The 57,671-nt window shown below is 41.6% G+C and carries 52 protein-coding genes and 1 pseudogene (1 of these 53 running past the window's edge); 20 read left to right on the top strand and 33 right to left on the bottom strand.

Translation table 11 applies throughout. The features are described 5' to 3' along the window. The 7 genes from V7K60_RS26635 to V7K60_RS26605 all read left to right on the top strand — a co-directional run. Positions 1-421, top strand: the 3' portion of a protein-coding gene (locus V7K60_RS26635) for a hypothetical protein (RefSeq protein ID WP_334929948.1). The gene continues 233 nt to the left of window position 1, outside the view; the window shows 421 of its 654 coding nt (coding positions 234-654); its start codon lies off the left edge, out of view; its stop codon occupies positions 419-421. Positions 422-497: 76 nt separating this feature from the next. After that, the gene (locus V7K60_RS26630; protein ID WP_334929946.1) at positions 498-689 is read left to right on the top strand and encodes a hypothetical protein; all 192 of its coding nucleotides are present in this window, start codon (positions 498-500) and stop codon (positions 687-689) included. Then, positions 686-868, top strand: a complete 183-nt coding sequence (locus V7K60_RS26625; protein ID WP_334929944.1) for a type II toxin-antitoxin system HicA family toxin — start codon at positions 686-688, stop codon at positions 866-868. Before V7K60_RS26630 ends, V7K60_RS26625 begins: the two co-directional genes overlap by 4 nt. A 155-nt stretch (positions 869-1,023) precedes the next feature. Next, entirely contained in the window at positions 1,024-2,136 is a 1,113-nt protein-coding gene (cbiD, locus tag V7K60_RS26620; protein WP_334929942.1) for a cobalt-precorrin-5B (C(1))-methyltransferase CbiD, read from the top strand. A 228-nt stretch (positions 2,137-2,364) separates the two neighbouring features. Next, complete coding sequence (guaA, locus tag V7K60_RS26615) at positions 2,365-3,987, top strand: glutamine-hydrolyzing GMP synthase (RefSeq protein ID WP_334929940.1); 1,623 nt, start codon at positions 2,365-2,367, stop codon at positions 3,985-3,987. Between the two features lie 484 nt (positions 3,988-4,471). Further along, complete coding sequence (locus V7K60_RS26610; protein ID WP_334929938.1) at positions 4,472-5,503, top strand: alpha/beta hydrolase family protein; 1,032 nt, start codon at positions 4,472-4,474, stop codon at positions 5,501-5,503. Between the two features lie 614 nt (positions 5,504-6,117). Further along, positions 6,118-6,522 carry a response regulator gene (locus V7K60_RS26605; protein WP_334929937.1) on the top strand — a complete coding sequence of 135 codons (405 nt, stop codon included), beginning with the start codon at positions 6,118-6,120 and terminating at the stop codon, positions 6,520-6,522. Positions 6,523-6,813: 291 nt separating this feature from the next. On the opposite strand, the gene V7K60_RS26600 is transcribed toward V7K60_RS26605, so the two are convergent. Together V7K60_RS26600 and V7K60_RS26595 are read right to left on the bottom strand one after the other, a co-directional pair. After that, positions 6,814-7,719: a cation diffusion facilitator family transporter gene (locus tag V7K60_RS26600; protein WP_334929935.1), complete on the bottom strand. Its 906-nt coding sequence runs from the start codon at positions 7,717-7,719 to the stop codon at positions 6,814-6,816. Positions 7,720-8,188: 469 nt separating this feature from the next. Continuing rightward, positions 8,189-8,803 carry a TetR/AcrR family transcriptional regulator gene (locus V7K60_RS26595; RefSeq protein WP_334929933.1) on the bottom strand — a complete coding sequence of 205 codons (615 nt, stop codon included), beginning with the start codon at positions 8,801-8,803 and terminating at the stop codon, positions 8,189-8,191. A gap of 84 nt (positions 8,804-8,887) precedes the next feature. Between V7K60_RS26595 and V7K60_RS26590 the strand changes: the two genes are divergently transcribed. Next, positions 8,888-9,634: a 3-oxoacyl-ACP reductase family protein gene (locus V7K60_RS26590; RefSeq protein WP_334929931.1), complete on the top strand. Its 747-nt coding sequence runs from the start codon at positions 8,888-8,890 to the stop codon at positions 9,632-9,634. 178 nt (positions 9,635-9,812) lie between these two features. Then, entirely contained in the window at positions 9,813-10,166 is a 354-nt protein-coding gene (locus tag V7K60_RS26585) for a hypothetical protein (protein ID WP_194046709.1), read from the top strand. Positions 10,167-10,689: 523 nt separating this feature from the next. Here V7K60_RS26585 and V7K60_RS26580 read toward each other — a convergent pair. The 3 genes from V7K60_RS26580 to V7K60_RS26570 form a co-directional block, all read right to left on the bottom strand. Next, complete coding sequence (locus tag V7K60_RS26580; protein ID WP_069073690.1) at positions 10,690-10,926, bottom strand: DUF4327 family protein; 237 nt, start codon at positions 10,924-10,926, stop codon at positions 10,690-10,692. Between the two features lie 844 nt (positions 10,927-11,770). After that, on the bottom strand, positions 11,771-12,190 hold the full coding sequence (gene rbfA, locus V7K60_RS26575) for a 30S ribosome-binding factor RbfA (protein ID WP_334929928.1): 420 nt from the start codon (positions 12,188-12,190) through the stop codon (positions 11,771-11,773). Between the two features lie 124 nt (positions 12,191-12,314). After that, positions 12,315-12,521 carry a DUF751 family protein gene (locus V7K60_RS26570; protein ID WP_334929926.1) on the bottom strand — a complete coding sequence of 69 codons (207 nt, stop codon included), beginning with the start codon at positions 12,519-12,521 and terminating at the stop codon, positions 12,315-12,317. A 165-nt stretch (positions 12,522-12,686) separates the two neighbouring features. On the opposite strand from V7K60_RS26570, the gene V7K60_RS26565 reads away from it, so the two are divergent. Continuing rightward, complete coding sequence (locus V7K60_RS26565; RefSeq protein ID WP_334929925.1) at positions 12,687-13,544, top strand: DNA adenine methylase; 858 nt, start codon at positions 12,687-12,689, stop codon at positions 13,542-13,544. On the opposite strand, the gene V7K60_RS26560 is transcribed toward V7K60_RS26565, so the two are convergent. The 4 genes from V7K60_RS26560 to V7K60_RS26550 all read right to left on the bottom strand — a co-directional run bounded on the left by V7K60_RS26560 (position 13,516) and on the right by V7K60_RS26550 (position 16,915). Then, positions 13,516-13,992, bottom strand: coding sequence for a PD-(D/E)XK nuclease superfamily protein (locus V7K60_RS26560; protein ID WP_334929923.1), 477 nt, complete (start codon positions 13,990-13,992; stop codon positions 13,516-13,518). The genes V7K60_RS26565 and V7K60_RS26560 overlap by 29 nt on opposite strands. 198 nt (positions 13,993-14,190) lie before the next feature. Then, positions 14,191-14,382, bottom strand: coding sequence for a type II toxin-antitoxin system RelE/ParE family toxin (locus tag V7K60_RS35425; RefSeq protein ID WP_442944469.1), 192 nt, complete (start codon positions 14,380-14,382; stop codon positions 14,191-14,193). 247 nt (positions 14,383-14,629) lie between these two features. Continuing rightward, positions 14,630-15,850, bottom strand: coding sequence for a HetZ-related protein (locus V7K60_RS26555; protein ID WP_334929921.1), 1,221 nt, complete (start codon positions 15,848-15,850; stop codon positions 14,630-14,632). A 405-nt stretch (positions 15,851-16,255) separates the two neighbouring features. Beyond that, on the bottom strand, positions 16,256-16,915 hold the full coding sequence (locus tag V7K60_RS26550; RefSeq protein ID WP_334841030.1) for an L-threonylcarbamoyladenylate synthase: 660 nt from the start codon (positions 16,913-16,915) through the stop codon (positions 16,256-16,258). A 147-nt stretch (positions 16,916-17,062) separates the two neighbouring features. Here V7K60_RS26550 and larC point away from each other — a divergent pair, with 147 nt between their 5' ends. Continuing rightward, positions 17,063-18,370, top strand: coding sequence for a nickel pincer cofactor biosynthesis protein LarC (gene larC / locus V7K60_RS26545; RefSeq protein WP_334929919.1), 1,308 nt, complete (start codon positions 17,063-17,065; stop codon positions 18,368-18,370). 81 nt (positions 18,371-18,451) lie between these two features. On the opposite strand, the gene V7K60_RS26540 is transcribed toward larC, so the two are convergent. From V7K60_RS26540 to V7K60_RS26530, 3 genes and pseudogenes are all read right to left on the bottom strand, one after another. After that, positions 18,452-19,366 carry a hypothetical protein gene (locus V7K60_RS26540; protein WP_334929917.1) on the bottom strand — a complete coding sequence of 305 codons (915 nt, stop codon included), beginning with the start codon at positions 19,364-19,366 and terminating at the stop codon, positions 18,452-18,454. Positions 19,367-19,402: 36 nt separating this feature from the next. Continuing rightward, positions 19,403-20,959, bottom strand: a complete 1,557-nt coding sequence (locus tag V7K60_RS26535; RefSeq protein WP_334929915.1) for an NAD(P)H-hydrate dehydratase — start codon at positions 20,957-20,959, stop codon at positions 19,403-19,405. Between the two features lie 310 nt (positions 20,960-21,269). Next, positions 21,270-21,383 (bottom strand): annotated as a pseudogene (locus V7K60_RS26530) (hypothetical protein); the annotation flags it as partial. Positions 21,384-21,422: 39 nt separating this feature from the next. Between V7K60_RS26530 and V7K60_RS26525 the strand changes: the two are divergent. The 3 genes from V7K60_RS26525 (at position 21,423) to V7K60_RS26515 (ending at position 26,027) form a co-directional block, all read left to right on the top strand. Continuing rightward, positions 21,423-21,560 (top strand): hypothetical protein, encoded by a 138-nt coding sequence (locus V7K60_RS26525; RefSeq protein ID WP_334929913.1) that lies wholly within the window; start codon positions 21,423-21,425, stop codon positions 21,558-21,560. Positions 21,561-21,752: 192 nt separating this feature from the next. Then, the gene (locus V7K60_RS26520) at positions 21,753-24,596 is read left to right on the top strand and encodes a CHAT domain-containing protein (RefSeq protein ID WP_334929911.1); all 2,844 of its coding nucleotides are present in this window, start codon (positions 21,753-21,755) and stop codon (positions 24,594-24,596) included. Positions 24,597-24,851: 255 nt separating this feature from the next. Next, the gene (locus tag V7K60_RS26515) at positions 24,852-26,027 is read left to right on the top strand and encodes a homospermidine biosynthesis protein (RefSeq protein ID WP_334929909.1); all 1,176 of its coding nucleotides are present in this window, start codon (positions 24,852-24,854) and stop codon (positions 26,025-26,027) included. Positions 26,028-26,185: 158 nt separating this feature from the next. Here the strand turns inward: V7K60_RS26515 and V7K60_RS26510 are convergent, their stop codons facing one another. From V7K60_RS26510 to V7K60_RS26490, 5 genes are all read right to left on the bottom strand, one after another. After that, positions 26,186-28,090 carry an adenylate/guanylate cyclase domain-containing protein gene (locus V7K60_RS26510; protein ID WP_334929907.1) on the bottom strand — a complete coding sequence of 635 codons (1,905 nt, stop codon included), beginning with the start codon at positions 28,088-28,090 and terminating at the stop codon, positions 26,186-26,188. A 796-nt stretch (positions 28,091-28,886) separates the two neighbouring features. Next, positions 28,887-30,026 carry a hypothetical protein gene (locus V7K60_RS26505; RefSeq protein WP_334929905.1) on the bottom strand — a complete coding sequence of 380 codons (1,140 nt, stop codon included), beginning with the start codon at positions 30,024-30,026 and terminating at the stop codon, positions 28,887-28,889. Between the two features lie 188 nt (positions 30,027-30,214). Next, positions 30,215-30,421, bottom strand: coding sequence for a hypothetical protein (locus tag V7K60_RS26500; RefSeq protein ID WP_334929903.1), 207 nt, complete (start codon positions 30,419-30,421; stop codon positions 30,215-30,217). Positions 30,422-30,585: 164 nt separating this feature from the next. Next, positions 30,586-31,653, bottom strand: coding sequence for an agmatinase SpeB (speB, locus tag V7K60_RS26495; protein WP_334929901.1), 1,068 nt, complete (start codon positions 31,651-31,653; stop codon positions 30,586-30,588). Positions 31,654-31,806: 153 nt separating this feature from the next. Beyond that, a complete protein-coding gene (locus tag V7K60_RS26490) occupies positions 31,807-32,616 on the bottom strand; it encodes an SDR family NAD(P)-dependent oxidoreductase (RefSeq protein WP_334929899.1) in 810 nt (269 codons plus the stop codon). A gap of 347 nt (positions 32,617-32,963) precedes the next feature. Between V7K60_RS26490 and V7K60_RS26485 the strand changes: the two genes are divergently transcribed. Next, entirely contained in the window at positions 32,964-33,056 is a 93-nt protein-coding gene (locus tag V7K60_RS26485; protein ID WP_442944467.1) for a DUF2887 domain-containing protein, read from the top strand. Here the strand turns inward: V7K60_RS26485 and V7K60_RS26480 are convergent. The 5 genes from V7K60_RS26480 to V7K60_RS26460 form a co-directional block, all read right to left on the bottom strand. Then, on the bottom strand, positions 33,044-33,232 hold the full coding sequence (locus tag V7K60_RS26480) for a hypothetical protein (RefSeq protein WP_334929897.1): 189 nt from the start codon (positions 33,230-33,232) through the stop codon (positions 33,044-33,046). The two genes, V7K60_RS26485 and V7K60_RS26480, sit on opposite strands and share 13 nt — an antisense overlap. Positions 33,233-33,245: 13 nt before the next feature. Then, positions 33,246-34,424 (bottom strand): PepSY-associated TM helix domain-containing protein, encoded by a 1,179-nt coding sequence (locus V7K60_RS26475; RefSeq protein WP_334929895.1) that lies wholly within the window; start codon positions 34,422-34,424, stop codon positions 33,246-33,248. 187 nt (positions 34,425-34,611) lie between these two features. Continuing rightward, positions 34,612-37,263 carry a TonB-dependent siderophore receptor gene (locus tag V7K60_RS26470; protein ID WP_334929893.1) on the bottom strand — a complete coding sequence of 884 codons (2,652 nt, stop codon included), beginning with the start codon at positions 37,261-37,263 and terminating at the stop codon, positions 34,612-34,614. Between the two features lie 267 nt (positions 37,264-37,530). Beyond that, on the bottom strand, positions 37,531-38,556 hold the full coding sequence (locus V7K60_RS26465; RefSeq protein WP_334929891.1) for a helix-turn-helix transcriptional regulator: 1,026 nt from the start codon (positions 38,554-38,556) through the stop codon (positions 37,531-37,533). Positions 38,557-38,752: 196 nt separating this feature from the next. Then, positions 38,753-40,408 carry a B12-binding domain-containing radical SAM protein gene (locus tag V7K60_RS26460; RefSeq protein ID WP_334929889.1) on the bottom strand — a complete coding sequence of 552 codons (1,656 nt, stop codon included), beginning with the start codon at positions 40,406-40,408 and terminating at the stop codon, positions 38,753-38,755. Positions 40,409-40,775: 367 nt separating this feature from the next. On the opposite strand from V7K60_RS26460, the gene V7K60_RS26455 reads away from it, so the two are divergent. Both V7K60_RS26455 and V7K60_RS26450 read left to right on the top strand, forming a co-directional pair. Then, positions 40,776-42,395, top strand: coding sequence for a cyclic peptide export ABC transporter (locus V7K60_RS26455; RefSeq protein ID WP_334929887.1), 1,620 nt, complete (start codon positions 40,776-40,778; stop codon positions 42,393-42,395). Between the two features lie 59 nt (positions 42,396-42,454). Next, positions 42,455-42,685, top strand: coding sequence for a DUF6737 family protein (locus tag V7K60_RS26450; protein ID WP_334929885.1), 231 nt, complete (start codon positions 42,455-42,457; stop codon positions 42,683-42,685). Positions 42,686-43,004: 319 nt separating this feature from the next. On the opposite strand, the gene V7K60_RS26445 is transcribed toward V7K60_RS26450, so the two are convergent. Then, a complete protein-coding gene (locus V7K60_RS26445; protein WP_334929883.1) occupies positions 43,005-43,595 on the bottom strand; it encodes a thioredoxin family protein in 591 nt (196 codons plus the stop codon). Between the two features lie 233 nt (positions 43,596-43,828). Further along, positions 43,829-45,739 carry an ATP-binding protein gene (locus tag V7K60_RS26440; protein ID WP_334929881.1) on the bottom strand — a complete coding sequence of 637 codons (1,911 nt, stop codon included), beginning with the start codon at positions 45,737-45,739 and terminating at the stop codon, positions 43,829-43,831. Positions 45,740-46,068: 329 nt separating this feature from the next. Here V7K60_RS26440 and V7K60_RS26435 point away from each other — a divergent pair, with 329 nt between their 5' ends. Then, on the top strand, positions 46,069-46,272 hold the full coding sequence (locus tag V7K60_RS26435) for a hypothetical protein (protein WP_334929879.1): 204 nt from the start codon (positions 46,069-46,071) through the stop codon (positions 46,270-46,272). 383 nt (positions 46,273-46,655) lie between these two features. Continuing rightward, the gene (locus V7K60_RS26430; RefSeq protein WP_334929877.1) at positions 46,656-47,510 is read left to right on the top strand and encodes a cyanophycinase; all 855 of its coding nucleotides are present in this window, start codon (positions 46,656-46,658) and stop codon (positions 47,508-47,510) included. A 312-nt stretch (positions 47,511-47,822) separates the two neighbouring features. On the opposite strand, the gene V7K60_RS26425 is transcribed toward V7K60_RS26430, so the two are convergent. The 9 genes from V7K60_RS26425 to V7K60_RS26385 form a co-directional block, all read right to left on the bottom strand. Then, entirely contained in the window at positions 47,823-48,731 is a 909-nt protein-coding gene (locus V7K60_RS26425; RefSeq protein WP_334929875.1) for a M23 family metallopeptidase, read from the bottom strand. Positions 48,732-49,197: 466 nt separating this feature from the next. Next, positions 49,198-49,758, bottom strand: coding sequence for a pentapeptide repeat-containing protein (locus tag V7K60_RS26420; protein ID WP_334929873.1), 561 nt, complete (start codon positions 49,756-49,758; stop codon positions 49,198-49,200). A gap of 464 nt (positions 49,759-50,222) precedes the next feature. Next, positions 50,223-51,230, bottom strand: a complete 1,008-nt coding sequence (locus V7K60_RS26415) for a phycobilisome rod-core linker polypeptide (RefSeq protein WP_334929871.1) — start codon at positions 51,228-51,230, stop codon at positions 50,223-50,225. A 346-nt stretch (positions 51,231-51,576) separates the two neighbouring features. Next, positions 51,577-51,915: a CpeR family transcriptional regulator gene (locus tag V7K60_RS26410; RefSeq protein WP_334823871.1), complete on the bottom strand. Its 339-nt coding sequence runs from the start codon at positions 51,913-51,915 to the stop codon at positions 51,577-51,579. Then, positions 51,899-52,540 (bottom strand): chromophore lyase CpcT/CpeT, encoded by a 642-nt coding sequence (locus V7K60_RS26405; protein ID WP_334929869.1) that lies wholly within the window; start codon positions 52,538-52,540, stop codon positions 51,899-51,901. Before V7K60_RS26405 ends, V7K60_RS26410 begins: the two co-directional genes overlap by 17 nt. A gap of 100 nt (positions 52,541-52,640) precedes the next feature. After that, on the bottom strand, positions 52,641-53,177 hold the full coding sequence (locus V7K60_RS26400) for a phycobiliprotein lyase (RefSeq protein WP_334929867.1): 537 nt from the start codon (positions 53,175-53,177) through the stop codon (positions 52,641-52,643). Between the two features lie 212 nt (positions 53,178-53,389). Then, complete coding sequence (locus V7K60_RS26395) at positions 53,390-54,148, bottom strand: phycobilisome rod-core linker polypeptide (RefSeq protein WP_334929865.1); 759 nt, start codon at positions 54,146-54,148, stop codon at positions 53,390-53,392. Positions 54,149-54,624: 476 nt separating this feature from the next. Then, on the bottom strand, positions 54,625-55,488 hold the full coding sequence (locus V7K60_RS26390) for a phycobilisome linker polypeptide (RefSeq protein WP_334929863.1): 864 nt from the start codon (positions 55,486-55,488) through the stop codon (positions 54,625-54,627). Between the two features lie 475 nt (positions 55,489-55,963). Beyond that, the gene (locus V7K60_RS26385) at positions 55,964-56,545 is read right to left on the bottom strand and encodes a phycobilisome protein (protein ID WP_334929861.1); all 582 of its coding nucleotides are present in this window, start codon (positions 56,543-56,545) and stop codon (positions 55,964-55,966) included. Positions 56,546-56,737: 192 nt separating this feature from the next. On the opposite strand from V7K60_RS26385, the gene V7K60_RS26380 reads away from it, so the two are divergent. Continuing rightward, positions 56,738-57,400 carry a HEAT repeat domain-containing protein gene (locus V7K60_RS26380; RefSeq protein WP_334929859.1) on the top strand — a complete coding sequence of 221 codons (663 nt, stop codon included), beginning with the start codon at positions 56,738-56,740 and terminating at the stop codon, positions 57,398-57,400. Positions 57,401-57,671: the final 271 nt, after the last annotated feature.

Genomic DNA, 57,671 nt, shown 5'->3' with positions numbered 1-57,671 from the left:
TCTTCCCTTAGGGAGCGGAGTACCAAGTCGAGGTGTAGAAGTGAGAGGGGTTAGAATCATCAACCGAGCTCTGAATCCTGAGGAAATCAAGAAGCTTTATGAGGCGGGACTACCAGAAGTTCAAAAAGCAAAATTAACTTTTAGCCAATGGCTTGCTTCAGGTATATATGATGTTCCATCAGAAAATGAAAAACATCCGAAATTTACTATTTCGAGAGAAATTTTGATCAAGCGAGTGGCTAATATTTTAGGTGCAAGCCACCCTCATGGAACTGATAACTCAGATGCAACTGAAAATAGATTTGATCCTTATGTGATTGATCTTCATCAATTGATTCTGGCTGATGGCTATCCGGCAACTTATTATCAGCTGCTTGAAATCGGGAAAGATATTTTGCAAGCAATAAAGCTGTTCATGTAAGCATTTAGCAATTTTTGAATACTTCATATTTTGTAGGAATGAATATAGTTAAAGAAGTTCATAAGTCTTTCACCCTATGACAACCAAGAAATATGTTTACTGGCAAGATGAGGAGATGTGGCTTGGCTATCTAGAGGAGTATCCAGACTACTGGACTCAGGCAGAAACCGAAAATGAATTGAAGGAGAACTTAACTGATATTTACAAAGAATTAACCAGTGGGACAATCCCCAATATCCGAAGAGTGGCTGAACTTGAGGTATTGTGAAACGACGGGACTTGATAAAACGTCTTGAAGAAATCGGTTGTGTATTTATTCGTCATGGTGGCAAACATGACTGGTATCAGAACCCCATAACAAAGGTATCTCAACCTGTTCCAAGGCATCGAGAAATTAAGGAACAGCTTGCCAAACACATCATCAAAATGCTTGGCGACGAAAGCTAACACGGCACATTGGAGCCGAACGCCGAGAGGTTATTTGCCGCACCCGGAAGGAAGTAAGCTACAGTTGAGGTCTAAATTGCCGTCTGAAACTGTCTTCTCTACGAGACGCTGCGCGAACAATTTTAAATAATTATTTTGACTTTTAAATTTATAAAATGTCCCGTTCTGGATACACACTTCCCGTCTTTGCCTGTGCTGCTGCTGTTGCAGCTTTACACTGGTTACGCGATCGCCAACCCCTAAGCATAGCATCAGTAGATTTGATTGAACCCGCTCAAATCGCAGAAATCCCCATTGAACAGGTAGCAGGACTATCTGAGAATACAGCTTTAGCAATCACTCGCAGCGATCCCGGTGATAATCTTGACCTAACCAAAGATACACCGATTTGGGCATTGGTGGAGTGGAGGGAAGCAGGGGAGCCAATAATTATTAAAGGTGGGGAAGGGATTGGTAGGCAATTAAGCGCTGATGACAAACCGGCTATTTATGCTTACGCTCAAAGGCTGTTGCAAGAGAATTTGCAACGAATGCTAGCACCTGGGGAAAAAATCACGGTGACAATTATTCTACCTGAAGGGCGATCGCTAGCTGTTCGGACTTCAAATTCTGCCTTTGGTGTGGTTGAAGGACTTTCTCTCTTAGGCACAACCGGCATTTCTCAACCTTTGAGTACACCAGATCAGCTTGCCGTTTTTCGAGCGGAATTACAAAATAAAGCCAGTCGTTTTGAGAGTTTAGTATTCTGTATCGGGGAGAATGGCCTAGATTTGGCGCGTAAACTAGGGATTAATCCCGAACAATTGGTCAAAACTGCTAACTGGCTGGGCCCAATGTTAGTAGAAGCTGATGTGCTAGGTGTGAAAGAAATCTTATTATTTGGCTATCACGGTAAGCTGATGAAGCTGGCTGGGGGGATTTTTCACACCCATCATTACTTAGCTGATGGACGGCGAGAAATTTTGGCAGCGCACTGTGCGATCGCAGGTTTAAAATCACTAGATATCCAAGCTGTGTTTAACAGTGCAACTGCTGAAGCAGCACTAACACACTTAAAATCGCTAGATGCTGCAACTGGTAGTGATTGGGTAAATAAAGTTTACAGTGCGATCGCCGAAACTATCGATGTTCGTTCCCAAGAATACATCCAAAGTCATAGCGAAAGCGGCACAAGAGTAACAGTCTGTGGCTCTATTCTCTTTGATCGCGATCGCCAAATTATTGTGAAGAGTAAAACTGCTGGTCTGTTGATGAGAAAATTATGTTAATTTATTATGAATAATCGTAAACAATCCAAATAAATAATCCTTTAAGTAACCACTCTAGGGTAAGTTTATCGTTTTAATACCATCTCCAACTCCGGGACTAGACAAACGCACATAAGCTCGCGTTTGTAAAGGCTCTCTATACCATTATCAGCCTGTTAAGGCTGAATAATAGCATCACCATAGACCACAAAGCATCTATCTATCCTTAACAGATATAACTCTCCCGTCATGAATACAGCGGTGACTCTACCAACAGAACAAGCGCCCCAAACATTGGAAAATTTTGGGAGACTTGATCGCCAATTGATTGTAATTCTGGATTTTGGCTCTCAATATTCTGAGTTGATTGCCCGTCGCATCCGCGAAACTCAAGTATACTCTGAAGTTTTATCCTATCGCACTACTCCTGAACATTTGCGCCAACTCAATCCCAAGGGAATCATCCTCTCAGGTGGCCCAAGTTCAGTTTATGGTGATAACGCTCCCCATTGTCACCCAGAAATCTGGAATTTGGGAATACCCATTTTGGGTGTTTGCTATGGGATGCAGTTGATGGTGAACCAACTCGGTGGGGAAGTGGCAAAGGCTGATCGAGGTGAATACGGCAAAGCCTCATTATATATTGATGATCCCACAGATTTGCTTACTAATGTTGAAGATGGCACTACCATGTGGATGAGTCATGGAGACTCAGTTATTCAAATGCCATCAGGGTTTGAATTGCTGGCACATACAGAAAATACTCCCTGTGCTGCTATTGCTGATCACGAAAAGAAACTTTACGGCGTTCAGTTCCATCCAGAGGTGGTGCATTCTGTTGGTGGTATAGCATTAATCCGTAATTTTGTCTACCATATCTGCGATTGCGAACCCACTTGGACAACAGCGGCTTTTGTTGAAGAGGCAATTCGAGAAATTCGCGCCAGAGTTGGCGATAAGCGGGTGCTGTTGGCGCTGTCTGGTGGAGTGGATTCTTCTACCCTGGCTTTCTTGCTATACAAAGCTATTGGTGAGCAACTGACTTGTGTATTTATCGATCAAGGCTTTATGCGAAAGTATGAGCCAGAGCGATTAGTAAAGCTATTTCGAGAACAGTTTCACATTCCTGTTGAATATGTTAATGCCCGCGATCGCTTTTTGGCTAAAGTTGCTGGGATTACAGATCCTGAAGAAAAACGCCGCCGCATCGGACACGAATTTATCAGTGTATTTGAGGAAACATCCAAGCGCCTCGGTCACTTTGACTATCTAGCTCAAGGAACTCTTTATCCAGATGTGATTGAATCTGCGGACACCAATGTTGATCCCCAAACTGGTGAGCGGGTAGCGGTGAAAATTAAGAGTCATCACAATGTTGGCGGTTTGCCCAAAGACTTAAGATTTAAATTAGTGGAACCTCTGCGGAAACTATTTAAAGATGAAGTCCGCAAACTTGGGCGTTCCATTGGTTTACCAGAAGAAATTGTTCAACGGCAACCTTTTCCTGGACCTGGTTTAGCAATTCGTATTCTGGGGGAAGTTACATCTGAGCGGTTAAATATTTTGCGCGATGCCGATTTGATTGTGCGGCAAGAAATTAACCAACGCGGTATGTATCATGATTTCTGGCAAGCATTTGCTGTATTGCTGCCAATTCGTAGTGTTGGCGTTATGGGGGATCAACGTACTTACGCTTACCCCATTGTTTTGCGGATTGTTACCAGTGAAGATGGCATGACTGCTGATTGGGCGAGAGTGCCTTATGATGTCTTGGAAGTAATTTCTACTCGAATTGTGAATGAGGTAAAAGGGGTGAATCGGGTGGTTTATGATATCACCTCTAAACCGCCTGGAACCATTGAATGGGAGTAATCAAGTTTTGATTTGACTTAATTAAAAGCTCATTACTCTTTACTACGGTTCAAATTACTTGCAGGAGTTTAGATTCACATACAGCAGTTTGCAAGTTAATCAGTAGACCTTTTTAACTCAAGAGCCAGGTATAAAGCCTATTTTACTCCTGACTCCTGACCGGAGGCAAAGCGTCTCCAGCTCAGATCCTGCTGTATGTATTCAAAATGGCAATGCCGACCTGGCTCGTTTTAAGCCTCGGCATTGTCTGATTTTTTTACTTTTGGTTTACTAAGATCAAGAATGCTACAAAATCCTGTATTTGCTAAATTCTAAGTACTAAAATTTAGACTAAGCTATATTACAAAAATTAAGGTTACAAATGCTATGCTACTTTAGACAAAATTGTTGGAATAAACACGTCTTTTTGCTTAGAAAGGGAGTAGCTATTTTGTTGAGTATCAAAGCTTTGTCAGTAGTTTGTACAAGTACAGCGTTAGTAGTATTGGGTGTTAATGAAATAGCCTCTGCTTCTTCCTTTAATCCGATACCTGTATTTGACAACGTTGCTAGCTACACTACTACTATTACCGGAGATAATAATCTAGCTGATATTTACTATCCTAATCCAACAAACTTAAAAACAAGCAATTATTCCTTTCCAGTAGCGCTATTACTACAAGGCGCACTAGTTGACAAATCAAATTACTCTAATTACGCTCAACAAGTTGCACGCTATGGATTTGTAGTAGTGGTGCCAAACAGCAAGCGTATAGCTCCAATATTTGGCGAAGCATTATTACCCCAAACTACCCAAATTGATACAGCTTTACAACAAATTGTAGTTGAAAATAAGAATACTATTTCACCTATTGTCGGCTTGCTGGATACAGAGAAAGTAGGATTATTGGGTCATTCATTAGGCAGCGCCGTAGGATTATCTGCAATTGGAAATTTATGCGTGACACCAACACTTTGTCCGGGTTCTTTCTCACGACCCAAACAAATTGTAGCAGGAGCATTCTTTGGTGGTAATCTTCGTGATGAGAATGATGTTTATCTTCCTATTAACAACGATGGAATACCAGTTGCACTCCTGCAAGGGGATCGTGATGGCAGAGCGCTGCCTTTCCGGGCTAGTTTAACTTATGACAAAATTAAAAATCCACCCGCTGCACTGATTAATATCAAAGGTGCCAATCATTTTAGTATTACAAATACAAATAATCCTGCTGGTGCAATTCCTGACCTGATAAATTCTACACTTAATCAAGATGTAGCTATTGAAACAATTGCCCGATGGAGTGGTTTGTTTTTACGTGCAAGTATTCTTAATGATAAAGACGCTTTTAATTACGTTTATTACACAGGTGATGCTGCTGACTCCAATGTAACAGTAGAGAGTAAACGTGTTCCTGAATCGGCATCACTTGTTGTACCTTTGGAGATATTGTTTGCTTATTTTACAATTACTCAACTACGAAAAAGAATAAATGAATCAAAACGTCATTATGACTTACGCATTGACAAAAAATGACATGAATGTATCTTAAGCAGCAAAAGTATTGGTGAGATTGTTCACAATGTACTCACGCACAACTGTGAATTCTGCCTAGACCGACTTTTCCGGTAGGTCACCCAGAAGATTTTCCACAAGGATTGGGTGGTTGAGTGGGTGTACCAATCTCTGCTAAAATACCGGGACAAGCTAGCTTGGGCTACTCTTTCAGGAGTTAATTGAGCAGTTGACTTCTTTTGCCTTGGCGCTAGCCTTTCCCTTTGGGAGAAGGCAACGGCTTGTCAGACACAATATCACGATCTAACCACAATTCCCAAGTGATTATTGGCATGCAAACCTATTAGTAATAAAGCAGTCAGTAATTAGCAAAATTATTCTTAAACTTCAACTATTCATTAAAATGAATTTTTTAAATGTAAAGGAATTTAAACACCAACATAATTTTATCCAGTCAATAATTATAAATGCCAGCGAACAATTAACCATAAATTGAATGGTGGCTGGACGAATTGAGTTATTGTCTAGGAAAATAGACGCGATCGCAGTAAAATTACCAATGGTGTGGTCACTGAGAAAAAAACAAGCAGCTCATTAGAAATAACTTTCATTTGATTAACGTTAATGGAGATGATATGGAACCTCCTCTCCCCCTTGCTGGCTTAAACATCCTTGTAGTTGATGATGATGATGATAGCTGCTTTTACATTACTACTGTGTTGGAAGCTGATGGAGCCACCATTATGGCAGTTGAATCGGCAGCGGTAGCATTGAAAGTATTACCTGAGTTGCAACCAGATGTCTTGATTTGTGATATTGCTATGCCTGATGAAGATGGCTACACCCTTATCCGCAAGATCCGGGCACTAAAGCCTGATATTTATGGAAAACTTCCCGCGATCGCCTTAACTGCCTATGGTGATAGCGAGTATCGTAGCTGCGCTCTGGAAGCGGGTTTTCAGACTCATGTGGCTAAACCTGTTGATCCTGGAGAACTAGTTGCGATCGTCGCAGATTTGGTTGCTTTTTATAAGAATTAACACAAAGATGCAGTTATTTGTCGGTCGTTATTTGTTATTTTTCTTATCTCTTCTTATCGTATTTTTTCAACGAAGAAATCAAGGTTATAGAACATTACTTTTGGTAAGATATTGGTTTGTGAAAAAAATGTCGGTAATAATACAATATGCTTGGGTTCAGGCTTGATCCCCCCTAATCCTCCTTTTTAATGAGTGAATTAGAGCAAGTATTTTTAAGAACAGAACTACTATTTCATTCTCCAAAAGGCGCTGTTTTACACTTAAACAGGGCCTGATTTAGAATTGCTGATACTACTTTGCTCCAGTTTCAAAGCTAATTTGCTCAGATTTATACGCTGGTGGCTCGACGTGAATTAGAATCCTCACTGGACGAAATCGTTCTTCTAATCGGCTTTCTACTTCTTCGGTGATGTGGTGGGCTGTTTCTACGTCTGATGCATCTACTATTAAATGCATTTCAATGAACACTTGACGACCAATAACGCCGCGAGAAGCGATCGCATGACAGTTAATTACACCTGGAACAGAAGTGGCGATCGCGTATATTGCTTCTGGTGCGATCGCCATTTGATCCACAAGCCAAGGCAAATTCTCTTTTAAAACTGACCAGCCACTCCAAAATACCAACAAGGCGACAGGAAAAGCTAACACCAAATCCATCCATTGATAACCTAGCCAAACTCCTATCAAGCCACCAATTACAGAGATTGTTACCCAAATATCGCTTATGGTATGTGTCGCGTCAGCTATAAGAATTGAGCTACCTACCCGCTTACCTACACTACGTTCATAAAACGCCACAAAAATATTCACACCCAGCACAATTAGTAATAACCACAACTCAGGTGGCGATATTTTTATCGGTTCACCACCACCTTTGAGAATTCGTTCGATTGCTCCTTGCAGAATTTCAAAACAGGCTATTCCTAAAAATGAGGCTATTCCTAGAGCGCCCACAGCTTCAAACTTGCTGTGTCCATAGGGATGCTCGCGATCGGGTTGTGGAGAAGAAAATTTACTCGCAATTAATCCTAAAACGTTGTTGGCGCTATCTGTCACACTATGCAAGGCATCAGCTCGCAAACTCAAAGAACCTGTCCAGTAGCCCACAAGTGCTTTCAATCCCATTACAAACAGGTTGAGCAATAGGGTAATAATTAAAACCTTTCTTACTTCAGCGCGGTTATCGTAAGTCATAGATAATTTATCACATCAAGTTCTATGACTTCTAATGTAGACCTCAAAATCTAAATAAACATAAATAAAGTGTATCAAAGTCTTACACAGTAAGAGTTAAGTATCTCTATAGCCTCTATATTTTAGATCAATTTGTTGAGATTCTTTTTAACTAACAACAGCTACAAGTTGGATAGGCATTAGTAATGGCTTTCTAAATAACCGCATATATTTAGCATTAATTTCAGTAATATTTTAATTAGCTTTGTTATTAATACATCAACTGAGGTCATATCGAATTGTATTCAAAGATATTATGACGACTATCAGTGGTCTGTATTTACTCTAGATAACCGATCGGCTTAATGAGTGTTATTTACTGCCTAATAAAGATAAGGAAGCTCATGGTTTATTCAGAAAATTGTCAAAATTTGAGGAGCGAAATCTGATACTATTTCAGATGTCCATGCGACACCAAATAGGTGCTATCCTACTGCGGCCAAGCTTGCAATGCTGTCTCCACAACCTGCAGTAGTTCTGTTCGGGTGGCTCCGGTTGCCGCCAGGACTGATATTCCACAATTGACTGTCACGATAAAGCGCGCGAGAGCGGCTGCATCGCAATTAGCTGGTAAGTCACCCTCCGAAATCGCCTGCTCGAAACGCTTATGCAAAGAGGCTTCACTTGATTTTCGGCGTGCGGACAATTCCTGTCGGATCGGATCGGCTGGATCTCCGCATGAAAGCGTGCCATGAACCCAGAGACATCCCGGTGGATTATGCGGATCGGTTCCCAAGTCAACAACCCCGTGCATCATCCGCTCGGCGACCTGGCGTGCAGTCGGCTCTTTGAGAGCTTCACGAAGATAGGCTGATGGCCCGTTGGCATAGCGATCCAGCACTTTGCGGAATAGAGATTCTTTGTTCCCAAAGGCAGCGTAAAGACTAGGACGATTAATGCCCATAGCCTCGGTCAAATCCGAGAGGGATGTGCCTAGATAGCCCTTGCGCCAGAACACATACATTGCACGATTGAGCGCGTCATCGGTATCGAACTCGCGGGGTCGACCCATCGCCGCAGTGGTTTTTTCCTGTTTCATACTCATCAGTATAATAGTTTCTTGACAGGCTTACCCCCATGCTTTATATCTATACCATACGATACAAAACTGTAACGACAAAAGAATATTATGAGTAACAAAAAACTTACAGGTAAGGTGGCATTGGTAACAGGTGGCTCACGCGGTCTAGGGGCGGCGATCGCCAAACGTCTCGCGGACGATGGTGCAACTGTCGCCCTCACCTACACTAGCTCACCACAAAAAGCTGACGAGGTGGTGCTTGCCATCGAAGCGGCAGGTGGACGAGCCTTGGCTCTTCGCGCTGACAGTGCCGATGTCGAAGCGGTGAAAAACGCCGTAGCCGAGACGGTAAAAGTCTTTGGTCATCTCGACATCCTCATAAACAACGCGGGGGTCGCCGAGTTGATCCCAATAGACGAGTTCTCAATGGATGATTTTGATCATCTGATCGCGGTTAACGTCAAGGGCGTGTTTGTGGCAACTCAGGAGGCTGTCCGTCACATGGGTGAGGGCGGACGGATCATCATGATCGGCAGCGTTAACAGTGACATCATGCCTTTTGCTGGCGGCTCCGTTTACGCTTTGACCAAGGGTGCGATCGCCAGTTTTACACGCGGCCTTGCCCGTGATCTCGGCCCTCGTGGCATCACGGTTAACAATATCCAACCCGGCCCGGTAGACACGGACATGAACCCGGCGGACGGTACCTTTGCCGACAGCATGAAAAGCATGACCGCTCTCAAGCGTTACGGGCAAAGCGAAGAAGTCGCTGGCATGGTTTCCTATCTCGCCAGTGCGGAAGCGGGTTTTGTCACTGGTGCGAACCTGAAGATTGATGGCGGCTTCGCAGCCTGATTCGGCGGCCACAGCAAAACCAAGAAAAGTCCGATTATGCAAATCTGTCTGACGACGATGCCAGCGCCAAGGTTGGGGGCATCCTTGAAAAATTGGGCTTCACCGCCGTCGATCTCGGCGGCTTAGTCTCTTCTTCCGGTAATATTAGTACTTATCAAGAAGTTTTAATAAAAAAGATATGTCTTCAATTCCTCTAACATTGAACCTAATTGAAGGTTCTGTCTCCTTCAGTTTTTCACCCCAAGCAGCACGAGAATTAAAGACAGCGACGGATCAACTGATGGAACGCTTGAAAGCGATCGCTGCTAAACCCACTCCTGGCGGTGGTAGAGTCACTCCCCAGCCTCCCCTGGAATATCGTTATACGGGTGAAGTATTTTTAGAAGTTTTTTGTAATCCTAATATCTGGCCAACGCCCTTCGCAGCCAAAGTTTTGCTGACTGTCCGCAATGTCAACATCCGCTTGACTACTGAAGCTGAACTTACTCGCATTATTGAAGACATTAATCAGTATTTAGAGCAAGTAGGATAATAGTTCATCCGATTTTTCTATGCTTTTCGAGATTTTTTCAGAAAAAAACTATACAAATTTTGGATTTTGTGGAGGTTGAGCCAGTTGCTGGCGGAGGTTCCCTTTGTGGTCGCAACTGGTGACGGTTAGCCCGACTTAGCAAACTTTTCTAGACGGATTTTGGCTTTGAACAGCAAGCAGGTTATTACTTACTTGAGAGAAGCGATGCAATAAATTGCGAGTCAAATGTGAAGTTCCTGCACTTCTATCAGATCAATGTAGGAACTTCACTGAATCTACATACTAAACTCAAGCCGTGACACCAGATGTACAGAACAAATGGTTTTGATGCCTTCTTTAACTTGAAAAGTTGTATAAATTCAGACTCCAATGCTTCTGTATTAATCAAAAATGCAAGATTGTGTATAAGGCAATGCTCATCAAAAACTAGAGATTATCCCCCTGATTGAACGTTGAATCGTTGATGGTGACATCCACACATCAAAAACAAACTTCCAATCCTAAACCCGAAATCAAACATTGCTTAGTCGTTGTCCCACTGTTCACGACCAATTAGGTCGCCAATGCGATCACGTAACAAAAAGTCACATTTCTCTAATTCACATTCAACGCAAACCCACTCTCTCGCTGGAATGTATTGGCAGAGGGTATATATTGGCTGTTGTCGGCTAATCATTCCCTTTTGCACCAGTCGGCGTGCTTCGTCTTGAATCACATCTAGAGAGTAGTAATTGATAGAAGGCACCGTATTCACACTCATGTTTTTTACTCACAAATTAACACTTACGATAGTGTTCCTGTTAAAAATTAGGAACAAACATTACAGAAATTAGACTTGTGGCTACAGTTTTGTAGTTTGCTATACGGAACTATTTTTATTTTGACGCTACATCTCCTGAAATTATCTCAAGAAATGTTAAGAAAGTCAAAGAATCCTGACATTTACAGCAAATCCGCTTTACAAAAAAAATTCTAAGTAGTTAACTTAACCTGCTTATGTAGCTGTATGACTTTGATGCCACAAGTCTGAAAGTCTTGCCATTACAGTGTTTAGGCAAGATTTGGTGGGTGGGAAGAGTTTATATCATGATCGCTTACATATCAAATAATCACCTTAAAAGCTGGATCTATAACTGCTGGTATTCATCTAAGGTAAACAACACAATAATATTTGTCAGTTACTTGGGTATAAACTGTTGCAAAACATAACGGCTAAAATATACTACGAAGGCTTTAACCATAGCATTTGTTAACCTTTTCTTAAGTAAAACCGTAATTTATTTAGTTAATTTCAGCACTAACATCATCCAGTTTTCTGTTGAAAAACATCTGTAAAAGGGTGGAGTAATACTAATTCGGAATCAGGACACACATAAACAGGAGTCAGAATTCAGAATTCAGAATTAGTGAATATTCTACCGATAAAGGAATAGAGTTTTAGCAAGGAAAAATGTTTAAACCTTGTTTTGCCCACAAGAAGAGAAGTGTCTTGCGGAATTAGGTTATGTTTACATTAAAACAGACGCGATCTAGTCACGTCTGTAAACTGTTTGGCGGATTTGCTGAGATTAATTGTTCTGAAGTTACATTGTTGTTTTAGTTACTTATTCGGAGAATTCCTGATCATTTTGATCGGTACTATCTTCTACTGCTAGCAGATTTTCTGGCGGGCGATCGTGGTTTAGTTGGTTTAGTAGTGCCAATACTTTATTACCGCGTTCTATGGAGCGATCTTCGAGAAATATTACTTCTGGTGTACGACGTAGCCGTACCCGCGCCCCAAGTTCGCTGCGGACGTAACCTGTGGCCGACTTTAAGCCTGCCATTGTTTCTACCTTAGCTTCATCTGTACCATAAATGCTGACGTAGATTTTGGCGTGTTGGAGATCGCCGGAAACATCAACATCAGTCACACTGACCATTCCAGTACCTACACGGTCATCTTTAATTCCGTTAAGCAGCATTTGGCTAACTTCCCGTTTGATCAGTTCAGCAACGCGGGAAACCCGACGATTTGTAGCCATAAAAATTTCGCCTCATCACAGAGGTTGTACGACAAAATATAGATGCAAATTGGGTAGACAGTAGTTAGCGAGAGCAACGCCAAGAGCAACCGTCTGTGGGGTATACCCCCGATATAACGCTAGTCTAGATTGCACTCAAGCCCAGCATTGCCCGTAGGGTGAAAGTCAGGAAGACTAGGCTGCTCACAAGTAAACCCAAGATCGCGATCGAGGTGATAGGGCGTTTCAACAATGGCACTAATGGCGCAAAGGTGTTGAGAAACAAGCCTAAGACGATACTAATTAAGTACCGGGGGTAGCGAAAGACGTTATCCCAAAATCCGTCAAACATCTGAATCTAAACTGCCTTGTTATATACTTACGTTTGTTTTGATATGCTTTATCTACTCAATTGTAATATATGCGGCTGGAAAATTAGCCAGTTAATCTAAAATTTGGTTCGTCGGTTATATTGGCTTTATTTAGTCATAATTATTTTCAGTTAAATTGTAAGTAAATGGTAATTCAAGTCTCGAAGGAAACTAGCCCGCGTCCATTTTTGAAGTGGGCAGGGGGTAAAAGTCGATTGATACAGCAATATATTCCTTATTTTCCCAAGAGTTATCAAAATTACTATGAGCCATTTTTAGGTGGTGGTGCTGTTTTTTTCTATCTCCAACCAAATGCAGCCATCTTAACTGATATTAATGCCGAATTAATTGACACTTATTGTTGTGTTAGAGATAAGGTTGAGGACTTAATTTCTCTATTGAAAGAGCATAAAAAACGACATGGTAAAGATTATTACTATAGCGTCAGAAACAACTCTAGTGGTACTGATATAGAAAAAGCTGCTCGTCTAATTTATCTTAATAAGACTTGTTTTAATGGTCTTTATCGAGTCAACTCACAGGGTAAATTCAATGTGCCATTAGGCAGATATGACAATCCCAATATTTGTGCTGAGGTTTTACTCAAAACAGCCTCCGAAGCACTTTCCCATGCAGAAATTAAACAAGCAGATTTTACAGAAGTCTTAAATCATGCGACTAGCAGTGATGACTTTGTATTTTTTGATCCGCCCTACCATCCTATCAGTGACACTAGCTATTTCACTGCTTATAGTCAAAATTGTTTTACTAAAAAAGACCAAGAACTTTTAAGAAATACTTGTGCAGAGTTAGCAAGTCGTGGTGTCAAAGTTATGGTATGCAATTCTGATAGTGAATTTATTAGAAAAATTTATACTGATATCAATTTTGAAACCTATAAAATTAAAGCAGCGCGTTCAATTAACTCAAATATAAAAAATAGAGGCATGATTGACGAACTATTAATTACATCTTTTAAAGATTTTTATTTGCCCAAGCAATGAATCTATCTAAGCTATAAACTGCTAATAAATTCTGGTTATCATTAACTCTTGCTTTCAGCCATTTGCTTGCGCCTTCTCGCATACCTTCACCGCCTAAAATTACGATAGTTGGTGCAGGGTAATAGTGCTGAATGTTCATGTTCAAGTAAGGAAACTTTTCATCAACGGAACCGGGGCTTTCTTGCCATTTGCACTCGAAAATTAAACCAGATGGCATTACAGATGAGCCGACAACATAAAAATCAACTTTCAGATAGGTATGATAAATTCCAGTTCCAATATAAACTTCTTTTCCATAACGTTTTGGTAATAAAGTAGCATTTAGTATAAACTCTTTTTGGACATAGTTCCCTACTTGAAAATAATTATGCCCATGCAAGATTGCTTCTACATTTGCTTCTAAAATATTCCCAGACTTATTTGCCCGTCCGCCTTGAGTCAGAGCCATCTTCAATCCCTCTGCCAAAAGTCCTGCTTATTATAGGATTTCACAGAAGCAGTAAAAAAGGTTCAGTTGCTTAATATGAATTTTTGATTTTGGCTAAACGTGGTTGGATTAATAGGTAAAAAATCTGATTTTATTGGTATTTTTGTACTAAACAAATACAAATGTATTAATAATTTAGATTAGGAACGAGTTACTAATTCAGATAATAGTTAAAATAATGAATTTATTTTTAGTCTCAAAGACCAACTGTTGCAAGTGGCTACGCCATTTTTCTGGGTCTTGGGAACAGTGGAAAACAGCGTAGATAATAATCTCCTGTTCATTAAACTCGTAAAAAATGACGTAGGGAAAACGCCTAATTGTAGCGCGGCGATAGGTTTCATGAACAATCTGGTATGTGTTGGGGTGATGCTAAATTAAATTTAGGCAGGCATCAGTACAGCGTAGGAACTCAGCGCCTAAACAAAATTCGCGCCCCTTGTGCCAGTAATAAGCCTCAATAATGTCTAGTTCTGCGGCTATAAGGCTAGTTAGGTTTCTAGCCATATCGTTGAGAGATTCTGGCTTTTACGTCTTCAACAACCTCTCTAATAACTGGAATTTAGCTTGGATAAATTTTAGTGATTTCATCTTGGCTTCAACCTGTCTGGGCTTCAGTATGACCGTTGCGGATAGTCCATGCTAGTTCTAAAAGTTGAGTCCAGCGCTTTTGCAGCTGTTTGGGGGTGCATTTGATGGCTTTGGCGATCGCAACGTCATTTTCCCGTGCAGTTTTTAATTGTAATATTTGCTGTTGTTGTTCTGTGAGTTGATTCACAAAGATTTCCCACTGCTGGGAAGATAAACCCAGCTTTTGCTCTAAACCCGCACCTAACCATTGATGTACTAATTGCCAATGGTGTTGTTTGGCAAACTTTTCTACGTGGTATTTAAAGCGTTGTTGGAGATAATCGCGCTGACGGCTAGTTAAACCGAGAATTTGGTCGATTTCTGGGGCTGAGAGGTCTTGAAGTTTCAAGCTGAGGTAGTTCATACAATCAGATTGACCTTGAGACTCCAGATATTTCATCAATTCAGTGATGACGCGATCGCGTTCTGATTCTTCAGATGGATCGAAATTGGTTTGGGCAATCATTTGTGATCGCAGCTGTTGCACCGCCGAGTTACGCTGGTAAGATTCTGCTTCTTCACCCTTAGCAGACTCTACCGCCATTTCAATATCCACGGTAGTTTCTTGGGGCTGACGACGAGCAAAACCTTGGGCGCGCAAGATAATCAATTGCTGATTTGCACCACCAGGTAAATTGATCCGGCGTTTGGCATACTGTTCTGTAAAAGCCATGTATTCAGCTAATTGCAGCTGAGTACGCGGCGTGTGATTCTCTGGTAGTTCGTTTTCTCTGCGGAAAGCTTTGATCGCTTCGATATAAAATGCTTGTAAAAAATCTTCAATCAGGCTGTAACGAGCATCAAAGCCCAACTCAGAGCCGGACATAGTTACATGACGGTAAACCATAGCACCCAAATTGCTATGTAATTCCACCCGCCCTTGTTTGGAACCTAGTTGGTAGTAACGTAAGCACTTTTGCATCCGATGCCTTCCCAACGTCATCTGCCAGGACTTGATTTCCCCAGATGTTTGAATGCGGGAGCTTTTATCGCAAATGCGTTCTACTTCTACGGCTATGCGCTTTGCTAAAGCTTCTACGCACTTGGGTGTTGCTTTCACTTGCGCTTGCATTTCCTCAGACAGCAATTGAATCAAGCGATCGCTGCTGCTATCTGAAAATTCTTCAGTCGAAATGTGTTTCTCAAAAATGGGTGTAGAGTTTGGTAGATTGACGACGTTAGCTTTCATGACTTTTCCAGTAGTATTGCACCGTAATTACAACGCAGACACAGCAATCAAGACCGTCCTTGACTGGAGAATCTTTGGGCATTCATCCATCAAGACTTGCCGTATATAATGCTCACATCTAAAGCTCATATATCAAAACTATAGGAAATACGAAAGAGTTACAGTTCTGGCAATGTGTCGGTTTTTTCCACAAGCCACCATCTTAACGCTGGCACACGAGTACCCGCCATTTTCTCAAAGTTGTCAAATACCTTACTGTGCCAAGTTTTGCCACCATCCTCTTATATCCACTGCCTCACCGAACAGCCCATTCTAGACATCGCTTTTAAATATGACAATTTTAAAACTGGAGTTATTTTTATCACAATTTCCGAAACAAAGAGGTGCGCCTATGAAGTGGAATTCTTATACCCATGCTGCTGCTGTTTCCCAACCTAAACCCCTCCGTATAATTGCTGCTTCGTCTCCAGTCATATCCAAGATGGTAGATACTTCATAAGTAGGTTCTTCGCCAGTGTCTACAATTATGTCTACCAACTTGTCCAAACGATCAAATAGCTCTACCCGCGACTGAATCGTTTCAGGATCTATCCGAACTATGCCATTATCTGCTTCATCTGGTGGCAGATGTGCTGAGGTGGAAATAATCGGATTGCCCAATGCTGCCAGCAGCTCCAAACACACAGTATGGTTTGGTACTCTAATTCCAGTCGTTTTACGCTTGGGGCTTTGCACCAATCGTGGTACTAACTTAGTAGCTGGGAGCAAAAACGTGTATGGCCCTGGAATCAGGCGTTTCATAATTCGATAGGCTGTGTCACTTACGAAGGCATAAGTTGCCACATTTGAAAGCGAGGGACATAAAAATGTCAATGGTTTATCGTTTGCTAGCTGTTTAATTTGCCGCACTCGTTCTACCGCCGACTTAGCATTCAAATCACAACCGATCGCATAAACTGTATCAGTAGGGTAAAGCATGACTGCGCCACTAGAGAGCGCCGACTTTATTTCCTCTATTCGGCGAATTTGAGGATTATCCGGATGAACTGGGAAAATTTTTGCCATAGGACGGGGATTGGGGACTGGAGACTGGGGAGAGAGTTACTAACTCTTAACAAATGACAAATACTTCGGCTTCTCTTCTCTACGAGAGGCTGCGCCAACGAGACGCTATGCGAACGCTCAGTACAAGTGACTAATGACTAATTTTTTATGAATAAAATCGCTTATCTTCAATGTCCGACAGGAATTTCTGGTGATATGTGCCTGGGTGCTTTGGTAAGTTTGGGTGTTCCTGTGGAGTATTTAATTGCAAAACTGAATGGGTTGGGTATTGAACAGGAATATCAGTTAAGGGCAGAACTTGTTCAACAGAATGGTCAGCAGGCAACTAAAGTCCATGTAGATTTAGTACACGATCGCCATCACCACCATCACCACGATCCCGAACACAATCACCATCACACTCGCTACTTGCCAGAAATAGAGCAGATGATTTTCAAAGCTCAGTTGCCATCACGGGCAGAAGCTTGGAGTTTGGCGGTATTCCGACAGCTAGCGGTTGCAGAAGGGGCGGTGCATGGCATTTCACCTGAAAAAGTTCATTTTCATGAGGTCGGTGCTATAGATGCGATCGTAGATATTGTGGGTACTTGCCTGGGGTTGGATTGGTTGGGGATTGAGAGCAATCAGGAAGGATTGCCCCTACTTTACTGCTCGGCGTTTCCAACTGGTGGCGGCACTGTTCGGGCTGCACATGGTCAGATGGCAGTACCAGTCCCAGCGGTATTAAAGCTGTGGGAAATGCGGGGTTGTCCGGTTTATAGCAATGGTATTGACAGAGAATTAGTAACACCAACAGGAGCTGCGATCGCCACTACTTTGGCAAGAGATTTTGGTTCACCACCTGCGATCGCTATCAAGCAGATAGGGCTGGGAGCAGGAACCATAAATTTACCCATTCCCAATATTTTACGCCTCTGGTTGGGTGAAAATGCAAGTTTACAGTCAAATTTCAGTGATTCTGAAGGTACTAGCTCAAATTTGGAAACCATCTCGGTATTAGAAACCCAAATTGATGATTTAAGTCCACAAGCGATCGGCTATGCGTTTGAGGCGTTGTTTGCGGCTGGTGCGCTGGATGTTTTTACCCAAGTGATCGGTATGAAAAAGTCCCGTCCGGGAATTTTGCTAACAGTGATTTGTCATCCAGAAAATTTACTCAGTTGTGAAGCCGTCATCTTCCGCGAAACTACAACTTTAGGCATTCGGCGAACAACTCAGCAACGCGCCATTTTACAACGGGAAATTCAACAAGTGGAAACGGAATATGGCAAAGTGCGTGTAAAAATAGCATGGAAGGGACAATCGCCAGAAAAAGTTATTGCAAACGTGCAGCCCGAATATGAAGATTGTGCAGACTTAGCCCGAAAGCATAATATTCCCTGGCGCGAAATTCAGCGGTTGGCGCTACAGCATTGGTATTTGGTAAATCAAGATACTAATACCATATCTGTTTGAAGATGCGCCTATAGAACTGATGCAAAACTACAGACTGTAGCGGCAACTCATGAATTGCCGCTACGCAAATAAAGCGCAGATTCACATAGAATTGGTATTACTAAATATAATATTTTTAAATTCAATAAATAAAAAATCTCGCACACCAGTTTCTTCAAAGATTTTATATTGAGAATCTCTTATTAAATCTATAGTTACAGGTATATCAATTTGCTGTCCATCTTCAGGTTCTAAACTAATAAAGCCCTCTTTGATTTTAATTTCTTTTCCTTCATTTTTAAACAATACTGTATTTAAAATTTCTTCTAAATTTAAAGGATTATATGGTAAATGTTCTAAGCAATCTTTTAAATATAAATTGTCCCAAAGTTCAGGTTTTCTAGTTTTGTGATCATACTTCTCTCTTCTATTTATATGACTCTCGCTGTATTCGTAAGCATCCTTGTGCCATATACAGGTTGAACCATAAGTATCAAAAAATTTTAATGGACTACCAGGAGGATGATCATTAATAAATAATTCCCATATAAAAGCTACTCTTGCCCATTTTTGTTGTCTTCTTAATTGATGATGGAAATGAGATATCTCATAATTTGTATAATGAGAATGCATATCATTTTTTTGATATGTATCCCAATTATCCTTCATTTTAAGTTTGGGATATTTAGCCTTAAACATACAAACTTTAACTTTATCTCCTGCACGAAAAATTATCAGTGCATCACAGCCAAACTTTCTTTCTAAACCTTTATTTATAACTTGAGAGCTATAAGAATCATCCTTTGATATTTGTATTTTAAAACCATAAATTTGTTTAGCAAGCTGTTTACTACGAAAAAATAATCTTATATAAGCCATAAGTGTAGAAACATAATCTACCTCGCTTTGAATACAACCTTCGCAAATATCTTGTCGAATATATTGATCTAAAATATAAATACCTTGTGCTATATCTGAGGTATAAGGCTGCGAGAAAAAAGTATAACTGTTAATCATGTGCTAAATATTTTGAAAACAAAACTTAAAAACTGTTTAATTCCTTAGAGCCTTCATCAAATATTGTGTCAATGTAAACGCATCTACACCCAATTCGGTACGCTCCTGGGCTGCTAAAATACCCGCTTGCGAATGCCACCAAGCAGCAGTTGCCACAATATCTTCTACGGGAATCTGTTTAGTTGCTGCTTGCGCTAACAGTCCACCCAGTAGCCCAGTTAACACGTCGCCGCTACCGCCACGCGCCAAGGCGGGTGTGCTGTCAGGAACAATCCAAACAGCACCTTGAGGGTTTGCGATCGCAGTTCTCGCCCCTTTCAACAACACTATCGCCTCACTTTGCGCGGCTGCTTCCCTTACTGCTTGCACCCTGTCATATTTGGCATCGGGGACATCAGGAAACAATCGCTCAAATTCGCCAGTGTGGGGTGTGAGTACGGTTACTGCTTGACGTTTTTTAAGTGTGGCGATCGCTCCCATTTGTGCCAAGATATTTAAACCATCGGCATCGAGAAGCAGAGGGCGATCGCTTTCTATGACTTGTTGCACAATGGGCGTAGCATCTCGTGTTAAACCGGGGCCACAAGCGATCGCATTAAAAGAACTCAGATCGGTGTTTTCTGGTAGTTTTAGGTGGGCGATCGCTCCACTTTCCGTCTCTGGACAACCGACAATTAGCGCTTCTGGCAAGTGTGACACCAAAAGAGATTTTAGGGATTCGGGTACGGCAATCGAAAGCATGCCGACACCACTAGCCCTAGCACCCAAACCAGTTAAAATTGCTCCACCTGCATAGCGCCGCGAACCGCAAATCAGTAGTAAATGTCCTTCCTTATATTTGTGAGTAACTGCTGGACGAGGTAAAGGTAAAGTAGCAAGTGCCTTTGCTCGTGTAATAAGTTTAATTTTAGGTGCATCTTTGAGAACAGCTTCTACATCAGCTAAAGGAATATCAAAATCGATTAATTCAGCTTTACCAAGATACTGCAACGCTCGATCTTGGAAGAAAGCTAGTTTCCATAAACCTAAGCAAAATGTGTGAGTGGCGCGAATGGCAGTTCCCAATACTTCGCCTGTGTCGGTGTGTAAACCTGAAGGTAAATCGATACTATAAATCGGTACAGATAATTCATTTAGCTGATTAATTGCAGAGGCGATGGGATCAGTCAGGTTTCTTTCTAAACCAAACCCAAACAAGCCATCAATCAACAAATCAGAATCTGGCAGTTGCTCAATTGTTTGATAAATTGGAATGCCCAAACTCTCGGCATACTGCAAGTGCTGCGAGGTTAATTCCTTAAGTTTAGAAAAAGGAGAATAAATCCAAACCTCATACCCGCGAAAGTGTAATTCACGGGCTACGACTAAAGCATCGCCGCCATTATGACCGGGACCGACAAGAATTCCCACACGAGATCCCCTTAACAAAGGGGTGTTTGAAAGAATCTCTGGAATGCGACGAGCAATTAATCCCGCCACCTTTTCCATCAAAGCAACTACAGGCATTCCCGCTGCAAAGATCCGCTTTTCAATATCGCGCATCTGCCCAGCAGTCACTACCACTTGCGAAATTTGTTCTTGCCTATTTTGCATTAGTCCTGAGTGGTGAGTTATGAGTTTCAGGCTAATTGAAAGTTTAGCAAAATTGACTTATATTCCACCCAAAAAAGTTACCGAAGCCCCTTCGGGGCGGGTGTAGGGTGTAGAGGAAAACCCCGCCCCGAACGCGAACAGCGTCTCGAAGAGAAGATCCAAGGTTTAAAGCCTCTCCCAAAAGGCGAGAAAAAAGAAACAAGAATGTGTTCTTAGTTGTATAGTACGAAAAACGGGCGTGTCCTTGCTTGAAACTTTGCGCCTTTTGGGCGGAGTCCCTACACCCCACACCCTACCCCCTACACCCTGTTCATAAACCAATTTCCACATATTCAAGGATGCCGAGTGCGTCGGGGACGAGGACAACTGCACAGTAGTAATCCGTGACTAGGTAAGAAATAATCGCTTTTTCGCTGATGTCCATTAAGGCATCCAATACTGTTCGGTTAAGGCAAGAGACGCGATGAATCGCCGTCAAGACAATAATCAGTCTTTCATCTTGACAGCAATTTATCGCATCTTTAGCGATCTGGAATTTTTATCAAAAAACCTTAAGCGAACCGTATTGGAGTGGGTCGGAAAACCCGCTTTTTCGGTCTAGCTCACAATAAATAATTGGATATTTTTTTATTTGAAAGTCCCTTAATTAATTTTCTTCACCTGCAAAGGACGCAACTTGTTATGCTCACTACAAAGTGTATACCCACGAAATGCTTTCTCGCTTTGATGCCCTGTGAGTTTGCGGGCATGAGTTGGATCAACACCTAAATGAAAACTGCTGTAAGAATTGTGTATGAAATGGCTAAATCATTTTCTCCTAGCGCTGTTCACTGCATTTTTATGCACAGCCTTATCCCCTGTTTTGGCAAAACATATTACTGTCTACTCTGTCATGCAAAATTCGCTTGAGCAAGGGGAGTGGGGAGAACAAGGAACTAGGCAAAACAGGGAACTGGTGAATACTGAATCCTCTATTTCCCATTTCCGACTACATCAGTGGCCTCAAACTCCTCCATCCTCCACTCTCTACTCCCTACTCTCTCTTAAAAGCGGCCCATCGGAAACAGAAAGTGTGGTGGAACAGGGAAAAATATTATACGACACGGGACAGTTTACTGAAGCGGTGAAAGTTTTACAACAGGCTGCTGCTGTGTTTAGAGCTTCTAGGGATGGATTAAGAGAAGCAATAACACTGAGTAATCTCTGTTTAGCTTATCAGCAACTTGGCTTGTGGGCTGAGGCTGAAGAAGCGATCGCCCAAAGTTTAAAATTATTACAGTCAGGAGAAAATACGGGCACTTCTGGTGAGCGTTTGCAAATTATCGCACAAGCCTTAGATGTGCAAGGGCAGTTACAACTGGCACAAGGACAAGCAGAAGCGGCTTTAACTACCTGGCAAAAAGCTGCTGATATTTATCAGCAAATAGGCGACAGGGCGACATTAACTCGTAACCGGATTAACTCTGCACAAGCTTTGCAAGCTTTAGGACTTTACCTTCAGGCTAACAAGATTTTAAACGAGGTACAGCAAACCCTTACAAGCCTTCCAGACTCACTGATAGTAGCCACAGCACTGCGTAGTCTTGGCAACGTTCGCCGAGTTGTCGGTGATTTAAACGTATCCCGGTTGGTGTTGGGGAAAAGTTTAGCAGTGGCAAAGCGAGTACAATCTCCAAAAGCGATCGCTGAGGCTCAACTCAGTTTAGGCAACACAGCCCGCGCCCAGCAAGATACTGAAGTAGCTTTACAATACTACCAGCAGGCTGCTGCTGTATCTGTTTCTTCCATCACACGCATCCAAGCTCACCTAAATTTACTTAGCTTACTTTTGGAGGAAAAGGAAGATAAAAATAATTTGCAAGATGGATTGGCGTTGTCATCCCAAATCCAGTTGGAAATTAGCAAGTTGCCACCCAGCCGAGCCTCAGTAGATACTCGGATTAAATTTGCCCAAACTCTTGCAGAATTAAAACAGAAGACCACCTCAGATACTCCTTCATGGCTGGATATTGCCCAACAGTTGTCAAAGGCGATAAAACAGGCAGAGAATTTGCAAGACCGACGAGCAGAATCTTATGCTATGGGTACTCTTGGCGAGTTGTATGAAAAAACTGGGCAGTTTTCTGAGGCTCAAGACCTCACCGAGAAATCTTTGTTCATAGCGCAAAGTATAAATGCATCGGACATTGCTTATCAGTGGCAATGGCAACTCGGACGTATACTGAAAAAAAAGGGAGATATTAAAAGTGCGATCGCTTCATACAATGTAGCATACAATACCCTGCGATCTCTGCGTGGTGATTTAGTAACGATGAATCCAGACGTTCAGTTTTCCTTCCGGGAAAATGTCGAACCAGTGTATCGAGAGTTAGTTGAATTGCTGTTGCATTCTACCGTTCGCGTTGGCGTGGTTACTGAGCGTAGTCGAAGTGCAGCCTCTGGTAAAGAAGCGGAACAAATTTCAGGCAGCAGCATTCCACTATCGCTCCAAGAGAGTATCAATCAAGACGATCTAAAGCTTGCTCGTAATGTAATTGAATCTCTGCAATTGGCAGAACTGGATAACTTCTTTCGGTCAGCCTGTTTAAATCCTACGCAGGAACTCGATCCAGTGGTTGACAAGAAAGACCAACAAGCAGCAGTGATCTATCCGATTATTTTACCAGACCGCTTAGATGTGATCCTCAAGTTGCCTAATCAAGACTTGCGCCACTACAAGACTGCAATACGTCAAGATAATGTGGAAAACATAATAGCAGAACTGAGGAAAAACTTACTAAATGTCACTGCGACTGTTCGGGTTCAGCAGCAGTCCCAACAAATATATGACTGGTTAATTCGCCCTGCACAAACAGAGTTAGTCAAGAGTGGGATAAAAACCTTAGTGTTTGTACTGGATGGTGAGTTGCGAAATATCCCGATGGGGGTTCTTTACGACAAACAGCAGGAGAAATATCTGGTAGAGAAATATGCGATCGCCTTGACACCAGGTTTGCAACTCCTCGATCCCAAACCTTTGCGACAGATACAGCTAAATGCTTTAACTGCCGGAGTCAGCGAAAAACGCCCAGTCGAAGGCAGAGAATTTTCTGAATTGCAAAATGTACCACGGGAATTAAAAGAAATCAAATCTGAGATATCCAAGAGTGAAGAACTGTTAAATCAACAGTTTACCGAAACGAACCTGCAAAATAAGTTGCAAACAGTTTCCTTCTCTGTGGTTCACCTAGCAACTCACGGTCAATTTAGTTCTGATGCGGAAAAAACCTTTATTCTCACCTGGAATAAACTGGTTAAGGTCAAGGAATTTGATAATCTACTGCGAGTTAGCGACAAAAACAGGTCTAACGGCATTGAATTACTCGTCCTCAGTGCTTGTCAAACTGCTGAGGGAGACAAACGAGCAGCTTTGGGACTGGCTGGGATAGCTATGCGGGCAGGGGTACGCAGTACACTCGCAACATTGTGGTCAATAGACGATCGCTCCACCAGCGATGTCATGAGTGAGTTCTATCGACAGTTAAAGGCTGGGGTGAATAAAGCCGAGGCACTCCAGCGTGCCCAATTAGCTGTTTTTGCTAAGGAAAAAGCTCCATTTTTCTGGGCACCCTATGTTTTAGTAGGCAATTGGCTGTAATCTCCGCCACAAAACCAAACCCAATGCTAGTGAAGCTATGGTGCAATTTCGCAGCAATGTAATTAATGTGCCTGTAAAATGCTTATAAAGTTTCAAGACAGCTAATCATCGGAAAATCTTAAAAGGGATGAAAAAGGTTTCTTCTCCTACTCCTCACTTGGTTTTTCAAGCTAGTGGTAAAAAAGTATTGCTATCACTTTGGCTGAAAGCTAGATAACATTAGATTCGGCGTGTTTACTGTTCGGGAGTGCCAAAATGTCTAAACAGCTGGGTCAAAAAATTGCACCTACACCGATATCAAATGATATCGGTGTAGTGGATTTGATCGATCAATACTTCACCGCTTACAACTCAGCGCGGTTGCGGGAAATCTGCCAGCTACTGAGTCGTGATGTACTAACGGAAGGTGTCACAGTGGGAGTTAGCCTTTCCGGTGCGATGACGCCAGCAGGATTTGGGGTTTCAGCGCTTGCACCCTTAATTCGCAACGGCTTTATTGACTGGATGATTAGCACTGGTGCAAATCTTTACCACGATATGCACTATGGTTTGGGTTTTGAACTCTTTGCTGGTAATCCGTTTTTGGATGATGTGAAACTGCGTCAAGAAGGCACGATCCGCATTTATGACATTATCTTTGGTTACGATGTGCTGCTAGAAACTGATGCGTTCATCCGCAAGATTCTCCAAGCAGAAGCGTTTCAAAAGCGGATGGGAACGGCTGAATTTCACTATTTACTAGGTAAATATGTCCGAGAAGTAGAAAAGCAATTGGGTGTGCAGCATTCCTGTTTGCTAGCTACAGCTTATGAATATGGCGTACCGATTTATACGTCTTCTCCAGGAGATAGCTCAATTGGGATGAACGTGGCGGCTTTAGCATTGGAAGGTTCGCAGTTGGTGATAGATCCATCAATTGACGTGAATGAGACAGCAGCGATCGCATATAATGCCCGTGAATCAGGAGGTAAAAGTGCAGCTGTAATTCTTGGTGGTGGTAGTCCTAAAAACTTTTTGCTACAAACCCAACCGCAACTTCACGAGGTTTTGGGGTTAGAAGAACGAGGACACGATTACTTTGTGCAATTTACCGATGCACGTCCAGATACAGGCGGTTTATCTGGAGCAACCCCATCGGAAGCTGTCAGTTGGGGTAAGATTGACCCGGATGAGTTACCTAACACAATAGTTTGTTATACCGATAGCACGATCGCTCTACCACTGGTGACAGCCTATGTGTTAAATAAATGCCAGCCTCGTCCCCTGAAGCGTCTGTATGACAGGCGAGAAGCCATTTTCGAGAAACTGCAAAAAGACTATCTAGCAGCCAAAACCCGACCATCGGATCAGGTTCCAGCAGCAGTTGCTGAAAGTGCTTCACAGCAAACAGCAACTTATCCCTGTGGTCGGCTGATTCCGAATACTCACTAGGGGAGTGGGGAATTTTAATATAGCGCTTCTGTGTTGAGTCCAATAGATACCTAACCCCCAACCCCTTCCCTTATAGGGAAGGGGAGTAAGATTCAAAGCTCTCTCCTTTTAGGAGAGAGGTCAGATCGCTATATGCACCACTCCCTAATCCCCTTTTCTCACTTCCGTCCAATCAACAAATAAGTTATCATCTTCCCTTTGCCTTTAACTTCAATTTCGCTTCGTTTTTCAAATACAAATTCATCACACAAGCACTTATAAGTATTTTCTGTAACCTGGATTTTACCAGTAATACCTTGGGATTCCATACAGCTAGCGATGTTTACTGTATCTTGACAGAGTTCATAAGTAAACTGATTGAGATCAATTACTCCCCTGATTAGCGAACCGCTATGGATGCCGATACGGATGCTGAAATTTTGGTTATTCTCAGTATTAAATAGAGCGATCGCAGTTTGCATATCCAGTGCCATCAAAGCGATCGCTTGAGCATGATCTTGGCGGCGTGTAGGTAAGCCACCAACCACCACATAAGCATCGTTAATGGTTCTGATTCTCTCTAAACTATATCGTTCAGTGAGGCGATCGAAAACTAAGAAAATTGGGTTGAGTAAGTTCAGCAGTTGAATTGCACTCATAGAAGTAGCAATTTCGGACAAGCCAACGATATCTGCAAATAAAACTGTGACATCAGCAAAGTCTTTGGCAATGCTATCTGGTTGTTCTTTCACCTCTCTAGAAATTGTGACTGGCAAAATATTCAGCAATAAACGTTCGGTTTTTTTCTGCTGATAGCGAAGTGCTTCTTCTGCTGCTACTCGTTGGGTTACATTGCGAAAAATGCCACGAATCGCAACTGGATGACCTTCAACAAATTTACAATTAATATTACCTTCTAGAAAGATAGTTTGACCGTCTTTAGTAACAAATATAGCTGTTACTTGCCCAAACTTTTCTCCTGATAGCACGCGATAAAATCTTTGCAAACAGCTTTGTTTAAACTCTGGATGTATAATATCAAAAATACTCATATTCGCAATTTCAGCTTCGCTATATCCCAAAGTTTCTTGCCATGCACGGTTGACATATAAAAAACGACCAGATGGATTGACACATTGAATCAAGTCATTAGCATTTTCAAATAAATCTCGATATCGCTCTTCACTTTCTACAAGAGCATCTTCTGCTTGTTTGCGTTTGATAAATTGGGCAATTTGGCTACCAATAGAACCCATCATTTGCAATAGGTCTTTATCTTTTGGTAGTAACTCCCGGCTCAAGAAAACCATCACTCCTAAGATTTCACTATCGTCTAAAATGGGGAAACCAAAAGCTGCGTGCAATCCAGCCTCCGCAGCTGGTAGCGATCGCCTTTGATCTCCATCTACTGTGATATCTTTAATCCACAAAGGCAAACGTCTGATCCAAATTCGACCAGGTAAGCCAACACTAGGTGTATAAGTAGTTTGCCAGGTGATTGCTTTAAACTCTCGCACAGAAACTAATCGACTTGACCAAATTTCCACACACCTTAGTACTGCATTGAGACTATCTCCTTGTACCGAAGTGCCAATATATTGGCTTGGTGTCCAAAGTTCACCTAAATCCCATCCCAAGTTTTGACAAATCGACTGCAAAATTTGCGGAATTCCCTGCTTTATGCTCTGTGATTCTGATAATATACGAGTAATAGAATACTGGGCACTTGTACGCTGTTCCCGGCGTCGCCAAGCAGTAATATCCCGACCAATGTAGACAATATCTTCTAGTCCTTCTGTTTTTTTTGGAATCACTGAGCAAGAAAAAGCAATCAATAGTTTTTCTCTAGTTTTTGTTCGACAAACTACTTCTAAATTCTGGGAGCTACGCTTTAAATAAGAATGTTGATAAATAGCTTTAATTAAAAATTGATCCTCATCAATAATTAGTGATATTGGTTGATTTATTAGTTCTTGTTCCTGAAAACCAAATAATTGTTGAGCAGCACGATTTACTTTTTTTATTTTTCCTGAATTACTGGTTACTAACAAAGCATCTGCCATTGAAGTAATTACTTGTTCCATGTAATTTCTGTATAAGATTAAAGTACTTGATAGCAGATTCGTTTTTTTGGGTTGTTGTGCTAATTTTTGCTAGATGCCGCTATCATAGTGATAACTAATTACTCAATAATCATAATTTATAATTAATAATTCAGTACAAATAATGATTATTTTAGCTATTATTTCAAATGTTTGATTAATATACAAGCCTGTTTTCCCAAATTTATAGAAATTACTATTAATAAGTTTTATTACTTGATTAAATGTGCTATTCTTTCATATCAATCGAGTATAGTTGAGCAAAAACAACTAGTTCGCTGTGGCGGAAGTTTGCTTACCTTTAACAAGTTGTTCAGAGCAACTTATCTGGTTAATTGAGATAGTAGCTATTCTGTCGTGCTGTACTAGTGCAATGTCTTCTAAGCTAGTGCAAGAGGTTTTCTAATAAGGACTAAAGTGTTTATTACAAACTTGCTTACCCATCAATTTAAACTAAATAAGCTTGATTAATATTTTTAATATACTTCTTTTGGAGGATTGACAATTTAATATAATATTGATGTTTGAGCAGATGATACTTAATAGTTGCCTTCATATTTAATTTTAATCCTATCTGGTATTTTACAAAACGGTGAGTTAGATTAGTATTCCAACTAACATATTGCTGTAAACACCTTTCATTAGTTTCGCTATCTTGAAAGTTGATTTTTCAAGATAGTGTGATCGCCAGCATCTGGGAAATTTGAAACCCGTCACTTTATAAGAGAATGGTGAGTCTGTAGCTAGGTTCTTGCCACTCTCTTATTCTTCAATTCCATCAATGAATGGCTACGATTTGATTCCAGGCTTGGACTGCTGTCTGTAAATTCTTTGGCAGGTTATTTTGAGAAATATCATTGTACTGAACCGTACCTTCTTGACTGGTAAGGGTGTAGGTGATATAATCAGCAACACCACTGGGGGCTGGGTAACTCAAATTACGAAATTGACTAAACTGAGAACGTTTTAACGATCGCACAAATTGTTGCACCTGTTGCACAGAAACACGGTGAACACTACGTTCAGAATCATTAGCATCACCAATCCGCACCCGAATCAGCCGCCCATCTTTGAGTAAAACAGTCTCATAGGTTCTGCCAGCAAAACCCCCACTAGAAATTTGGCGAAATACTATATCTCGATCTAATGGTAGTGGTAACTCACTAGCTGGAATTTGCACAGGCCCGAGTGTAGTTTCGTTAGCCTTTTGATTCAGCCTGAGTGCAGAACCTATTTGATTGGTATGATAAACCAAGGTTTGACCAACTCCGCCGACAACCACCCGCCAGCCTGATACCAAAGCTTGGGTACAGAATTCATCAGCATTAGCTAATTCTAAACAGCTATCTCTCCAAGTTTGCTGTTGAACCTCAATAATGGTTAACTGAGAAATTGGCTGTTGCAAACGTCTGGATGCGGCTTGTAAAACCGCATTTTTTACAGATGTAGGTAATTTATCTAGCAGATTTTCTGAGGGAGTGTTTGCCGAAGCTAAACGTAGCGATCGCCCATTATTATTGGTATGATAAACCCAGTTTTCTTTGCCATTAGATACCACAATCCGCCAACCAGAAACTAAGGCTTGGGTGCAGAATTCATCAGCTTGAGGCAGTTCCAAGCAACCATTGCGCCAAGTCTGTTGATTGTAGTCAATAATTTGCAGTTGTCTAGTAAAAATTCCCTGCCTGCGGGCTAAATCTCGCAGTACTGCATTAGCTACTGGACGTGGCAAGCGGTTTGGTTTAATATTGTCTTTAAGAACTTCATTGCTTGTTTCTAGAGAGAAGTTTGCAGAAGTGCCCGTCGCACCTTTGACAAGTGTTAAACCGCTAGCAACAGACAAAATTCCAGTCAAAATCAAAGCAGTGAAAATTCGCGCTTGATTGGTATTAAAGTAGTTTTTTATAATGATTTTCATAGTAAAATAAAACAAAGAAATAGTATTCAGCCACTAATAGACAATAAAGTATATAATTCCATAACTTCATTATCTGGAATTAGTTTAGTATCTATATTCTGAAACAGATATAGAGACAGACGCTGATGTACTGATTGTTTGTTCCTTATATAAATTCTGGTTGAAGAAGAATTTAGAAATTAGAACAATCAGTGGGGGATACCCTGCGGGATCTTGCTACAGACCCGCCACTGATTGAAAACCGCTAAATCTTCTCTATCAGAGACGTTACGCAAATGAAGTGGGGGTTCTAAACCCTCTTGTTCAGACGCGACACTCTCTACGAGACGCTGCGCTATCGCAGATTCTTGTAGAGAAGCCATGCCGTTGGCGTTCGTGTAGCGTGTCGCAGACAAGCCTCTCGTTCACGGAGCGTCCCGTCCCGTAGGGAAGAGAAGGCTTTACGCTACGCTATCCGCCAGCGATGCCCTGAGTTTCGACTGCGCTCAACTACCGCCTGTCGTACCCCTATGGGGAAGCAAGCTACACAAAGCGTCTCGTAGAGAAGTGTCGTACAGAATTAATTCTGAATTCTGACAACTGACGCCTTTATTCTGTTTGATAAATCCATCAAATTTGCCAGCTTGTAAACTACTCGCGCTCCAACATTACCATCCCATTCCGCATCACCGACTTCGCAGATATCAAAGCCAATAATTTTTCTTCCACTATTGACCAATTCCCGGAACAGACAAAAAGTTTGCTCTAATTCCAACCCACCTGGAACAGGAGTACCCGTACTCGGACAGAGTTTTGGATCTAAACCATCTACATCAAAGCTAATATAAACATACTCAGGTAAATGACTGATAATTTCTCGGCATAAATCAATCCAAGTTGTGCCAGAGTAAAGCTTTTGCTTAATAGCTGGGTCATAATAAGCAATAATGCGACTATCAGATTGGTCAATCATTTGCACTTCATCATGACTAATATCACGCAAACCTACCTGCACTAACTTAGAAATTTGCGGTATTTTCATCGCATTAAACATAATCGACGCATGGGAAAACTCAAATCCCTCATAAGCATCGCGTAAATCTGCGTGGGCATCAATGTGCAAAATGCCATAGTTTGGGTATTTAGCTGCTAATGCTTGGAAATAACCTAAAGGCGAACTGTGATCTCCACCTAGAACTGCAACTTGCTTACCATTATTAATTGCTGCCTGACAATTTTCAAACAGCCATTGATTAACCTGTTCACCAGCCTGATTAATTTCTGTGAGGACAGATGTTAAATCTGGTGTATCTGAGAGTTGTTTACCTTGGGCTAATCGCTCGATAATTTTTGCTGCCAAAGCGCGGTAGTATGTGTTCTTCTCTAAAATATCTTGGGGAATTTCTTCCATAAAAATCCCCTGCTTCCAACCATCAGGGTGATCGAAATCGAACAAATCTAGTTGAGTCGAAGCATCTAGAATTCGCTGTGGGGCATTAGCAGCGCCAGCACCATAGGAAACAGTGACTTCCCACGGCACACCAAAAACAATCAAGTTTGCAGACTCATAATCGCAGGGCAAACCTAAGAGGTTGCCATTTATTTCACCTACGCCGCTGGGATTGTAGTCTTTTAATTGATTACTCATTGAGTATCTTCTGGATTTACGTGGATAGACAGCACGCCGCCTAGTGGACATCTGCATTGTAATCAAAATTTTTCACAGATGACTAAAACCCCTGCATGAAACTCAGTAGTAGTAAAGAGTGCCAACTGAGCATATTCCCTTAATTAAGTGAAATTACTTATTGGCTGACCCAGGTTCACTGAGTTTGCGGTGCTGTTCAGCATTGACGGTATCAGGTAAAACCTTACTTACATTGCCCTGAAGCTTCGTTTTGAGCGAACCGGCGATGATGTGATCCTTACCTGCCATCAAAGCTTCAAAACCTTGCTTGGCGACCTCAGCCGGATCGTCCTTTTGATCGGCACCCACTTTTGTGTCGTCCATACCCGCGCGGTGGAAAAAGTTGGTATCGGTGGGTCCCGGCATGAGCGCGGTGACGGTAACGCCCGTGTCTGTCAACTCGTTACGTAGCCCCTCTGAAAAGGAATGCACAAAGGCCTTGGAGGCGGCGTAAACTGTCTCGAACGGGCCGGGCATTAGGGCGGCGATCGATGACGTGAAAAGGATTCGGCCCTTGCCACGTTCAACCATGTCCTTTACTACTCGTTTGGCAAGATGTACAGAGGATACAACGTTCAGATTAATCAGATTAAGTTCGTCCTTCAAGTCGGTTTCACGCGCGAACTCACCGCCAACACCAACACCTGCGTTGATGGCGATCGCATCCACTGGTCGGCCAGTTGCTTTAATCTGGCTGTAGAGCGTCTCAACTCCGTCATAGCTAGCGAGATCGGCCTGTACCGTCTCAACTTTGGCACCCAGCCCCTCCAAGGCAATAGCCGCTTCGTTAATGCCCGATCCGGTAGCTGTGACTAGAAGATCAAAGCCGTTTTGAGCAAACTGTTTGGCGAGTTCGTAACCGATGCCGTTGGAGGCACCTGTCACGACAGCCAAGGGTCGGGTCAACGAACTGTTCATAACCATTTAAAACTCCTATGTAACTGCTCCACACTCGCTTGCTATGGGTTGCTTTTTTTGCTATCAACAAATAGTTCCGCGTGAACTGTGGGCTTTCAACTCTTACAATGTTAGGTAGGTAGCAGTATGATTGCGTCTTTCCAAGGAAGTATCGCTAGTGTGTCTTTAAGGTTACTTTTCTAGAGTTCTGTATATTACGAATTTGGGATAAGTGCTTGTTTTTCACCAACATAAAATACTCCGACTCCATATCTATAAGTGTTTCAGCGATTTTCTTTCTCATGAATGATTTAAGATTGCTATATTAGCCATAAACAAAAAATTGGTAAAATTATTTCATGTGTTGAGATTCGATATTTTACAAACTGTTTAAACAATCCCCCAATTTACTATTTAAGCTATTGACAAATCCTCCAAACAATGCATTTACTTATCAATCCTTGTAAGCGACATTGAGGCGATATAAAAGTGTCTTAGAGTCGTTCAACGGTTCAGACAAGTCAATTGCGCCCTGATAGAAGTCAAAGCTGCGGATGCTTGTATCAACTGCATAAAAGGGGTCGGATGTGACTGTGACATTTCTATTGGGCGATGCCTTTGGCAATCCCTTTGATGTATGCAATAATATTTGTCAGTTAATTACGGCGTGACTGTAACATTTCTATTAGACGTTCCTGCTTCGGTTTGCCGTAGGCATCACTATTGGTAGTTTTTGCCCGATAACGATATCGCCACATCACAAAGCCAGTGATCAACAAAATTAATGGTGCAAGTCCAACAAAGACGTAGAAAATTCGGGATGGCAGTCCCCAGAAAGTACCGTAGTGCACAGGGACAAAGGAATTGATGATGCGATCGCCTAACGACACCTTCAAAAAACTATCCACTCGCAAAACTTTACCACTATATTGGTCGAGGTAAACACTGCTTTGACCATAGTCCTCAGTTTCTTGAGGAAGCTTAAAGCTAACTGTTAAGACTTCTTCTGGTTTACTTGGAAAAGAAATACTCCTGAGCGCTGCATCCGGTAAAGCAGCTTGAGCAGTTTTTAATTGTTCTTTGAGTCCTAGCGCAGACTTACCAGCAATGGGAACAGATACCGGAGTCGGTTGCTGTTTGGAGAAGGTGACAGCATAGATCATCGGGTTGATGAACTCACCAAAGCTCCAGCAAAATCCGGTGAAAAACGTGCATATTAGAAACACTGCTGTAATCACGCCAGCAACTTTGTGAACATCAAAGTTAAGCCGCTTGGGATGAGCATTCCACTTAACTTTGAAGCCAGAAATCAACCTGTGCCAACCAGGCCAAAGAAGAATACCTGTAATGCTCATGAAGGACATCAGTAAACCAATAATGCCTACAAACTTATAGCCAATGTCACCGCCTAAAAGAGCATAATGAAGTGGGTAGATAATTTCAAAAAACTTTTGCACAAAAGTTTGCTTTAAATTATTACCGAGAATTGCTCCTGTGTAAGGGTTAGCATAATTTTCTGTCCAGTCATTTTCCTTGGTTTTCAGGATAACATTCATCGGCTCATTTGGCTTGGAGGGCAGATAAATCCTCTGCACTGTTGCATCTGGTTGATCAGCATATGTCTTTTTCACAGTGTTCAGGACAACCTCAACTGGCAGTTGTTCACCTTGAGGAGTAATGGTGCCAATTCGACGCTGCTGATCGAAGGTGCTAATTTCTGAGTGGAAGACCAATATAGAGCCGGTCAAGCCAACGATAATTGCAATCAGTCCCACTGCTAAACCTATGTAGCGATGTAGGGTGAAAATTAGATGACGAGAGGATTTTACTTGCATGGTAAATGCTCTACAACTAGAGAAATAAGTTGTCTTTAATGATAAATATTATTAATAAATCATAATCTAACGGTGTACAAGTTTGAACAATTAAGTCAAACGAAGATTAATTTTTCCGCTTTCTTTGAAGGGCGATCACAATTTGAGAATCATCAAACCGAACCCCTTCGTCTAAGTAAACGTAGGATCATAGCTCCCACGAAATTGTACCTTGCACAGTAAACGGCTCACCTAGTAGACCCGCAGACTCAAAGTAGTACAAGTCAAATAGGTTTTTGAAATTTAGTGCGGCACGGAATCTGTCTCGTTTGTAAAAAATCGCGGCATCAGTGGTGACATAGCTGGGTAATATATATCGCGAATCATTTGGGAGAGTTGCTTGTCTGTCACCAACATAAAATACTCCGACTCCAAAGCTTAATCCTTGCAAACTACCAGATTGAATTTCGTATTTTGTCCATAAACTAGCAGAATGTTGTGGTACGTCATTAAGCTCGTCACCAACTGGATAGTTGTTGTCTTTTGTGATTTTTGAATCTGTCAAAGCATAGTTAGCAATAATGTTCCATCCCGGCAAAATTTCACCGGTCACGTCAAATTCAATACCCCGGCTACGCTGTTCACCAATTTGAACTTGATATTCTAATGCTCGAAGGGTTTCATCGGGATCGCCAGTAAGGACGTTGGAACGGGTCAAATCATACAAAGCCAGGGTTGCAGAAAGCTTGTCATTCAAATCTACTTTCACACCCACTTCATACTGTGTGCCACGTTCTGGTTGAAACAAGTTACCATCAAAATCTTGTCCACCCTGTGGGCTAAACGAGCGACTGTAGCTAGCGTAGAGCGAAATTGGCTCTATTGGTTGATAGACGATCCCAACTCTTGGGCTAAAGGCTTCCTGTTGTGGGGACTCGGTCAATTCCTCACCAATATTCCCTCCTTTTGAATTTGCAATATCGTAGCGTCCCCCCAAAACCAGTTTTAAATTTTCCGCCAGGGTCACTTGATCCTGGATATAAAAACCATATGCGTTCCCCTTGCTTTTACTGGCATATGTAGATGTATTATATTGTCCGATCTCAGCTCGTTCACCATATACGGGGTTGTACAGATCAAACTGGCCATAAGGTCCACCAGTACCACCAACGTCTGAGGATGATGACCATTGGTCAGTAAAGCCAGTTAATAGTTGATGCCTAATGCTGCCTGTCTGAAATTTGCCAATTGTATAAGTATCAAAATTAAAAGTAGAACTACGGTTTACATTGTATCCATAGTTTTTATTCACAGACCGTAAATCTGGGTAATAATCACCAACATCAACTGTAGATCTATCATTTACTTCCTGAGAAAACAAAAAACTACTGTGTAGTTCCCAGTCTTTGCTGAAATGATGCTCAAGCTCGTAGCTAGCTTGATATACACTTATTACTGTTCTTTTAGGTTCTGGCCAGGACGGATTAAGATTGCGAGGGAGTCTGCCATACGGACTAGGTAATAGAGTACCCTCAAATGGGAGACCAAAATTACCATTATCTTTGCTTCGATCTCTATATTCAGCTGCTAGGGTGAGTTTGGTGCGATCGCTAATTTGCCAGCTAAGGGTAGGAGCGACAATGTATTGTTGCTCATCGTAAAAATCAACAAAACTCTCTGTAGTCAAAGCAGCAACGTTGAGACGGTACAGTACAGTTTTATTATCATTGAGGGGGCCTGAAAGGTCTATTGCACCGCTATAAGAATTGTAGCTGCCAGCAGAGGCTTCGATGAAATAGTAAGGTTCTGCCAGAGGTTTTTTGGCCACAAGATTCACAGTACCACCCAGGGAACCTGCACCGTACAGAACAGAGGCAGGTCCTTTAAGAACCTCAATCCGCTCGACATTAGCAAAATTAAAACCACCATCTATATTGTTGGTGTTTGACAACCCATTTGTAGTGATATTGCCTTGCGAACTAAAACCTCGAATCTGAGGGAGTGCATTATTTCCACGGGATGAAGAATTACCTGATTGGATCGCACCCGGTACGTTTCTTAGTGCTTCGCCCAAATTCGTTATCCGCTGATCCTCTATCAATTGCCGGGGAATTACCTGAATCGACAGGGGAATATCACGCAAGGGTGTATCGGTTTTGGTTCCCACTGAGGTATTTGATACGCGATAGCCATCTTGTTCCCCCGTGACTACCAACTCTATTGGCTGATCATCAGAAGCCGATGGTTGTTCTGGCTGTGTCTGGTTTGGTGGCTGTTCAGTTTCCGGTTGTAGTGTTTGTGGTTGTTGCCCAAGTTGCCCAGAAGCAGGCGCACTGGCAACAGCAAAAACCAAACCCTCCCTCGGACTATCATACAACTCCACAACTGGTAAACCCACCTCACCCGTTACTGTCAGCCGGATAGTATTGGTATCAAAATTAGTGGCAGTTACAGTAGTAATTCCCTGTGCTGGTTGCTGTTGGCTAAATTTGTTACCTGATGGCAGAAACAATTGAGCATTTTTAATATCAACAATGAAGTTATTACCTTGACTATTGATATCTATTTGCAATTTATCCGATGCAGTTGTTTCTAAAATTACGTCAATTCCTTTATTTGTGGTGTTCACCTTGACTTGAGTGATTTTAACCACTAAATCATTCTCTATATTTTGAGATAACAAGTCTTTGGCATCGGTTGAGAGCGGTTGGGAATCAATGACTGTGGGTATTTCAGTGATGACTTGACTCTGTTTTGATTCAGCCAAGGCTCCTTGAGTCAGGAATAGGGGGACGAAAATCCCAATCCCTAGATTAAAAATAAAAAATCGCCAACGTTGTTGCAAGATATTGCTCCTCACACAAATTCAGTCCAAATTTTTATTAAAAAAAATTTGCAACTATTTTAAGGAGCTTACGTATTTACAGGACAACAAATCTAGGCCATGGAGGACAAAAATTAGGCCATAAAGGACAAGTTTTAACTGGTCGCGGTGATGGTTTAGTATTAACTTTTACTCTCTTATTCCCATATCTAATCTGGTAGGGTGCGTAAGAGAGCGGCATAACACACGCTACAAAACTTATTCCCAATCCCAATCCCTTTTACTCCATAGAAGAAAAAATCATCATTCCATAACAATCTTTTTCCCAGATCGACAAGCACCAGGGGTAATACCAAACTTGCGCTTAAAAGCGTTTCTAAAATGACCTATATGTGAGTAACCAACCATATTTGCCACTTCTTCCACAGTCATTGTGCCCTCTTGTAAAAACTGCTTTGCTTCCTCCAAACGGTAATCACGCAAACAACCAAATGCAGTTGTGCCAAAAATCTCACGAAAGCCAAGTTTTAGCTTCATATGATGCAGCCCGACTTCCTGTGCTAAATCAATCAGTGAAGGTGGCTGGATGTGATTTTGAATTAAAATTTCTTTAGCCTGGTAAACCCTTTCCACATCAACAGGCTTGAGACTAGTAAATGGATACTGTCCCTGTTGAGTTTCGACAAACTGAGTCAATTGCCACGATAGAAGTTCAATGACTTTGCTTTCTAAATACATCCGCTTCATCATCCCCTGATGAGGAGAATGCAAAATTTGCTGCAAAGCAAGATTCATTTGGTGGGTGATGTGACCAACTTGACGATGAAATAGAGGCAAAGTCTCAGACTCTAGCAGTACTTGTAATGTTTCAGGTAGAATTTCTGAACCTGTAGAAAATGACCTGAAGAAATTGAAGTTAAAAAGAATTAAAATTGTCAGTTCTGTACCTACTGCCACTTCGTCAATTTGTTTAATATCTGACAAATAAAATAAATAGTTTTTACCTGGTTGGTGTATATAATCAGCTTTGAAGGATTTATCTTGATTTCCAGAAATCACTATCCTACTACTTCCAGCCAAGTGAAACCGGGCTACAATCCATTGATGACTGTCAAACAAGGTTTCTACACTTAAGTTTTTGATCCATGTGCCATCATACAGCAGCAGACGGACTCCGTGTCTCAGTTCAACTTCTCGATAACTGCCTGTAACATAGCGATCGCTATATCTAACAATGCGATCATAACCTTCAGTATTGTAGGCAACTTCATAACCCTTGCGGTTTTCAAGATGCTGTTGATGGTATTGTGCTGATGTAATTGTCTCCATAGCCTTTGACTGCTCAACCACAAGTGTCTTTAGTATCTTGCAGAATGGCGACTTTGTTTTTAGTCGAAGCAGCGAAGCAAGCGATCGCTTAGTTTGCTCCCATTATGATCTTGACTGTTACACTAAGGCTCTAACATAAGTTGCAGAATCTTGTTGTAACAGTGCCCACCCTAAAAAAATTGCAATAAAGCAACAGTTAGCTACGAACTTTAGTAAGGATTTTTTGGGAATAAAACGAAGCCGATTCTTCGTTTTTGGCGCAATCTTGGGCAAACTTAATCAAATGGTGTCCCACAAGTCCAACGTGAACCAAGTTTTCGATATTACCTGCTTTTAGTGCTGGCTTGGCCATTTTCCAGAAAGTTTGACGATAGTTACTAAATAAGCCTATCCGCAGCAAAATATTGGTTAAATAAGTTAAACCTTTGCGAATATTAGCCCCAGAAGTTCGAGATGGGCTGTTAGGTACTTCGATGCGGTTTGGATAGGTGTGTTCCATGTTGTAGGCAAACCGCTGATATAAAAATTCTGGCTCATAAGCAGTTGTAATGCAGCGCCGCCACATCTCAATAACTTGTTCGTAGGGCATCAAAAACTCAACATTTGATTCGCGGCTTTCATCAAAGATAAGTCGTCCTTCTGCTTCTAATCTCCGCCATAAAGGAGTTCTAGGTAACGCATGAAGAAGGTTAATCGTCAACATGGGAATTTGCGATGCCCGAATAAATTCGATAATTCGGTCTGCTGTTTCTGGTGTATCTGTATCTAACCCGATGATGATTCCTGATACTACTTCCATACCATAGCTATTTAAAACCTGAATCGCTTTTAAGATAGGCATACTCAGATTTTGGTCTTTGGAAATAGCGTGGAGAGCATTTGGTTCCGGTGTTTCGATCCCACAAAAGATTGTGCAAAAATAGGCTTCGCGCATCATCTCCAACAGCTTTGGACTTTGAGCTAGGTTCAGCGTTGCTTCACAGGCAAACTGGATGGGATAGCCATTGCGCTTTTGCCAGTCAATCAGATGAGGAAGTAACTTCATCGCGGCGCGGCGATCGCCAACAAAGTTATCATCGACAAAATACACTGCCCCCAAATTGCCAGATTGTCGCATTGCATCTAACTCTGCGACTACTTGCTCTGGTGTTTTCATCCGAGGACTGTTGCCATAGAGTTCGGGAATATCACAAAACTCGCAGTGATAAGGACAACCACTAGAAAACTGTACATTTGCCAAGAAATAATCATTGATATTCAGCAAATGATAAGCTGGGGTGGGGAACTCTGTTAGGGGTAGGCGTTCCTTGGTTTCAAAGCGAATTTGCGCTTGGGGACGTTGAGAGTTTTGGTCTAGATATTCGATCATGCGATCGCTTCCATCTCCCAATTCACCCAAATTTAAAATGTCAAACTCAGGATAATATTCTGGACACCCAGATACCGAGGGGCCACCCACAACTGTAATTTTGCCGGCTCGATGGGCAAGTTCGTTAATTTGATTAATCTGTGGTTTTTGGATATGCATTCCACTGACAATCACCACATCAGCCCATTGGTAATCAGCCCTAGTTGCTGATTTGACATTTTCATCAATAAACCGGACTTCCCATTGTTTCGGTAAATAGGCAGCCACAATTAAAATACCTTGGGGTGGCATAAAAGCCCGGACATTACCCATGAGTGGGTAAGCGTGATGAAAAGTACCAAAGGAGCGGCTGTACTTGGGAAAGATACACAGAATGCGTCGATGGTGCGAAGGAACGTAGCGGGTTCCTTGAGTGACAGGAGCGGTTTTAGAATCGGCCGCTACATTAATTTGGTTCTCTAAAGACTTTAAATTCACAGTCATCGCAAATTTCACCCTGGAAAACTGAGCAGGTAATTTGACAGTTTCTTGACAGAATTAGCTGTAATTCCAACTAGCTTACCAAAGAAAGGCAGGAGGCAGAAGGGATTAGAAATATATTTTTGCTCAAAGCAAAGTCATCTACACTTTGCAATCGGTTTAGAGTGAGTAAATTTTTTTGTGAAATATCATAGCAACCTTCTGCTTTCTTCATCGTGATATTTGAGAGGTGGTTTAACTGGTAAAATATAAAATCTACCCTATGAATACAAATTTAATTGGTTGGCAAACAACTGTTATGGAAATCAGGCATGGGACATAAAAAGAGAGATTTTCATTTGTTGTATCCAATTGGGTATAGGCATCTGTCATGAATTTGATTTACTTTCTTTTGCGTTCTTCATGGGGGATGGTGGCGATCGCCATCGCTACCGGATTTTTGAGTGGCGGTAGTAGTGCTGGCTTGATTGCCTTAATTAGTCATGCTGCAAGTAGCGGTACTGCTTCCCGCTTGACATCGATAATTTGGGGTTTTGCGGGGCTGGCAATAGTTGCATTAATTACCAGTATCATTTCTCAAGTGATGCTGATTCGTCTTTCTCAGAATGCAGTCTTGCAATTACGGATGCATTTGAGTCGCCAAATTCTTGCTTCCGAGTTGAGTCATCTGGAAGGCTTAGGGAATCCTCGATTATTGGCAACTCTCACAGAAGATATTCAGGCGGTGGCTAATGCTGTTTATCAGATGCCTTTTATCTTTATTAATTTAGCGATCGTCCTGGGTTGTATAACGTATATAACCTGGCTTTCTTGGTTAGTATTGTTGATGGTTTGTGGTATTTCAGTAGTTGCGATCGCTAGTTGTCAGTGGCTACTCAACAGAGGCGGGAAATTGCTGACTCTCGCTCGTGAAGATGAAGATCAGCTGTTTAAACATTTTCGCACCATTACCGAAGGAGTCAAGGAACTCAAACTAAACTACAAGCGGCGTGAAGACTTTTTAGAAGAGAAACTACAGTCAACTGCTAACGAGTTCCGTCATCACAACGTTAACGGTCTAAGCCTTTTTGCCATAACTTCAAGCTGGGGTCAACTCATATTCTTTTTTGCCCTTGGTTTTGTATTATTCGCGCTGCCTAATCTGCTTACCATCAATCCCGAAACTCTCTCTGGCTACATTTTGACCTTCACTTATTTGGTGTTACCAATGGATAACATCATTAGTAAACTTCCTCTATTAAGCAAAGCCAGCATTGCTTTACAAAAAATTGAGTCACTGGGTTTATCTCTAGCTAGTCGAACTGAAATATCGACTGTTCCACCTGCCCTGAAATCTAACTGGCACAGCTTGAAATTGAAAAGTGTTACCCACACTTACTACACAGAACAAGAAGACAATAGCTTTATTTTTGGCTCCATCGACTTGACACTGCATCCTCAAGAATTAGTCTTCATTGTCGGCGGTAATGGTAGTGGTAAATCTACATTAGCTAAACTAATTACTGGGCTTTATATCCCAGAAAACGGCGAAATTCGGTTTGACGACGAGTTAATTAGTGAAGAGAATCGAGAATGGTATCGCCAGCATTTTTCTGTGGTATTCTCCGACTTTTATTTATTTGAAGAATTTTTGGGATTAAAAAGTTCTCACTTGGATGCTCAAGCCACAAAATATTTACAACAACTGCAACTAGACCATAAGGTGAAAGTTGAAAATGGACAAATTTCTACAACTGCTCTTTCTCAAGGACAACGGAAACGGCTAGCTTTACTCACAGCCTACTTGGAAGATCGACCAATTTATCTATTTGATGAGTGGGCAGCCGATCAAGATCCAGTATTCAAAGAAATATTCTACACTCAACTTCTCCCAGAATTGCGATCGCGGGGTAAAACAGTGCTGGTGATTAGCCATGACGATCGCTATTTTCATTTAGCAGACCGAATTATCAAACTTGACTATGGAAAAATAGAGTACGATAAAACTTAATCTGTCAAAACAATTCATAATTGTTAAAGGAATATTTGGAGTTTGACTAAATAAAACTAATGTCTGAACAAAAGCCCATAAATCCTTGGAACTATAAACCTTGGTGGTGTCAACCCTGGTCTATAGTTCTCACAGGTGTAACACTCATTGGTGGTAGCTGGTTACTATTTAAAACTATCTGGCTAACAGTTCTCGTTTCCATCCCTGTCGGAACGTGGATGGCATTTTTTGTGTTGTTTTGGCCACAACTAATGATTCGCAGTGGAATTTTAGAGTCGTATAAAGAGTAGTGTGAGCTTGATGTATATTGGAAATTTATCCAGGTAGAGAAAATTATTCTACCGTGTTCAGAGATTTAGCATCTCAGATCGTGTCCGGCTAATTAGTTATAATTCCCAAATCTATGCAGAAAGCCCAAAAACCCCTCCTATCTGCCCCTCTGCGGTCTTAATGAGAAGTCTTTAACCAGACACGATATTATCTCTGCGTAGACGTGCAGAGATGAGCAAGACTGTGCTGCAAAGTTAAGCGATCGCATTGATATTTTGCATATTCACGATCCTGACAATCATTACAAAGAAGCATCTGTGCTTCCCCGGCAACGAACATCTAATTTACTACCTGGCTGCCATGACTGCGGGGGTCATCTTGATTCGCCGTTGGTGCTACTGGGGCTGAAAACTTGGAAACTTTACCGCTAGCTTGAGCGTAAGGGAGAGAGGAACCAGTAACCAAAGCTTCTAAATTGCTAGCCATAATCGTCCGGGGTTGATCGCCGATCGCTTCAGCTATGGTTTCTCCTTGCTGACTCAAAAATACAAAATGGGGAATCCCATCTACCCGATATCTCAGCATTTCCGGCAGCCACTTGGTGTTATCTACATTCAGCATGACAAAATTCATCTTGTCAGCATACTCTGTTTCTAGTTGAGTGATATCTGGTGCCATTTTTTGGCAGACAGTACACCAATCAGCATAAAACTCTACTAGAGATGGTTTGCCGTTGCTGATTGCTACTTCTAACGGTGTGGAAGTCTCGCTTAACTTGGCTAGAGTTGCCGAGGTTGTTTCAGTTCGCAATCCTAAAACGAGGGAAACGCTAAGAGCGATCGCTACCATTACAATTAAGAAGTTTCTCAGACGCTTCCCGAATGTGGATTCAGGTTTTTCGGGAGAATTAACAGGTGAATCAGTACTCATAACAGCATTGTTAAAACTTATTAGGCAATTTCCTCTTTAGTTTAGCTGACTCTAGCTACTCTTTAATTTCTCTACTTTTGAATTGGGCATTGGGCACTTGTACTGAGCGTTCGCGTAGCGTCTCGAAGAGAAGCCGAAGTATTGGGCATTGGGCATTGGATATTAATTCTTCTCCCCTTGCTCCCCTGCTCACTCATTCCCATGCCCCATGCCCCATTCCATATTTACTTAACTTACAAAATCGCTCCAGTTTCCTTCAAATAAACCCGCGTAAATGGTTCATCTTCACCCAAAGTATAATCTTCAATCAACCCTTTGCGACGAATAGAAATATCGTTGCCTTTTCTAATCACCACAGTCGAACCATCGAAAACATCCCGTACCAAAATCATCTCAGTTTCGGTAGGATTATCCAAAACTACGATATTACTATTCTGGTAAAATATGCCCTGTTCTTCGAGGATTTCTTCAGGATACTCGGCAATTAGCAAATCAAGTTTGGGATGACGCAGCAAAGTTTGAACATTAGTGTTGTAATCTTTGCTTAATACTTTTTTCGAGCGATTCACAAAAACGGCATCACGACAAACAGCACCTATTGTAAAGTTGGGATTTTGCAAAAGGATATGGTCAATCGTCGCTTGTAGTTCTTCAACTGAGATTTTGTTAAAGGTAATAATTGGTATCCTGGCATCTGTACCCGACTCAAAAAAGGTTTCTAAAATATGAGAAGGTACATCAACACTTTCACCAACAGAAGGTTTAAGATGCATTAAAACGCCTGGTGCAGCATTAATTTCCAGGATGGCAAAGTTACTGGACTTCCAAGATTCTGCGAGACTTTTGGTGATCACATCAATCCCCAGACAAGTTAGCTGGAAATGTTGGGCAATATCTTGCGCCAAGATAATATTGTCATCATGAACTGTCGGGGTTGCATCGATGCTCATACCTCCAGCTGAAAGGTTGGCAACTTTTCGCAGGTAAACAGTGCGTCCTTTCTCAATCACGCTGTCTAATGATAAGCGCTGTTCGTCTAGGTAGAGTTCCATCGCTTCATCGATCTGAATTTTACTCATCGGCGAGGTTGGCGTGTCTAAACGTGCAGGTTTGCGGTTCTCTTGGCGAATTAACTCTGCAAGCGTTAAATAGCCATCACCCACAACTGATGCTGGACGGCGTTCTGTGGCAGCGACAAATCGACCATTGACACACAACAAACGAAAATCCGATCCTGTGATGCTTTTCTCAACAATTATTCGGGTTTGCTGATTTTCGGGAATCGCTGCCAGTGAACGATTATAAGCAGATATCAGTTCTTTTGAGTCTTGTACATCAGCCGTAACACCAATTCCTTTGTGACCTACCACTGGCTTAACTGCCACTGGGTAGCCAATTTCTCTTGCTGCTGCCAAGGCTTCTTTCTCTGAAAAGACAATACTACCTTCAGGCACTGGGAAACCCAAGGTTTTCAAAAATGCCTTACAGTCATCTTTGCGGGTAGTAAACTCCGAATCTAGATGGCTATCACAGTTAAATGTTGTTGCTACCCCCCGGACGTGTTTTCTTCCCAAGCCGTATTGCATCAATCCTTCTTCCCACAAATAAAAGGCGGGAATACCTTTTTGGTATGCTGTTCGCAATAGGGCGTAAACCGTGGGGCCACCGTAGACAGATGCGCGAAATCTATCTTGCAGCCTTACCAGCTGCTCATCAAAGGTAAAGTCTTCGTCTTGGGTAATGGCTTCAAACCAATCCCAAACAAAGTAAATTACCTCTCTAGTTGTGCGTTCATGTAGTGATTGGAGGCTAATCCGCGTGAGATTTGGATATGCCTTAACGCTCCAGTGGTTAAGGTGTAAATCCATGTCCAATTTTCCGGCTTCGGACACAACTTGGGCAAAGAGATGGGCATAAGATTCGTAGGTTTGATCGCGAATATTTGGATAGCGATCGCCAATGCTGGCAATATAATCTTCAATGGGCAAAGGCTCTCTAGAGTCAATTAGAGCAAAATCAAATACTAGCGCCCCGACATTTAAATAAGGGTTGGGGCCAAGGTAATGCTTGAAGTTGAAAATATCGAATACATCCGTTCTTCTAGCATTAATGCGGACTAATTCACTGCTTTTTTGTAAAACCATTGATTACGAACCTTCGGCTAAACACCCTGAAATTTTAATGCTGAGTTGTAGTTACTCAGACTTATTGATTGTAGATTGACTCAGGTTAATTTTGGAGAGTGATGGCTTTGCCACTGAGCTAATCAGAACCCACGCTAACTCTATTACTAAGCATTTTTAACTATCTTAAGGCATAATTAAATCTCCAATCTTCTGCTAGGAATCAAAAACAGTCAATTCATCCTCATGAATAATCAAAGATATAACCTTTGAAAGGTGCAACACTCATCCAAAAATTGTATAAATAGATATAAGGCATTAAAAAGACAGCAGAAAAAAACAGCAGAGTTATGAATAGCACACAAGCTGCTCTAAGAGATGAAATTCGAGAACTTGCTGACGAAGCTTTTCACCAAAAGCTGATCTCTGGACATGGAGATGGGGCAGACATGAATGAGTATCAAATTGTCTACCAAGGCAAACCCCGGCATCTCCCACTAGAACAAGCACGTTTTTTCTTAACTAACTTGCTTCACAAGAGTCAGGTTGATTAGGACTTGTGATTCAGATATCTAAATTGCATCTGGCTAGAGTCAATACCAATTACTCACATCGCAGATAAATCTCCAATTGACAATTAGCAATATAGCCAATAATGCCTTTAGAAAATACTTCTAGAGGCAGTTGACGTTGTAGATTTTATTTAGTAATTGAAAATGTTAGATAATTTTTCGCAAAAGTCTTGTGGTCTAATTGCGATGTCTAACGACAAGCCGCTTTTCTACGTTTGCGCAGCGTGTCGCAGACAGACGCACTCGCGTTTGCGTTTACGCAAATGTTCACCCAACTTTTATCAAGTAATCTATCAAAGGGATGATTTGATACATTGAATTGTCATGTTTTAGTGAGATTTATTAACTTAAATCCAGGGGGCATCATGGTGGAAAGTAATATTAAAAGGCAGTTGGTAATTATTGGGGGAGCCGAAGATAAAGAGGGAGATTCTGTAATTTTGCGGGACTTTGTACGACGTGCTGGGGGTACAAAGGCGTATATTGTAATTCTGACAGCAGCAACAGAACTACCAAGAGAAGTGGGAGAAAATTATATCAGAGTGTTTCAGCGCCTGGGAGCTGAAACTGTTCGCATTATTGACACAGAAACCCGTGAAGATGCATCTTCATCTACCGCACTGGAAGCTATTGGTAAAGCAACTGGGGTATTTTTTACAGGCGGAGATCAAGCTCGTATTACCAGCATCCTCAAGGACACCGAAATCGATGCGGCGATTCACAAACGCTTCTCTGAAGGTGTAGTTGTCGCAGGCACAAGTGCCGGAGCTGCTGTGATGCCAGACGTAATGATTGTGGAAGGCGACTCAGAAACACATCCTCGGATTGAAACTGTCGAAATGGGCCCAGGTCTGGGATTTTTACCAGGGGTAGTAATTGACCAGCATTTTTCCCAACGGGGACGCTTGGGACGTTTAATATCAGCTTTGATACTACAGCCTGCTGTCTTGGGATTTGGTATTGACGAAAATACCGCTATGGTAGTGATAGATAACCAAATTGAAGTAATTGGTGCAGGTGCGGTTACGATTGTTGATGAATCAGAAGCTACATATAACAATATGGGCGAAATTTTGAAGGATGAGTCTTTGGCAATTTGTGGAGCAAAGCTTCATATTTTGCCACATGGCTTCAAATTTGACCTGAAAACTCGTCAGCCGATCCTAAATAATGGCTCTGTGCCAAATGGCTCTCAACCACTTGCTTCAGTTAACACTTAACTTTTAGTAAGTGTATTTAAACTGAAAGTTTTATCTAATCGCTGTAATACCCCTGCCTCAAATTTTGGTAGGCAGGGGACATCAAGCGATTCAAAAATTGAGTATAAGCGAAATAAAGTTTGCGCAGTAGCTAATACCAATTTGAAAAAAGAATGCGATAAATAGACCATTTGTAGAGACGCGATGAATCGCGTCTTTACCCAAGAATATGTTGCAACCATTAATTGAATTGGTATAAATTTTTAACAATCTGGTATAGCAAAGAGTGATATTTTAAATAACCATCTTTACCAAAGTAAGGCAAAAAGAATATCAAGGCGATTTCGTTAAACTATAAAAACTGTCAGAACGAATCTGACTGCCATTTCGCCAAACTTCAACTCTTTGTGGAGTGACTAAATAATAAAAACTACCATTATCTGCTCGATATCTGTCTTTACCAATATTCAAAGCTGCTATCTTTATAGGCTTGCTTGGGGCTTGCTTCAATTGCCCAATATAAAATAATTGACCATTTTCTTCACAGACTTTTACACGAGAGCTTGCAGTCTCACCTTCAATAAGACTAATTCCATTACATTTAGTATCAGTGCTTATAGGTGCAAAATCTATAGGAATTGGCTGCTGTGAGGGTGAAGCTTGATTTGCTGCTGGGGGTGGCGAGACTGGGCGGTTCGGGTTATCCACTTGCTGAACTTTAGAACCAGTTGCAGTTAAGGATGTCAACAAACGAAGGGGGTCAACTGCTACTCGACCATTTGGATGAACTTCAAAGTGCAGATGAGGTGCTGTACTATTGCCTGTAGATCCCATCTCGGCAATAATTTGACCTTGAACGACCTGTTGATCCTTGCTCACCAACAAACGGCGATTGTGGCCATAAACAGTAATGCTGCCATCGAGATGTTTAATAGTTATGGCATTTCCTAATCCCCAATTATCCCAACCTGCTTTGATAACTGTACCGGATGCCGCAGCAACAACAGGAGTTCCAGATGCCCCTGCAATATCAATTCCTTCATGTTGATATTTGCGGAAACCTTGAGAAATAAACCCTTTAGTTGGCCAGATTAAGTTAGAAGTAGGGATAGGAGTTTGCCCAATTGGGGAATCGCCTGCCAATTGTGTTAAGGCAGATGTAGCTGTACTTAATACAGCGGTTAAGGATATTAACCCAACTAGTGCATAAGTACGGTATCGATAAATTATAGCTTTTTTCATAAGTTGCAAGTCTATTAGAACAATAATTCAGACACTTTCTGATTATTTGTTGTTTCAAGCTTACTCGGAAAATATCAGGAAATCTTTAGTGAGTTTGTAGCTTTCTAGGTTTTTAGATTTTGAATTCACCAACTAAGTCTTATATCAAGTCCGGTTAATTTCTTATGATTACCGCATCTGTGCAAAAATCCCAAAAGCCTCTTTCCCCCTGCTCCCAGCAATAACTGCGGTCTGAATGATAAGTCTTTAGCCGGACACGATATTAGTTTTCCCCATGATTGAATGAAGTTTTAGTAAATTCTATGGTTGCAATGCAGATTCAATTTTTTCATTTCATTCTCTAGATATGCCAGTTTCGTCTTTTCATCAAAAATTTGCTGTTCTAATTGAAACTTCTCAGCTGCTGAAGCGTGACACAACTTAGATAATTTTTGATAGTACAGATCCCATTCTGCCTGAAGTGTTTCTAGTTTATGCTGCGATCGCCTTTGTGTCCAGTTGATTGTGTAGAATATAAAGTCATCAATACCTCAGCCAACTCACCTGGTTTAAATATTCTACCGTTTACTTGCGGTTTACGACCTGGATCGGGGTTATCGTTGGTAGGTAATTGCGTGTAAATGTAATTGTACTCTACCCCTGCTAATTTTGTTTTTGATGTCCGTTCAAAGTTGTAAATAAAAGCACCAGTAAGTTGAGTGATCGCTAAATTAGCTCCATTGAGCCGAGTATTAATCAGCTTTGCTCGTGAAAGATTAGCTCTTTGCAAGTCTGCTTCACTCAAGTCACTAGTTTGCAGGGTAGCTTCCCTTGCTTTTGTCGCCAATGGTAGCCAAAAATCCCGGATAAGTTCATGTATAAAAGCTTCAGGTAGGCAATTGACATCGTAGAAAATTAGCAGGACGTTCTGAGTTTGCCACAATTGATAAACTCGGTCGGCAATTTCGGGAATTGTGCTTTGTCTGCCGAGATCGACTCTACCACCCAATTCACGCCACAATTTTTGACTTTTGACTTTTGAATGCATGACTTCCGCCTTGCGGTACTAGTCTTCAGTGCTTAAAGCCACCAAAATACCTTGATATTTGCAATTCAAGATATCTCGATTTATAAGTATCTTTATATTTAGGTATTTAATATATCTAGATAGTTGGAATTAATATCTGTATGCTCTGCTATATCGAATCAGGGGTTTAACCCATGCGAACCTGCTTATGCATCTCTCTTTGGTAGACCTACGATGTCATAAAATCCTTACATAATAAGATACAAGCCCTCTAAGTAGGGTTTGAAGTTGAGTCTGCTTATTATCGTGTCAGGTTATTAATATAGGTCTTAAGTCAAATCAAGGATTTTCAAAATAATTTTCCGTATATTCAATCCTGGGAAATAGTTTTAAACTTTACTAAAGTAGTTCATTTGTTCGTATTGAGAGGGCTGGGTGAGTTAAGAAAAGCCTAACCCACCCGATAAAACTAAACACTAGAGAAATTAGCCATTAAAAACGCGACTGCGCCACTTATTCAACCGAGCTTCCCCAATTGTCGCAGACCGTCGAGCATCAGCAATTTGCTCTTGCAAAGCTGCAATCTGTTTTTCTTGGGCGTCAGCTTGCTGTTGCAAAGATGTATATTTGCCTGTGCTGGTGGGCAAACCAGAAGACTGCAAACTACTACTAAATTTTGTTGTCCCGATAGTGGCAAAGGGTCGTAAGTCTGCTAGTTGTTGTTGCAAAGTTGCAATCTGGCTTTCTTGGTCTTGAATCTTTTGCCGCAAGCTTTGCTCGGCTGCTGTAGAAGCTGCAAGAAAGGTATTAACTGGAGCAGCAGTTTCTGGCTTCGGCTTGAATACTTCAGCCAGCAATGCACTAATATCCGTGAGTTTCTGTCTACCATAAGGAGCGTTGGTAATTAGCGATCGCACCAGCTGAGGTTCATTATTTGTTGCTAAGTTCTTATCACTGCTAGAGTTGCTCCGCACCAGTTGTAACATATTGGTAAATTCCAATATCTTTTTGCCCTTTTGAGTTTTATAACCCCGGTAATATGGCACTATGTTCTCGCCAAAGGCATCTAAATACTCGTCACTATCAAGATAAGAATCAATATCCGCCTCAAAACCCTTCTCATCTAGTATGTTACTGTGATATTTCGTCTCGGAGTAGTCATCGGGAGCGCGACCTAGCAGGTGCTTGAAGTTCAGTTCAATTGCACGGTAGCGGTAAACGTTATCAAAAAATCTGGAGCGATATAACTCTGATTTGGCAACTTGACGCACAAACTCACGCACATCGATTATCCCTTGCTTGAGTTGGGATTCTGGAACTACGAGCCGCTCACTTTCCATGATGTAGGCATTACCCAACACTTGCCGATAAACTGCCCGAATTACAATTTCAATGTCATCAACTGAAGCAGTAGTCCACAGTTCGATGGGTTCTGTTTGAGGAAATGCTTGATATTGGCGTCGTCTGGTTTCTTCGTCTAAGAAGGTTTGCATACTTAGGTTAGTGTGGGTAGGAGTGAGTAATTTGTCAAGTAAAAATCAAATTTCTCTAGTAGGGTGGCAATACTAAATAGCGAAGCCATAACATACCCTACTTAAGATTTACTAATTACTGATTATTGATATTAACTTATCAACTTTTGGTGAATTTTTTAGTTACATTTTCTAACAAACTTAGACGGCTAACTATTAATAACTAACAGCTAATCACGATCAGAAATTAGCAATTAGACATTAACAATTAGCCGTCAACCCCCTTGGGGAGTATTTAAAATTCAAAACTTAATTTTGAATTGAAGTGTAGACGCCTGTCAGAAGAATTTCCACAGGATAGTAACTCTCAAGCACGCTCATCAAATCTAGTGTAGAAACCACCGTATTTTATCCAGTATTGTTTCAAAGTATGATGAGGTGTATGTAAACTAGCTTTTGCTTGATATAAAATAACTTGGCGATGATCGCCCATCCAAATTTTATTAACCGGGTCAACGCATATTACTGTCCCTCCTAAAGAAGCAACGCATTCAGAGAATCTCTCAATCGTTGTGTATTCTAATGTCTCGAATATAAAAAAGTTACCCGAACAAATCAAATGGCGGCTGCGAATCCAGCAGCGCATCTTTTTTTCAGCCAGTGGAGGCAACATTTTGGTTTTAACAGATTCAAGCTGAATCAACATTTTTGGCGCTCACCGCACGTAATTCATCAGCAAAACTTTCCCGTTTTTCAAATTGTAATGGACCAGCAGTAGATCCCCAGATTTGCTCGTGGGTTGCAATGTCCATACCTTTATCTAGACTTATCCAAGTACGCTCGGTTATTTCTACTTCGCTGACAAGATATGTCTGGCATCCATTGCGTTTAATCAAACATTGATTACCCGGTTCTACATTACCTCGAAACATTTCACCTTCTCGTTGGAAAACCATTGAACAGTGATAACGCCGTTCGATGCTTTCTGGGGTGATGGTTTTGAGGATATCTAATTCACGAGCTGCACCTGCATAAAGCATCTGGTCTTTCAAGCTGTAATTTTCGATATAAATGCGATCGCCCCAATCCACTAGTCTATGTACTCCCTGACGATAGGGTGTCCATAAATCGTGGTCATAAACTTGTTCAGAATAGAAACCGATGCCAGAAAAAAATTCAATCGGTAAAGGACGGAAAAAAATGTGAATGTGGGCGTAAAGTTGCGGATTTGCAAAAGATTGCTTGTAGTTGCTAAAATCTCCTGCCATCCAACAGGCTAAGGTGAGCAAATCGCTAGCGTTGGTGCTAGATTCGCTGGGCGCTATCGTCACGTCGCTTCACTCCAAATTCAAAATTCACGCATTCAGACATTACAATCCCCATAAATAAATTTAGGAGCTTGTATCCTTTTATGTTTTAACCTGATATTTACTAATTGGTTGAACTTGACAAAGAGCGAATCTCTGAAGAAAAAGAAGCTGTTGTCACACCTTTACCATCACTGGTTTTAATCATCGCTACCCGAAATCGGAGATTTGGGTTAGCAAACCAAATTCGCTCCTCAGCAGCAGCGAGTTCATACTCTGTTAGCAGGGTAAAAATACCATTGTCACTCAGATGATATTTAGCCACTGCTGGAATTGTTTCGGCATACCCTTTGTCCCGCAGGAGTTTTCCTCTAGAAGGATTTTCGACATCGGGAATTGGTACTAGCACAGTACTGCCAGAGATTGGTTTATCGTCCCAGTCTGACTCACCTTCCCAAGTCATCCGAAAGGGGTGAGTAATACTGGCGGGTTCAGTGTTATACAATTGACAGATTGCCACCACTGCCGGATCGTTGGTGGATAGAGACTCAATGTCAATGTTAGACAATACTTCTTCAAAGTGGGCGAATGCTAAATGATGAGCGCTTCGCTGCGATCGCCATCGTCCAATTGAAAGTTCAAAAAATTCAGTAATTTCCATTAGAAAAGTGATTTTAAAAAAGTAGCTTAAAATCCAAGAGATATCTTGGCAAAAAAGAAAGTTATTCTCCTAGTCTATATGCTAGCCTCCTTGACCACAACCGCGTTTAGGAGTGCTGAGTGCTGAGTTAGTAGTTTGGAGTTAAGAGTTAGAAGTTAGGAGTTTTCTTTTATCCCCTTGTCCCCAGTCCTCAGCCTCCTACTTAGACAAATCTAAGCAACTTCAGTGATACTGATAATTTTGCCGCCTGTGCGATGAATGTTTTGCACTTGTCCAGACAGTTGGTTGTAGTTAACTATATATTCCAGGTTGCCCAGACGAGTACGGATATTGCCTGCACCTTTAACAACTTTAATCAAGAAGCGTTTATCAGTGCTGCTGACACTAGAACCAGCTGTGGGAGCCTTGATGGATGTGGGTAAATTAGAACCGATATCGCCAATCAGTTTGGCTTTGCGATCGCTATCACTGCTAGCGAATCCTCTCACTAAGCTAAAGGTGCGGTTAAAGGTAACATTTTTGATTCCTATTTGGGAGCTTGCGCTGCGAACATAGGGAACAATATTCTCGCCAAAATTCTGCTGATATTCGTTGCTATCGATATAGGAGTCGATCTCAGCATCATAGCCCTGTTCGTTGTAGATGCGGACGTGTTCGGAAATTTCTGCTTGATCGGCAGGAGGACGTCCTAGCAGGTGTTTGAAGTTCAGTTCAATGAACCGATACTGGGAAGAAGAGTTGAAAAACAGGGATTGATAAATTTCTGATTTCGCAACGGCGTTGACAAATTCGCGGACACTGATTTTGCGATCGCGCAATTGCGATTCAGCAGTGGCTAGTCGCTCGCTTTCCAACAAGTAAGCATTACCCAAAACCTGTTTATAAACTGCTCGAATCAGTGTTTTTAATTCACTTTCGCTGGTGTTCGGACGCAGCTCAACAGTAGGTGAATCAATAACCCAAAGTGACATTGAGGTATCTCCTAAAAAACGCTAATTAAATTAAATTTCCGAGCATCTTACCCCTTTATAGAGGTAGAATTTCCCATCAATTGTCAGTTATTTTTGCTACTGACTAGCTTTTGTAAAACTTTAGTTTGTGAAAGTGTATTAAATGTGTTCTTATATCACAACTGACGGCGGAATTGGTCAAACTCCAGATTAGCGATCGCTTTGGCTAACTTTTGATTGATCGGGATTTACGCAAACTACAGCCGAAAAGAATGATTTTCAGGTAAGGGCGATTTATGTAAACCCATACTCCTACTAAAGAAGCAAGCTATGCAAAGAGTCTCCAAGAGTTGCGGCTTACCATAGGGTATTGCCTCTAAGCGCGTGTAGTTTTGCCTAAATCCTAGAACGATCAACACTGGGGATTAAAGACTAGAGACTGAATACAGCGGAATTATTTCTCAATCCCTAATCTCTAAATCCCCAATTTCTATTCTTTAGTTGACAGGGGTAATACTGGCGATCATACCGCCCTGCTGGTGAATCCGCTGATACTCTTGTGAAAGTTTATTGTATGGCACGAAAAAGACTTGGTTACTGCGGCGAAATTTGGAAATGTTATTTACCACATTTGCCTTGTAGCCAGTGACTTCAATCCGGTAGACCTTACCATCATCACCAGATCCCACACCTTGACGAGTGCGAGGAGTAGATGTTGGGTTGCGGAATGCAGCACCCTTGCTGGCTGGTGAAACCACAGGGGTAGGCGTGCTTTGAATTAGCAGACTGTTTAATTTCGGTTGTTTGCCAGCTAAGTCACCTTTCAGGCTGCTGCTAGAGGAACCACGTACCAGTTGAAACAAGTGGGTAAATTGAACCAAACTCTGGATAGCTTCGGTTTTGTAGCCCCGAATATAAGGCACAATGTTTTCCCCAAAAGTTTCTTGGTATTCGTCGCTGTCTAGATAAGAATCAATCTCACCCTCAAAGCCCTTTGTATCCAGAATAGTGCTGTGTGTACGCGTTTCTTCTAAATCCAATGGCGCACGACCAAGGAAATGTCTGAAATTTAATTCAATCGCCCGATAGCGAGGGGCGCTATCAAAAAACCGCGAACGGTAAAGTTCCGACTTCCCGACTTGACGCACAAACCCGCGAACGCTAATTTCACCCCGTTTGAGTTGGGATTCAGCAACGGAAAGCCGCTCACTGTCCATTACATAAGCGTTGCCTAGAACTTGCTTGTAGACACTTCTAATTACGGTTTCAACATCCTCGTTAGAGCGATTTGGCCACAGATCAATGGGATCGGTGTCTTCAAACAGAGCGACCCCTAATCGTGATGCTGGTCCAAAAGCCATTCAAACTATCTCCCAGTTAACAACTAAATTTTATGAGAAGGATATTCAGCAAATGTTAAAAAACTTTATATCATGGTGACACAGGAGAGGACATAGAGACTTTAAATCCTTATAAGTCCTGATGATTTTAAGTTTTTGCATCATTTGTCCTTACATATTCTGATACGATGCCGAAACCATATTTATTAAAATTTGTTAAGTTAAATAATGGTTTAAAAAATCTCAGCTTTTTTTTAGTATTTCATTTGCGATTGGGATACGAGTGATGGTGTTGTATCATTCCCTTGAGCCAGAATATTAATCGTGCTGAGTCACCCAAGTTTATTTCAATCAGTGGGCATGAATAAATTCAACTATATTACGCAATGTAAAATTAATTAAGATTATCTTTTAGTAAATAGACCACGCGGTAGGGGCACAGCAATGCTGTGCCCTAACGACAGATGTGGTTCAAATACATGAAAATTGCTGTAAGTTATTGAATTTGGAAAGTAGCCAGTTGGCTGATTAAATGGTCAAAATAGGGAGCAAGAGTTTGCTGCTGATCGGCTTGGCAGCGTTTCAAACTAGCAGCCTTGATGCTTTTTAAGCCTAAAACCATTGCATCCAATGGAACTTGTAATTCCTGATAGAGCAAATTCATATAGTGCAGTCCTGTGGGATTTGTATATTCAGTGTGGCCACCTGCTATGCCATAAGTAATACAGCGAAGAAAATGCCAAAAATCTCGCCAGCAAGCTTGGGCGCGTTCAGGTGGATAAAGACCGCCTCCAGGCTGGATAATTTCGGGATAAGTTGCCAAAACTTGTTCTCTAGATTCATCAACGATTTCGGCTGCGCGATCGCGTAACAATTGAGCAACAGGAATCAACTCAGAATTATTGGCTAACAAGGTTTTAATCTGTAATAAATCTTCATTGCTCAGGTAGCGAAAAGCATCATCCGCAGCTTGAAATATTTCAATCGCTGCTTTTGGATGGGACTGTTCCCACTCAGCAAAGCTGACAATTCTAGCTTTGGCGATTAATTCTTTAACGATTTCGCTTAATTGAGTCATTGATTTAGGAAATAGGGTATTGGGCATGGGGCATGGGGACAAGGGGGACAAATCAATTCAAAATTCAAACATTTTAGAACTTCTGCCTTCTCCCAAGGGGAGACGCCAAGGGCGATCTGCCTCCTGCCTCTTCTTTTCCAATGCCCAATGCCCTATGCCCTAAAATAAAGAATAGCTGTACCAAATGCACTTATGGAAATCCATAAAATCCAAGCTGAACTAAAGAACCCAGATTTTCACTATCGTTTGAAGGCGATCGCAGCCCTCAATGATTATGAATCAGAAGTTGCAGTTCCTCTCTTAACAAGTAAACTTCATGACTCAGAATTTTTGGTGCGTTCTTTTGTGGCCAGGGGTTTGGGTAATCAACAATCAGCGGAATCTTTTGCGGCCTTGATGCAAATTATGAAATTTGATGATACCCCCAACGTGCGGGCTGAGGCGGCAAATTCTTTATCACTATTTGGCAGAGTCGCAGTTTCTCATCTAGTTTTGGCATATTATCAAGATGATCACTGGCTAGTTAGGCGGAGCATTTTGGCTGCGATCGCTGAAATGGATTGCCCTGAAGAACTATTTGATATATGCGTTCAGGGTTTAAAAGATGAAGATTTCACAGTTCAGGAATCTTCTATTGATGCACTTGGCTTACTGGCTAATTCTAGTCAACATGCTGCGGCATTATCCCAAATACTAACGTTGGTAAATGATGAATCTTGGCGGATGCGCGTGCGAGTTAGCTATGCTCTCAAACGATTTGATCAGCCGGAAGCCAAAGCAGCCCTGAACCAACTCAGACAGGATGAGGATTACCGAGTTGTCGGAGCTGCTTTAGAAGACCTGTTGCCACAATAGCGGTGTAAGTTTGTCGGCAATGTAATATTGTGAGAAAACTTGTTAGATAGATAGTAGATATTTTATCTTACCTTAAATTTGACCAAAATATCCGGTTAATCTGCCAAAACCTGGAATAAAAGATCAACTTTTTCTAGATGAGGAGGCATTTGTGACTGATATCCAAGCTGGTCAAATGATATCATGTTCGCATAATCGCTTATGATAAAAGTCAAGAGTGCATCTATGAACTATGCCGAAACGGATCAATATAGCGACACATTTAAATATT

This window comes from Nostoc sp. (assembly GCF_036917555.1).
Classification (GTDB): domain Bacteria; phylum Cyanobacteriota; class Cyanobacteriia; order Cyanobacteriales; family Nostocaceae; genus Nostoc.
Note: the sequence above shows the minus strand (reverse complement) of the source record. Positions and strands in the feature narration are given on the sequence as shown.

Coding starts and splice junctions, on each gene's coding strand:
- V7K60_RS26390 (WP_334929863.1), bottom strand. CDS start 55,488: ATGGCTTTTGGACCAGCATCACGATTAGGGGTCGCTCTGTTTGAAGAC.
- V7K60_RS26630 (WP_334929946.1), top strand. CDS start 498: ATGACAACCAAGAAATATGTTTACTGGCAAGATGAGGAGATGTGGCTT.
- V7K60_RS26440 (WP_334929881.1), bottom strand. CDS start 45,739: ATGGTTTTACAAAAAAGCAGTGAATTAGTCCGCATTAATGCTAGAAGA.
- V7K60_RS26535 (WP_334929915.1), bottom strand. CDS start 20,959: ATGCAAAATAGGCAAGAACAAATTTCGCAAGTGGTAGTGACTGCTGGG.
- V7K60_RS26595 (WP_334929933.1), bottom strand. CDS start 8,803: ATGAGTATGAAACAGGAAAAAACCACTGCGGCGATGGGTCGACCCCGC.
- V7K60_RS26400 (WP_334929867.1), bottom strand. CDS start 53,177: ATGGAAATTACTGAATTTTTTGAACTTTCAATTGGACGATGGCGATCG.
- larC (WP_334929919.1), top strand. CDS start 17,063: ATGAATAAAATCGCTTATCTTCAATGTCCGACAGGAATTTCTGGTGAT.
- V7K60_RS26420 (WP_334929873.1), bottom strand. CDS start 49,758: ATGCATTCAAAAGTCAAAAGTCAAAAATTGTGGCGTGAATTGGGTGGT.
- V7K60_RS26590 (WP_334929931.1), top strand. CDS start 8,888: ATGAGTAACAAAAAACTTACAGGTAAGGTGGCATTGGTAACAGGTGGC.
- V7K60_RS26555 (WP_334929921.1), bottom strand. CDS start 15,850: ATGAAAGCTAACGTCGTCAATCTACCAAACTCTACACCCATTTTTGAG.
- V7K60_RS26565 (WP_334929925.1), top strand. CDS start 12,687: ATGGTAATTCAAGTCTCGAAGGAAACTAGCCCGCGTCCATTTTTGAAG.
- V7K60_RS26450 (WP_334929885.1), top strand. CDS start 42,455: ATGTCTGAACAAAAGCCCATAAATCCTTGGAACTATAAACCTTGGTGG.
- V7K60_RS26510 (WP_334929907.1), bottom strand. CDS start 28,090: ATGGAACAAGTAATTACTTCAATGGCAGATGCTTTGTTAGTAACCAGT.
- V7K60_RS26560 (WP_334929923.1), bottom strand. CDS start 13,992: ATGGCTCTGACTCAAGGCGGACGGGCAAATAAGTCTGGGAATATTTTA.
- V7K60_RS26580 (WP_069073690.1), bottom strand. CDS start 10,926: ATGAGTGTGAATACGGTGCCTTCTATCAATTACTACTCTCTAGATGTG.
- V7K60_RS26385 (WP_334929861.1), bottom strand. CDS start 56,545: ATGACTCAATTAAGCGAAATCGTTAAAGAATTAATCGCCAAAGCTAGA.
- V7K60_RS26430 (WP_334929877.1), top strand. CDS start 46,656: ATGGTGGAAAGTAATATTAAAAGGCAGTTGGTAATTATTGGGGGAGCC.
- V7K60_RS26540 (WP_334929917.1), bottom strand. CDS start 19,366: ATGATTAACAGTTATACTTTTTTCTCGCAGCCTTATACCTCAGATATA.
- V7K60_RS26395 (WP_334929865.1), bottom strand. CDS start 54,148: ATGTCACTTTGGGTTATTGATTCACCTACTGTTGAGCTGCGTCCGAAC.
- V7K60_RS26425 (WP_334929875.1), bottom strand. CDS start 48,731: ATGAAAAAAGCTATAATTTATCGATACCGTACTTATGCACTAGTTGGG.
- V7K60_RS26605 (WP_334929937.1), top strand. CDS start 6,118: ATGGAACCTCCTCTCCCCCTTGCTGGCTTAAACATCCTTGTAGTTGAT.
- V7K60_RS26585 (WP_194046709.1), top strand. CDS start 9,813: ATGTCTTCAATTCCTCTAACATTGAACCTAATTGAAGGTTCTGTCTCC.
- rbfA (WP_334929928.1), bottom strand. CDS start 12,190: ATGGCTACAAATCGTCGGGTTTCCCGCGTTGCTGAACTGATCAAACGG.
- V7K60_RS26460 (WP_334929889.1), bottom strand. CDS start 40,408: ATGACTGTGAATTTAAAGTCTTTAGAGAACCAAATTAATGTAGCGGCC.
- V7K60_RS26445 (WP_334929883.1), bottom strand. CDS start 43,595: ATGAGTACTGATTCACCTGTTAATTCTCCCGAAAAACCTGAATCCACA.
- V7K60_RS26435 (WP_334929879.1), top strand. CDS start 46,069: ATGAATAGCACACAAGCTGCTCTAAGAGATGAAATTCGAGAACTTGCT.
- V7K60_RS26520 (WP_334929911.1), top strand. CDS start 21,753: ATGAAATGGCTAAATCATTTTCTCCTAGCGCTGTTCACTGCATTTTTA.
- V7K60_RS26490 (WP_334929899.1), bottom strand. CDS start 32,616: ATGGTTATGAACAGTTCGTTGACCCGACCCTTGGCTGTCGTGACAGGT.
- V7K60_RS26410 (WP_334823871.1), bottom strand. CDS start 51,915: ATGTTGATTCAGCTTGAATCTGTTAAAACCAAAATGTTGCCTCCACTG.
- speB (WP_334929901.1), bottom strand. CDS start 31,653: ATGAGTAATCAATTAAAAGACTACAATCCCAGCGGCGTAGGTGAAATA.
- V7K60_RS26465 (WP_334929891.1), bottom strand. CDS start 38,556: ATGGAGACAATTACATCAGCACAATACCATCAACAGCATCTTGAAAAC.
- V7K60_RS26600 (WP_334929935.1), bottom strand. CDS start 7,719: ATGACTTACGATAACCGCGCTGAAGTAAGAAAGGTTTTAATTATTACC.
- V7K60_RS26475 (WP_334929895.1), bottom strand. CDS start 34,424: ATGCAAGTAAAATCCTCTCGTCATCTAATTTTCACCCTACATCGCTAC.
- V7K60_RS26550 (WP_334841030.1), bottom strand. CDS start 16,915: ATGGCAAAAATTTTCCCAGTTCATCCGGATAATCCTCAAATTCGCCGA.
- V7K60_RS26570 (WP_334929926.1), bottom strand. CDS start 12,521: ATGTTTGACGGATTTTGGGATAACGTCTTTCGCTACCCCCGGTACTTA.
- V7K60_RS26415 (WP_334929871.1), bottom strand. CDS start 51,230: ATGCAAACCTTCTTAGACGAAGAAACCAGACGACGCCAATATCAAGCA.
- cbiD (WP_334929942.1), top strand. CDS start 1,024: ATGTCCCGTTCTGGATACACACTTCCCGTCTTTGCCTGTGCTGCTGCT.
- V7K60_RS26505 (WP_334929905.1), bottom strand. CDS start 30,026: ATGAAAATCATTATAAAAAACTACTTTAATACCAATCAAGCGCGAATT.
- V7K60_RS26380 (WP_334929859.1), top strand. CDS start 56,738: ATGGAAATCCATAAAATCCAAGCTGAACTAAAGAACCCAGATTTTCAC.
- guaA (WP_334929940.1), top strand. CDS start 2,365: ATGAATACAGCGGTGACTCTACCAACAGAACAAGCGCCCCAAACATTG.
- V7K60_RS26525 (WP_334929913.1), top strand. CDS start 21,423: ATGAATCGCCGTCAAGACAATAATCAGTCTTTCATCTTGACAGCAATT.
- V7K60_RS26515 (WP_334929909.1), top strand. CDS start 24,852: ATGTCTAAACAGCTGGGTCAAAAAATTGCACCTACACCGATATCAAAT.
- V7K60_RS26455 (WP_334929887.1), top strand. CDS start 40,776: ATGAATTTGATTTACTTTCTTTTGCGTTCTTCATGGGGGATGGTGGCG.